At 60.6% G+C, this 57206-nt stretch carries 52 protein-coding genes (2 of these 52 only partly in view); 22 read left to right on the top strand and 30 right to left on the bottom strand.

Features of this window, described 5'->3' with window-relative positions:
• Together ACTJLB_RS15505 and ACTJLB_RS15500 are read right to left on the bottom strand one after the other, a co-directional pair.
• Positions 1–826: the start of an NADP-dependent isocitrate dehydrogenase gene (locus ACTJLB_RS15505; RefSeq protein WP_440783774.1), read on the bottom strand. Its footprint begins 1403 nt before the window's first position; the window shows 826 of its 2229 coding nt (coding positions 1–826); its start codon is at positions 824–826; its stop codon lies off the left edge, out of view.
• Positions 827–1185: 359 nt separating this feature from the next.
• Complete coding sequence (locus ACTJLB_RS15500; RefSeq protein ID WP_440783773.1) at positions 1186–2190, bottom strand: TauD/TfdA family dioxygenase; 1005 nt, start codon at positions 2188–2190, stop codon at positions 1186–1188.
• Between the two features lie 325 nt (positions 2191–2515).
• On the opposite strand from ACTJLB_RS15500, the gene ACTJLB_RS15495 reads away from it, so the two are divergent.
• Positions 2516–2824: a putative quinol monooxygenase gene (locus ACTJLB_RS15495; protein ID WP_440783772.1), complete on the top strand. Its 309-nt coding sequence runs from the start codon at positions 2516–2518 to the stop codon at positions 2822–2824.
• Positions 2821–3984 (top strand): iron-containing alcohol dehydrogenase, encoded by a 1164-nt coding sequence (locus ACTJLB_RS15490; RefSeq protein WP_440783771.1) that lies wholly within the window; start codon positions 2821–2823, stop codon positions 3982–3984. Before ACTJLB_RS15495 ends, ACTJLB_RS15490 begins: the two co-directional genes overlap by 4 nt.
• Before the next feature lie 86 nt (positions 3985–4070).
• Here the strand turns inward: ACTJLB_RS15490 and ACTJLB_RS15485 are convergent, their stop codons facing one another.
• Both ACTJLB_RS15485 and ACTJLB_RS15480 read right to left on the bottom strand, forming a co-directional pair.
• Positions 4071–5465, bottom strand: a complete 1395-nt coding sequence (locus tag ACTJLB_RS15485; RefSeq protein ID WP_392394789.1) for a sensor histidine kinase — start codon at positions 5463–5465, stop codon at positions 4071–4073.
• Complete coding sequence (locus tag ACTJLB_RS15480; RefSeq protein WP_027778124.1) at positions 5455–6132, bottom strand: response regulator; 678 nt, start codon at positions 6130–6132, stop codon at positions 5455–5457. The genes ACTJLB_RS15485 and ACTJLB_RS15480 overlap by 11 nt, the downstream gene beginning before the upstream one ends.
• 285 nt (positions 6133–6417) lie before the next feature.
• On the opposite strand from ACTJLB_RS15480, the gene ACTJLB_RS15475 reads away from it, so the two are divergent.
• The 5 genes from ACTJLB_RS15475 (at position 6418) to ACTJLB_RS15455 (ending at position 11476) form a co-directional block, all read left to right on the top strand.
• A complete protein-coding gene (locus ACTJLB_RS15475; protein WP_440783770.1) occupies positions 6418–7437 on the top strand; it encodes an ABC transporter substrate-binding protein in 1020 nt (339 codons plus the stop codon).
• Positions 7438–7474: 37 nt separating this feature from the next.
• The gene (locus ACTJLB_RS15470) at positions 7475–8269 is read left to right on the top strand and encodes an ABC transporter ATP-binding protein (RefSeq protein WP_440783769.1); all 795 of its coding nucleotides are present in this window, start codon (positions 7475–7477) and stop codon (positions 8267–8269) included.
• 16 nt (positions 8270–8285) lie between these two features.
• Positions 8286–9149 carry an ABC transporter permease gene (locus ACTJLB_RS15465; RefSeq protein ID WP_027804767.1) on the top strand — a complete coding sequence of 288 codons (864 nt, stop codon included), beginning with the start codon at positions 8286–8288 and terminating at the stop codon, positions 9147–9149.
• A 296-nt stretch (positions 9150–9445) separates the two neighbouring features.
• Positions 9446–10966 (top strand): alkaline phosphatase family protein, encoded by a 1521-nt coding sequence (locus tag ACTJLB_RS15460; RefSeq protein ID WP_440783768.1) that lies wholly within the window; start codon positions 9446–9448, stop codon positions 10964–10966.
• A gap of 192 nt (positions 10967–11158) precedes the next feature.
• On the top strand, positions 11159–11476 hold the full coding sequence (locus tag ACTJLB_RS15455; protein ID WP_020068852.1) for a DUF4148 domain-containing protein: 318 nt from the start codon (positions 11159–11161) through the stop codon (positions 11474–11476).
• Between the two features lie 305 nt (positions 11477–11781).
• Here ACTJLB_RS15455 and ACTJLB_RS15450 read toward each other — a convergent pair whose 3' ends face one another.
• From ACTJLB_RS15450 to ACTJLB_RS15440, 3 genes are all read right to left on the bottom strand, one after another.
• Positions 11782–12030, bottom strand: coding sequence for a hypothetical protein (locus ACTJLB_RS15450; RefSeq protein WP_027778129.1), 249 nt, complete (start codon positions 12028–12030; stop codon positions 11782–11784).
• 115 nt (positions 12031–12145) lie between these two features.
• Positions 12146–13336 carry an acyltransferase family protein gene (locus tag ACTJLB_RS15445; protein ID WP_440783767.1) on the bottom strand — a complete coding sequence of 397 codons (1191 nt, stop codon included), beginning with the start codon at positions 13334–13336 and terminating at the stop codon, positions 12146–12148.
• A gap of 67 nt (positions 13337–13403) precedes the next feature.
• Positions 13404–14450 carry a squalene/phytoene synthase family protein gene (locus ACTJLB_RS15440; protein WP_440783766.1) on the bottom strand — a complete coding sequence of 349 codons (1047 nt, stop codon included), beginning with the start codon at positions 14448–14450 and terminating at the stop codon, positions 13404–13406.
• Positions 14451–14515: 65 nt separating this feature from the next.
• Here ACTJLB_RS15440 and ACTJLB_RS15435 point away from each other — a divergent pair, with 65 nt between their 5' ends.
• The 3 genes from ACTJLB_RS15435 to ACTJLB_RS15425 all read left to right on the top strand — a co-directional run bounded on the left by ACTJLB_RS15435 (position 14516) and on the right by ACTJLB_RS15425 (position 17291).
• On the top strand, positions 14516–15016 hold the full coding sequence (locus ACTJLB_RS15435) for a MarR family winged helix-turn-helix transcriptional regulator (RefSeq protein ID WP_440783765.1): 501 nt from the start codon (positions 14516–14518) through the stop codon (positions 15014–15016).
• A 447-nt stretch (positions 15017–15463) separates the two neighbouring features.
• Positions 15464–16936 carry an RAD55 family ATPase gene (locus ACTJLB_RS15430; protein ID WP_440783764.1) on the top strand — a complete coding sequence of 491 codons (1473 nt, stop codon included), beginning with the start codon at positions 15464–15466 and terminating at the stop codon, positions 16934–16936.
• 4 nt (positions 16937–16940) lie between these two features.
• Positions 16941–17291 carry a response regulator gene (locus ACTJLB_RS15425; protein ID WP_020068846.1) on the top strand — a complete coding sequence of 117 codons (351 nt, stop codon included), beginning with the start codon at positions 16941–16943 and terminating at the stop codon, positions 17289–17291.
• Positions 17292–17315: 24 nt separating this feature from the next.
• Here ACTJLB_RS15425 and bla read toward each other — a convergent pair whose 3' ends face one another.
• Entirely contained in the window at positions 17316–18281 is a 966-nt protein-coding gene (bla, locus tag ACTJLB_RS15420) for a class A beta-lactamase (protein WP_440783763.1), read from the bottom strand.
• A gap of 99 nt (positions 18282–18380) precedes the next feature.
• On the opposite strand from bla, the gene ACTJLB_RS15415 reads away from it, so the two are divergent.
• Positions 18381–19259: a LysR family transcriptional regulator gene (locus tag ACTJLB_RS15415; RefSeq protein ID WP_408130372.1), complete on the top strand. Its 879-nt coding sequence runs from the start codon at positions 18381–18383 to the stop codon at positions 19257–19259.
• On the opposite strand, the gene ACTJLB_RS15410 is transcribed toward ACTJLB_RS15415, so the two are convergent.
• Both ACTJLB_RS15410 and ACTJLB_RS15405 read right to left on the bottom strand, forming a co-directional pair.
• Entirely contained in the window at positions 19256–19507 is a 252-nt protein-coding gene (locus ACTJLB_RS15410) for a hypothetical protein (protein ID WP_020068843.1), read from the bottom strand. The two genes, ACTJLB_RS15415 and ACTJLB_RS15410, sit on opposite strands and share 4 nt — an antisense overlap.
• A gap of 60 nt (positions 19508–19567) precedes the next feature.
• On the bottom strand, positions 19568–20059 hold the full coding sequence (locus ACTJLB_RS15405; protein ID WP_440783762.1) for a lecithin retinol acyltransferase family protein: 492 nt from the start codon (positions 20057–20059) through the stop codon (positions 19568–19570).
• Between the two features lie 462 nt (positions 20060–20521).
• Here ACTJLB_RS15405 and ACTJLB_RS15400 point away from each other — a divergent pair, with 462 nt between their 5' ends.
• Together ACTJLB_RS15400 and ACTJLB_RS15395 are read left to right on the top strand one after the other, a co-directional pair.
• Positions 20522–20809, top strand: coding sequence for a hypothetical protein (locus ACTJLB_RS15400; protein WP_013342362.1), 288 nt, complete (start codon positions 20522–20524; stop codon positions 20807–20809).
• 5 nt (positions 20810–20814) lie between these two features.
• Positions 20815–21585 (top strand): PP2C family protein-serine/threonine phosphatase, encoded by a 771-nt coding sequence (locus ACTJLB_RS15395; RefSeq protein ID WP_027804765.1) that lies wholly within the window; start codon positions 20815–20817, stop codon positions 21583–21585.
• A gap of 42 nt (positions 21586–21627) precedes the next feature.
• Here the strand turns inward: ACTJLB_RS15395 and ACTJLB_RS15390 are convergent, their stop codons facing one another.
• The 9 genes from ACTJLB_RS15390 to ACTJLB_RS15350 all read right to left on the bottom strand — a co-directional run bounded on the left by ACTJLB_RS15390 (position 21628) and on the right by ACTJLB_RS15350 (position 34311).
• Positions 21628–22998, bottom strand: a complete 1371-nt coding sequence (locus ACTJLB_RS15390) for a sigma-54 interaction domain-containing protein (protein ID WP_440783761.1) — start codon at positions 22996–22998, stop codon at positions 21628–21630.
• The gene (locus ACTJLB_RS15385; protein ID WP_440783760.1) at positions 22998–26054 is read right to left on the bottom strand and encodes a peptidase domain-containing ABC transporter; all 3057 of its coding nucleotides are present in this window, start codon (positions 26052–26054) and stop codon (positions 22998–23000) included. Before ACTJLB_RS15385 ends, ACTJLB_RS15390 begins: the two co-directional genes overlap by 1 nt.
• Before the next feature lie 41 nt (positions 26055–26095).
• Positions 26096–26848, bottom strand: a complete 753-nt coding sequence (locus tag ACTJLB_RS15380; RefSeq protein ID WP_408164566.1) for a peptidylprolyl isomerase — start codon at positions 26846–26848, stop codon at positions 26096–26098.
• 37 nt (positions 26849–26885) lie between these two features.
• Complete coding sequence (locus ACTJLB_RS15375; RefSeq protein ID WP_020068837.1) at positions 26886–28259, bottom strand: HlyD family efflux transporter periplasmic adaptor subunit; 1374 nt, start codon at positions 28257–28259, stop codon at positions 26886–26888.
• Entirely contained in the window at positions 28237–30846 is a 2610-nt protein-coding gene (locus ACTJLB_RS15370; RefSeq protein ID WP_440783759.1) for an FHA domain-containing protein, read from the bottom strand. The genes ACTJLB_RS15375 and ACTJLB_RS15370 overlap by 23 nt, the downstream gene beginning before the upstream one ends.
• 257 nt (positions 30847–31103) lie before the next feature.
• Positions 31104–32624, bottom strand: a complete 1521-nt coding sequence (locus ACTJLB_RS15365; RefSeq protein ID WP_408164568.1) for an efflux transporter outer membrane subunit — start codon at positions 32622–32624, stop codon at positions 31104–31106.
• A 160-nt stretch (positions 32625–32784) separates the two neighbouring features.
• Positions 32785–33066 carry a hypothetical protein gene (locus tag ACTJLB_RS15360; protein ID WP_440783758.1) on the bottom strand — a complete coding sequence of 94 codons (282 nt, stop codon included), beginning with the start codon at positions 33064–33066 and terminating at the stop codon, positions 32785–32787.
• A 262-nt stretch (positions 33067–33328) separates the two neighbouring features.
• Complete coding sequence (locus ACTJLB_RS15355) at positions 33329–33760, bottom strand: DUF4399 domain-containing protein (RefSeq protein WP_020068833.1); 432 nt, start codon at positions 33758–33760, stop codon at positions 33329–33331.
• A 47-nt stretch (positions 33761–33807) separates the two neighbouring features.
• Positions 33808–34311, bottom strand: coding sequence for a DUF4399 domain-containing protein (locus tag ACTJLB_RS15350; protein WP_440783757.1), 504 nt, complete (start codon positions 34309–34311; stop codon positions 33808–33810).
• 380 nt (positions 34312–34691) lie between these two features.
• On the opposite strand from ACTJLB_RS15350, the gene ACTJLB_RS15345 reads away from it, so the two are divergent.
• Complete coding sequence (locus ACTJLB_RS15345; RefSeq protein WP_440783756.1) at positions 34692–36692, top strand: SUMF1/EgtB/PvdO family nonheme iron enzyme; 2001 nt, start codon at positions 34692–34694, stop codon at positions 36690–36692.
• Positions 36693–36740: 48 nt separating this feature from the next.
• Here the strand turns inward: ACTJLB_RS15345 and ACTJLB_RS15340 are convergent, their stop codons facing one another.
• Positions 36741–38909, bottom strand: coding sequence for a protein kinase domain-containing protein (locus ACTJLB_RS15340; protein ID WP_440783755.1), 2169 nt, complete (start codon positions 38907–38909; stop codon positions 36741–36743).
• A gap of 814 nt (positions 38910–39723) precedes the next feature.
• On the opposite strand from ACTJLB_RS15340, the gene ACTJLB_RS15335 reads away from it, so the two are divergent.
• The 6 genes from ACTJLB_RS15335 (at position 39724) to ACTJLB_RS15310 (ending at position 43828) form a co-directional block, all read left to right on the top strand.
• Complete coding sequence (locus ACTJLB_RS15335; protein WP_020068828.1) at positions 39724–39942, top strand: hypothetical protein; 219 nt, start codon at positions 39724–39726, stop codon at positions 39940–39942.
• Positions 39943–40270: 328 nt separating this feature from the next.
• On the top strand, positions 40271–40477 hold the full coding sequence (locus tag ACTJLB_RS15330; protein WP_204523222.1) for a hypothetical protein: 207 nt from the start codon (positions 40271–40273) through the stop codon (positions 40475–40477).
• A 175-nt stretch (positions 40478–40652) separates the two neighbouring features.
• Positions 40653–41267, top strand: a complete 615-nt coding sequence (locus ACTJLB_RS15325) for a TetR/AcrR family transcriptional regulator (RefSeq protein ID WP_131317854.1) — start codon at positions 40653–40655, stop codon at positions 41265–41267.
• An 85-nt stretch (positions 41268–41352) separates the two neighbouring features.
• Positions 41353–42582, top strand: a complete 1230-nt coding sequence (locus ACTJLB_RS15320; protein ID WP_440783754.1) for a YbfB/YjiJ family MFS transporter — start codon at positions 41353–41355, stop codon at positions 42580–42582.
• A 151-nt stretch (positions 42583–42733) separates the two neighbouring features.
• A complete protein-coding gene (locus ACTJLB_RS15315; protein WP_020068823.1) occupies positions 42734–42889 on the top strand; it encodes a DUF3309 family protein in 156 nt (51 codons plus the stop codon).
• A 138-nt stretch (positions 42890–43027) separates the two neighbouring features.
• Positions 43028–43828 (top strand): SDR family oxidoreductase, encoded by an 801-nt coding sequence (locus ACTJLB_RS15310; protein ID WP_310070373.1) that lies wholly within the window; start codon positions 43028–43030, stop codon positions 43826–43828.
• On the opposite strand, the gene ACTJLB_RS15305 is transcribed toward ACTJLB_RS15310, so the two are convergent.
• The 5 genes from ACTJLB_RS15305 to ACTJLB_RS15285 all read right to left on the bottom strand — a co-directional run bounded on the left by ACTJLB_RS15305 (position 43825) and on the right by ACTJLB_RS15285 (position 50115).
• A complete protein-coding gene (locus ACTJLB_RS15305; RefSeq protein WP_440783753.1) occupies positions 43825–45216 on the bottom strand; it encodes a four-carbon acid sugar kinase family protein in 1392 nt (463 codons plus the stop codon). The two genes, ACTJLB_RS15310 and ACTJLB_RS15305, sit on opposite strands and share 4 nt — an antisense overlap.
• Complete coding sequence (locus ACTJLB_RS15300; protein ID WP_440783752.1) at positions 45213–46511, bottom strand: ribulose-bisphosphate carboxylase large subunit family protein; 1299 nt, start codon at positions 46509–46511, stop codon at positions 45213–45215. Before ACTJLB_RS15300 ends, ACTJLB_RS15305 begins: the two co-directional genes overlap by 4 nt.
• On the bottom strand, positions 46508–47047 hold the full coding sequence (locus tag ACTJLB_RS15295; protein ID WP_440783751.1) for a VOC family protein: 540 nt from the start codon (positions 47045–47047) through the stop codon (positions 46508–46510). Before ACTJLB_RS15295 ends, ACTJLB_RS15300 begins: the two co-directional genes overlap by 4 nt.
• Positions 47048–47140: 93 nt before the next feature.
• Positions 47141–49027, bottom strand: a complete 1887-nt coding sequence (locus ACTJLB_RS15290; protein ID WP_440783750.1) for a TRAP transporter large permease — start codon at positions 49025–49027, stop codon at positions 47141–47143.
• Between the two features lie 62 nt (positions 49028–49089).
• Positions 49090–50115 (bottom strand): TRAP transporter substrate-binding protein, encoded by a 1026-nt coding sequence (locus ACTJLB_RS15285; RefSeq protein ID WP_020068817.1) that lies wholly within the window; start codon positions 50113–50115, stop codon positions 49090–49092.
• A gap of 197 nt (positions 50116–50312) precedes the next feature.
• Here ACTJLB_RS15285 and ACTJLB_RS15280 point away from each other — a divergent pair, with 197 nt between their 5' ends.
• Positions 50313–51368 carry a LacI family DNA-binding transcriptional regulator gene (locus tag ACTJLB_RS15280; protein ID WP_440783749.1) on the top strand — a complete coding sequence of 352 codons (1056 nt, stop codon included), beginning with the start codon at positions 50313–50315 and terminating at the stop codon, positions 51366–51368.
• Between the two features lie 592 nt (positions 51369–51960).
• A complete protein-coding gene (locus ACTJLB_RS15275) occupies positions 51961–52434 on the top strand; it encodes an Lrp/AsnC family transcriptional regulator (protein ID WP_027778161.1) in 474 nt (157 codons plus the stop codon).
• Positions 52435–52464: 30 nt separating this feature from the next.
• Here the strand turns inward: ACTJLB_RS15275 and ACTJLB_RS15270 are convergent, their stop codons facing one another.
• From ACTJLB_RS15270 to ACTJLB_RS15250, 5 genes are all read right to left on the bottom strand, one after another.
• Positions 52465–53703 carry a YbfB/YjiJ family MFS transporter gene (locus ACTJLB_RS15270; protein WP_440783748.1) on the bottom strand — a complete coding sequence of 413 codons (1239 nt, stop codon included), beginning with the start codon at positions 53701–53703 and terminating at the stop codon, positions 52465–52467.
• 170 nt (positions 53704–53873) lie between these two features.
• Positions 53874–54575: a 4'-phosphopantetheinyl transferase family protein gene (locus ACTJLB_RS15265; RefSeq protein WP_440783747.1), complete on the bottom strand. Its 702-nt coding sequence runs from the start codon at positions 54573–54575 to the stop codon at positions 53874–53876.
• 68 nt (positions 54576–54643) lie between these two features.
• Positions 54644–55966, bottom strand: a complete 1323-nt coding sequence (locus ACTJLB_RS15260) for an MFS transporter (protein ID WP_440783746.1) — start codon at positions 55964–55966, stop codon at positions 54644–54646.
• Between the two features lie 181 nt (positions 55967–56147).
• Entirely contained in the window at positions 56148–56384 is a 237-nt protein-coding gene (locus ACTJLB_RS15255; protein WP_087753034.1) for a DUF2783 domain-containing protein, read from the bottom strand.
• 43 nt (positions 56385–56427) lie between these two features.
• On the bottom strand, positions 56428–57206 hold the 3' portion of the coding sequence (locus tag ACTJLB_RS15250; RefSeq protein ID WP_440783745.1) for an FAD-dependent oxidoreductase. It continues 940 nt past the right edge of the window; 779 of the gene's 1719 nt are visible here — the last part of the coding sequence; the start codon falls outside the window, past its right edge; its stop codon occupies positions 56428–56430.

Below are 57206 nucleotides of genomic sequence, written 5' to 3'. Positions count from 1 at the left end.
AGAACACCGACACCACGTGACCGAAGATGATCGGATCGGACACTTTCATCATCGTGGCTTTCAGGTGCACCGAGAACAGCACGCCCTTACGCTTGGCATCGGCGATTTCCGCTTCGATGAAGCTGCGCAGCGCGTTCTTGCTGAGCACCGACGCGTCGATAATCTCGCCCGCCTGCACCGGCGTCTTTTCCTTCAGAACCGTCTTCGTGCCGTCGGCAGCGGTCAGTTCGATCTTCACGGCACCGGCCGCTGCGATCAGCGCCGATTTTTCGCTGCCGTAAAAATCGCCGCCGCTCATGTGAGCGACATGCGACTTGGAGTCTGCAGACCACGCGCCCATTTTGTGCGGATGCTTGCGTGCGTAGTTCTTCACCGACAGCGGCGCGCGGCGGTCCGAGTTGCCTTCGCGCAGCACGGGGTTGACCGCGCTGCCCTTGATCTTGTCGTAGCGTGCCTTGACGTCTTTTTCCGTTTCCGTCGTGGCGACGTCCGGGTACGCCGGCAGCTTGTAGCCCTGATCGCGCAGTTCGGTGATCGCGGCCTTCAGTTGCGGCACCGAAGCGCTGATGTTCGGCAGCTTGATGATGTTCGCTTCGGGGCGCGTTGTGAGTCCACCCAGCTCCGCCAGATCGTCGGAACCCTTCTGTTCCGCGGTCAGGTAGTCCGGAAATGCAGCAATGATCCGGCCAGCAAGCGAAATATCGCGCGTTTCAACGATCACGTCGGACGAGCGCGTGAACGCCTTGACGATCGGCAGCAGCGAGTAAGTCGCCAGAGCAGGCGCTTCGTCGGTCAGGGTGTAGATGATCTTCGGCGGTGTGGACATGTTTGATGCTTTGCTAGGTGAAGTGAGAGACAGAGCGTTGGACGCGCTGAGCCAGCGAGTTGCGACGAAGCAGCAAAACGCAGCGCGACCCGCGGCACTACTTTTTACGGCCCGACCGTGAGTATATGCGCGTTTTCCTCTATCCGCTGCTAAACAAACATGCCGGCGAACCCGCCGAAAGTGCGATGATGCCCGCCAGACAAGGCTTTCAGCGATTTATCCTACGCCTGAAGACATATGTCTTATAGATGACCTAAGTCGCAAAAATTTTGCCAGATGCGAATTGTTTTCATTAACGCTGAACTGAATCCATCCGCACGATCGTGCGCGAAACACCGTGCCGCGGTCGTCGTTCCGCGCTACACCGTCTGGCCTTCACGGTAACTCTGTGCCATTGCGACGACCACCTTGCGCGGCCCTTCGAACGGGTCGCGCGCATGCGCCGTCAACATGTTGTCTAGCATCAGCACGTCGCCGGTTTGCCAGGGAAACACGACCCGCTCTTCGTCGAGAACGCCGCGAATCTGTGCGAGGACGTCGGCTTCGAGCCGCGCGCCGTCGCCGTAATACACATTGCGCGGCACGTTTTCCAGACCGACGGACTCGATCAATGCGTCCTGCATGTCTTCATCGAGCGACGAAAGATGGAACAGGTTCGCCTGGTTGAACCACACGGTTTCACCCGTGCGCGGATGCCGCGCCACCGCCTGACAACGCTCGCGCGTGCGCAGAAGCAACTCGCCGTCTTCACTGTCGCGCCATTCGCATTCAATGCCGCGCGCCCGGCAAATGCGCTCGACCACGGCTGGATCGTCCGAGCCGAATGCCTGCTGCCACGGCAAATCGAGCCCCTGACCGAAGTTGCGCACGTAAAGCAGTTCGCGGCGTGCAAAACGCTCGACGAGCGCGGGGTCGAGCGCGCGATAAATGGCGCGGCTGTCCGCAATCGGCGTCGCGCCACCGGAACGCGCGGCGAGCGCGCAGTGGAACCAGATCCGCAACGGCCATTCGCGGGTATACGACTGCTCGTTATGCAAAGGGATCGAGCGATGCGGCGGATATTCCGTCGATGTGTACACCGCGCCCTCAACCTGGCTGCGCGGCGTAGAAGCGAATTCATAACCGATCAGCGGATGCCCGAACGAAGCGGCGAAACCTTGGAATGCATCGATCGAATCAACCCGGAAGCCTGAGAAGAGCACGCCGCCGGCGCGCTCGAGCGTCTCGTCGACAATCGCATGCAGCAGCGACGCGGCGTCGTTCAATGACATGTCCCCGCCCGCGCGTGGCGACACGACCGTAGGTAGGCCGGGCTCGATAGACAGATCGGCGAGCGTGGGCCGCGGCGTCGAAAGCATGGTCATACGAATTCCTTTGGATGATGCCGTGTACCGGCGCCAGTTTGGCGCCCCGGTTTGTCCGCGGCGCGCACGCTCGTCCTTCTAAAAACACACCGCCAATCTATCGCAAACGCGAATGATTCTCAATATCCGAGTGAGATGGCCCTGCCGATCTGATGGATTCACCCGCGGAACGCAGCAGGACGTTAGCTTTGCCGTTCAGCGGGCGATCCGAATCTGGTACAACTGAAATTCGGCGCCGCGTCTGCCGGGCTCGGAATATCGTCAGCTCGCGGCGACATCGGCTTCACGCTCTGGGATCTCGACCACTGTCTTGTTGGAGTTACTGATGGCTCATGCCTACCTGCAGGTGATCGCGCATTATTTCGCCAAGCCCGGCAACGGCGATGCGATCGTCAAGCGTCTCACCGAACTCGCCGCCGCCACTCGCGCGGAGCCGAAGAACCTCTACTACGAATTCTTCCGCTCGCCGCTCGAGCCGGACCACTTTGTAATCCTCGAACAGTACAGCGATGCGGACGGCCTCGCGGAGCACCGCGAGACCGAACATTTTCAGCGTCTTGGTTTCGGCACAATCGTTCCCTTGCTGGAGCGACGTGAAGTGTCGAGCCATATGGTCCCGGGAGAAGCAGCATGACGCATGCATTCCGCTTTCAAACGGTGCCCACGCTGATAGTCGAATTCGGTGCGGCTCGTCGGCTCGGCGCTTTGCTGCGCGCGCAATTTCCGGCGCTTGAACGTCTGTGTGTCGTGACAGACGGCTTCCTGCACAAAAGCGGCTTACTGGACCCGGCACTTGCCGATCTCGCGGCGCATGGCTGGAATGCGACGGTGATCGACGACGTGATCGCCGATCCGCCAGAACATATCGTGCTTGAAGCGACGGCTCGCGCGCGCAGCGCCGGTGCCGAGATCGTGCTGGGCCTGGGCGGCGGCTCGTCGATGGATGTCGCCAAACTCATCGCTGCGCTCGCTCCACAGCAACAGCAGCAACTCAGTGAAATGTATGGCGTGAACAAGGTGACGGTGCAGCGGCTGCCGCTCGTGCAGATGCCGACCACTGCCGGAACCGGCTCCGAAGTAACAGCCGTGTCGATTGTCACAGTCGGCGAGGCCAGGAAGATGGGCGTCGTCGCGCCGCAACTGATCGCCGATCTGGCGATTCTCGACGCCGAACTCACGCTCGGGCTTCCCGTTGCCGCCACGGCGGCCACGGGGATCGACGCGATGGTTCACGCGATCGAAGCGTATACGTCCGCGCATCTGAAGAACCCGGTATCCGACATGCTCGCGATAAAGGCGCTCGAACTGCTGTCGCGCAACCTGCTGCCCGCGTGCGAGGACGGCAACAATCGCGATGCGCGCGAGGCAATGCTGCTGGGCGCGACTTTCGCGGGACAGGCATTTGCAAACTCGCCGGTCGCTGCCGTGCACGCGCTGGCCTATCCGATCGGCGGCATTTATCACGTGCCGCACGGGCTTTCCAATGCACTGGTGCTGCCGCATGTGTTGCGCTTCAACGCCGACTCTGCGGCACATCTTTACGCGGAACTGGCCGACGTGGTCGTGCCCGGAACGACCGGCAGCGCCATGGACAAGACCCAGGCGCTGATCGAAAATCTCGAACGGATGATTGCGGAGACAGCGATTCCGGCGCGACTGCGCGATGTCGGCATCGAGCGCGAAGGGCTTGGACGCATGGCCAGCGACGCGATGTTGCAAACCCGCCTGCTCGTGAACAATCCGCGGCCCGTCAGCGAGGCCGATGCACTGGCGATTTACAACGCCGCCTTTTGATACGTTTTGATCTCGCCACTGGCACAGCGGCAACCGCGGAACTTTCACGCGATACAGCCGCCGCCGGCTCGCGATAGCGAGCGCTGCTAGCCTGCGCGCGACTGCCCCGACGCCGCACGCGGAAACGAAACGGCGATATGCACGCCTTTGCCGCCCTCGCCCGCCTGGAGCACGATATCGCCTTTGTGCGCGTCCGCGATTTCCCGCACGATGGCAAGTCCGAGACCCGTGCCCTCTGTATCCGTCGAAGCGCGAAAGAACGGTTCGAATATGCGGCTGCGAGACTCGGCTGGAATGCCCGGACCGTCGTCGATCACGCTAACGGTAACCCTGTGCGCGTCGGCGGTCACTGCGACCGTGACGTGCCCGCCGCTGCCGGTGTAACGAATTGCGTTCTCTGCGAGATTGGCGATCAGCGCCTGAAGCAGGCCACGGTGCCCCGCCACCGGCGCGATGTCGCAAAGCTCCGCGCCGAGATCGATTTGCCGCCCTTGCGCAAGCAGCGCGAAGTCTTCCACCACTTCCATGGCTAACGGCACGAGATCAACCGTTTCGACGATCACCTGCCGGTTGTCCGCCGCCTCGGCCTGAGCGAGCAGCAACAGCTTGTTGGTGAGTCCGACCATTGACCGGTTGCTGCGATGCATGGCGGCCAACGCTTCGTCGAGCGCCGGGTTCACGCCGCCCTGCTGCCGCGCGAACTGCAACTGGGTGCCGAGCAGCGTGAGCGGCGTACGCAACTGGTGTGCGGCGTCGGCGATAAAACGGCGCTGCGCGGCGACCTGCACGCCGAGGCGTGCAATGCACTGATTAATGGCTTCGACAATCGGCCGCAACTCCGTATGCAGACGGTCCACGCGGATCGGCTCGAGTTGCATGGGATCGCGGTCGGCGACCTCGTCTTTCACCTTCATCAATGGACGCAATTCGAACGTCAGACCGATGCACACGAGCGCCACAGCAAGCGCGATCATTTCGATCTGCCGCACGAGTTGCGGTCGCCATAGTTGTTCGGCCATCGCGTCGCGTGAACGCACCGTCTTGCCAACAGTGACCCGCACGTGGCGCGTCGCGCCGTTGTCGTACATGAGCCGAACGAGCCCCACGGCGCGCACGTTCTGGCCGTATAGCGCGGTGTCGTAGTGGTCCGGCGTATCGGCCGCTTGCGCCGGACGCGGCGGAAATTCCGGCGTACCGGCGAGCAGTTGCCGGTCGTCCACATTGACGCTGTAGAACACCTGATCGCGATAAGGCGACGCGAAGATTTCGAGCGCAGCGGGCGGTACATCCACGCGCAGGAAACCGTCGACCCATTCCACTTCGCCCGCAATCATTCGCGCTGACGAAATAAGCTGATTGTCCTGCACGAGATCGGCCGTTCGCCGGGCATTGTCGTACTCGGCCTTGCCAGTCACGAACACATACAATGCGAGCGGCACCAGCAACCACCATAACAATCGGACGCGCAAACTATTGGTCATCTTCTTTCTTGCGCAGCAGGTAGCCGAGCCCGCGCAGCGTGACGATGGCCGCCGAACTGCCGTCGAGCTTCTTGCGCAGGCGTGAGATATAAATCTCTACCGCGTCTTCGCTCGGCTCATCGGCGAGCGTGAAGATCGCGTCGACGAGCGCCGGCTTGGTCACCGTTTTGCCCAATCTAAGAATCAGCGTTTCGAGCACCGAGCGCTCGCGCGGCGTGACGTTCAGCGGCGCGCCCTTCAATGTGAACTGACGCGTATCGATGTCGAACGCAAGGTCGCCGCATACTACTTCGCTCGCCTTCGACGGAGACTGACGACGGATCGCCACCTTGATTCGCGCGATCAGCTCACGCACTTCGAATGGCTTCACCAGGTAGTCGTCGGCGCCCGCGCCGAGCAACTCCACTTTCTCGTCGATCGAACCGCTCGCCGTCAGAATCAGCACGGGAGTCGCGTCGCCGCGCTGACGCAGCCGGCGCAGCACGTTTTTGCCCGACAGCTTCGGCAAATTGAGGTCGAGCAAGATCACGTCATAGTGATTCGTGCGCAGCAAACGGTCCGCCGCGTCGCCGTCCTGCACGGCGTCGAGAGCGAATGCCTCCTGCTCCAGCATCTTCGCGAGCCAGTGAGCGAGAGTGGGATTGTCTTCAATGAGCAGCAGCTTCATGGCACAAACGGCGAGAGTCAGGGCGTCGATTGTGCCGTAAAAACAGGGCGCTGCGCGTATTGCGTGAGGTTCGGCGCATACAGTTTCATGTTCTACCCCGAGCTTCCGCGAGATGCTCTGCGCGCGGTTTGCGGCACGATTTCGCGCGGTTCGGGGTTAACACTCACTATTTGCCGGCACCGTCGAAAGCTGGCAGAAGGTTTCCGATTTCTATAATCGCCGTCATTCACTCAAAAAGCGCCGCATGGTCCATAGGGCGGCGGCCAAACCCCAGGAGACTGCCTCATGCGTACCTTGCGCCAGATCGCCGCTGTGTCCGGTGTTGCGTTTGCCCTCGCCGCTGCTTCGGCCGCCGCTCACGCGGAGAAACTCACGATCATGGTCGGCGGCGCCACCAAGATCATTTACCTGCCGGCCAAGCTGACTGAACAACTCGGCTACTTCAAGGACGAAGGCCTCGACGTCGAAATTCTCTCGCAGCCCGCGGGCGTGGATGCAGAGAACGAACTGCTCGCAGGCGCGGTGCAAGGCGTAGTGGGCTTCTACGATCACACTATCGATCTGCAGAGCAAAGGCAAGGAAGTGCAGGCGCTGGTGATCTTCGGCCAGGTGCCGGGCGAAGTCGAAATGGTCTCCACGAAAGCGGCAGACAGCTTCAAGAGCATGGCTGACGCAAAAGGCAAGACGCTCGGCGTGACCGGCCTCGGCTCCTCAACAAGCTTCCTCACGCAATACCTTGCGCAACGCGCGGGTGTTCCGTCCACGCAGTACACGCTGTTGCCGGTAGGTGCCGACAATAGCTTCATCGCGGCCATCAAACAAAGCCGTATCGACGCCGGCATGACGACAGAGCCGACGGTCTCGCAACTTCTCAAGACCGGCGACGCGAAGGTACTGGTCGATATGCGCACCCTCGAAGGCACGCGCGCAGCGCTCGGCGGCACTTATCCGGCTTCGAGCTTCTACGTGCAACGCGCGTGGGCCGAGTCGCACAAGAGCGACGCGGCGAAGCTTTCGCACGCTTTCGCAAAGACGCTGAACTTCATTGCCACGCATAGCGCTGAAGAAATCGCGGCCAAGATGCCGAAGGACTACTACGGCAACAACAAGGACCTTTACCTCGGTGCACTGAAAGCGTCGCTGCCCATGTTCACGAAGGACGGCAAGATGCCCGCCGACGGCCCGGAGACCGTGTTGAAGGTGCTCTCCGCATTCAACCCCTCGGTGAAGGGCAAGCACATTGACCTCGCCAAGACCTACACGAACGACTTCGTGGCGGCGCCGGTCAAGACCGCGGCCAAGTAACGTCATCCACATCAAGCAAACTGCGAGGCACCAGCCGATGAACCAACCTATGTCACGCGAGACGCCTGCGATCGAAATGCGCAACGTGTCCTGCCGTTTCATTTCTCCGGACGGCAAGGCAACCATCGCGCTGCGCGACTTCAGCATGTCGGTGGCGCGCGACGAGTTCGTTGCGATTGTCGGGCCGACGGGCTGCGGCAAATCCACCACGCTCAGCATGATTACGGGCTTGCTCAAGCCCACTACCGGCGAAGTGCGCGTGATGGGCGCGCCGGTCGACGGCATCGATCCGCGCATCGGCTTCGTGTTTCAGGCAGACGCCGTGTTTCCGTGGCGCTCGGTCATCGACAACGTCGCGGCCGGTCCGCTGTATCGCGGCCGCTCGAAATCCGCCGCCTACGAAGAAGCGAACGAGTGGCTGCGCCGTGTGGGCCTCGACAAGTTCGGCAAGCACTATCCGCATCAGTTGTCCGGCGGCATGCGCAAACGCGTGGCGCTCGCGCAAACGTTCATCAACCGGCCAGAAATCCTGTTGATGGACGAACCGTTCTCCGCGCTCGACATGCAAACGCGCACGCTGATGCAGGACGAATTGCTGCAGTTGTGGGGCGGCGCCGGGTCGGTCGTATTTGTCACGCACGATCTCGAAGAGGCGATTGCACTCGCCGATCGCGTGTTCGTGCTGACCGCGCGTCCCGCGACGCTGAAAAAGGTCTACGAGATCGATCTGCCGCGTCCGCGTGTCACATCGGAAGTTCGCTACGACCCGCGTTTCATCGAAATCTCGCACGATATCTGGCACGACCTGCGCGAAGAAGTGCAGATCGGTTAATCAAGGAAAGCGAATCATGTCTACTACCCCTCAACAGATGATGCCCTCGGGTATCGACGCCGCGTCGCTCGCGCAGGTCGAACGGGTCGCGCAAAAACGTATCCGGCAACGTCAGGTGCTGGTGATCGCGCTGCGTATCGCCGTGCTCGTGATCGTGCTCGGCGGCTGGGAACTGTCCGCGCGCCTGAAGTGGATCGACCCGTTCTTCTTTTCGATGCCGACCGCGATTTTCGATCAGATCGTCGACTGGTTCGTGAACGGCACGTCCCAAGGCCCGCTTCTCACGCAGGTTTGGGTCACGCTCGAAGAAACGGGACTCGGCTTCATTATCGGTTCCGTTGCCGGCGTGTTCTGCGGCATTCTGCTCGGCCGCAACAAGCTGCTGTCGGACGTGTTCAGCCTCTACATCAAGATCGCCAACTCGATTCCGCGTGTGGTGCTCGGCTCCGTGTTCGTGATTGCGCTGGGCCTCGGCATGGCTTCGAAAGTTGCGCTCGCCGTGGTGATGGTGTTCTTCGTCGTGTTTGCCAACGCGTTTCAGGGCGTACGTGAAGCGGATCGTTACATGATCGCGAATGCGCAAATTCTCGGTGCTTCGCGCCGTCAGGTAACCACGTCGGTTGTGATTCCCTCGGCATTGAGCTGGATTCTTGCAAGCCTGCATGTGAGCTTCGGCTTCGCGCTCGTCGGCGCAGTGGTCGGCGAATTTCTCGGCTCCAAACAAGGTATCGGCCTGCTGATTTCCACGGCGCAAGGTGCGTTCAACGCAAGCGGCGTGTTTGCCGCGATGATCGTGCTGGCCGTGGTCGCGTTGGCAGCGGACTACCTGTTGACCGCAGTCGAGCAGCGCTTGTTGAAATGGCGGCCGGCAGCCGTCTAAACCTGAGCCGCCTTGCCGTGTAAAAGCGCGGCGGTACAAAAAAATGCCGTTCGGTGAATGACCGAACGGCATTTTTGCATTCTGTTGTCACCAACGCTCCCAGTTGCAGCGGCGCATAGGGCGGCCGCCGCGCCGCGCGCGTAGGTGTTCAGCCGTCCGAGCCTGGCGCGAGAGGCCCGATCTTCTCCGGCTTCTCATAGCGATATGAAGCTTTCGTTGCGACGTTTTTTGCGCTAGGTTTGCAAGACTGACACCTCACACGTTCAGTCTTGCTTAATCCCGCAGGAGCGATGCACATGGACGACGTCCAACTCAGCAACGCGGCACGACAACAAGCACAGGCGCAGAACGACCCGATTCGCCACGTGGTTCTTCTGCTTATGGAAAACCATTCCTTCGACCAGATGCTGGGCTGCCTCGACGAAGTGCATGAGGGTCTGGACGGCGTGCGCAACGCTGCGTCGAAAACGAACGACGACGGCAAAGGCCACACCTTTTCTCCTCGGCCCACGCGAGTACGGCAAATGAAGCTCGATCCGGATCATGGGCACTCAGCCGTGCTAAGCCAGATCGACTCGAACAACAGCGGCTTCGTGCGCTCCTTCGCCAACGACTATCCAAACAGCACTCTTGCCGCGCGGCAGAACATCATGGGCTACTATCCGCGCGGCTTTCTGCCCGCGCTGCACACGCTCGGAGAGCAATTCACCGTTTGCGACAGATGGTTTTCATCTCTGCCCGGCCCAACGTGGCCGAACCGTTACTTCGCGCTTTCCGGCACTTCGAAGGGGCAGGTGGGAATGCCATCCGGCCTGGACGCGCTCAATCCCAGGTGGTACACGGAGCAGGATCAAGCTACGATTTTTGACCGCCTGAACGACGCTAAAAAAACCTGGACCGTCTATTTCTACGACTTCCCGGCGTCATTGCTATTCAAGAATCAGCGCAAAGCCGAGAACCTCGCGAATTACCGCTACTTCGACAATTTCTTTCCCGATGCGGCTGGGCCAGCCGACGCATTTCCGGAGTTCGTACTCATAGAGCCCAAGTACTTCGGCGAGGCACAGAACGACGACCATCCGCCGCATAACATCATGAAGGCGGAAAAGCTGATCGCGGACACGTACAACGCATTGCGTTCCAATCAGGCGTTGTGGGAAAGCACATTGTTAGTCGTGCTTTACGACGAGCACGGTGGCTTCTATGACCACGTGCCGCCGCCGTCAGACTCGGTCGCGCCCGACGAACACACGTCCGTGTTCGACTTCAGGCGGCTCGGCGTCCGCGTGCCCGCCCTCCTCGTATCCCCTTGGTGCGACCCTGGTGTATGCCACGCGCAATTCGACCATTGCAGCGTGCTGAAATATCTCTGCGACAAGTGGGGCCTGCCTCCGCTCGGCAAACGCACAGAAGCCTCGTCGAGCGTCGGGCTGGCGATCCGCACCACTGGCACGCCCCGCGCCGACACGCCTCAATTCATTCGGGTGAGCAATCAGTCGCTCATTCCGGATCACGTGGAACTGGAAAAGAAGTCGTCGAACAACAATCAGCGTGGGCTCCACCATTTCGCCGACTTTCTACATACTGAGCTCGACCGACTGGAAACGACCGCAGTGGTGTCGGCGGCGAATTTTGCGCGCGCCGAGAACCGCTGGGTAAGCCTGAAAAACCTGCTGGGTTCGGCGTTGATCGGCTTGGGGGAGTGGCTTAGCAAAGACTTCTATCGGGCCCGCGATCTGCGTGACGAGCGCACCAGCCATGCATTCACGCGGCTGTCGCAGCAGGCCGACGGAGCCGTCCGCCCGCGCAGTAAGTAAGAGCCGCTGCACGCAGGCTTTACTGGTGCGTCGGCACGAATGAACAGCGCCGTCCGTTTATCTCAATTCCAGCAACGAAGTTTACAGAAAAGCGCCATTACTCTCTCCAGTTTGCAAACCTACAATGTAATCACTGGCTGCGAACAACAAGGTTCGTAGCGCAATAAAGACCGAAACTGGAGGTAGTTCATCATGAAATCACTTATTCAAGCTGTTGTTATCGCCACTGTGCTGGCCGCTCCTGTCGCTTCGTTTGCGCAGTCCAACCAGCCCGTGACTCGCGCTCAGGTGCGCGCAGAACTGATTCAACTGGAAAAGGCCGGCTATCAGCCGACCCGCTCGGATCCTTATTATCCCGCTGACATTCAGGCCGCAGAAGCTCGCGTCGCCGCGCAAAACGGCACTGCGCAGCCGGCTGTGTCGAGCTATGGCGGTGTTGCGAACGGTTCTTCGGACTCTGGCCGCGCGGTGTCGGCTAATGGCACCAAGTCGATCTACTTCGGCAACTAAGCACAGCAGGCAAAGGCGGCAATCGGGTCGGTGCACCGGCTGAGAATGGCGCAATATGCCGCCGCCAAGGCGCGGCGGAATTCTCAGCACTTCACCGCGTGTCATGCCGCCGAAGCGCCAACTGTTTGAGCCGTTACAAATGAAAAAGCCCGCGACCGGTTGTTCCGATCACGGGCCAGTTTGCTATCCGTTACCTCCGTCATCGGCTACCGATGACTTCGCCTGGACTCGTCAGTCCAGGCGCTTTTTTGCCCCTGCGAACCGTTGCGGGTGCAACGGATCATCCTCCGACCGAACGGACCTGCTCAATCGCGAGCGATCAGATCGCCCACTTGCCCGCGCCCCGTGACGAGGCAGCTCGACAGGAAATTCTCGCTCTGGCTGCTCGCGCCGACATCTCCAAAGCCCTTCTTGAGCGCGCTGGCCTTGACCAGTTCAGCGCCCTGATGGCATGTGATCGTCCCGACTTCGCCGGCTTGCGCGCGCATCAGCGCCCGATCCGCCATTAAATAGCCGAGCAACAGCACCACCGCGATATTGAATGCCTGCCTCATGGAATGTCTCCTCTTTTGAAGAGACTAACGCGAACCATCCGGACACGGTCTTAGGGGTTTCCCGATTCAGGCCTATGTGCTGACGCAGGTTAAATCAAGCGCGGTGAGCGCCAAATCACGTAATCGTGCCGCGCTGACGCACATGCGCGGCTGTTGTATCCGGCGCTGTATGCCCGGACTGCAGCCGCCACATGCGCTGCTGCACGCGCCGCGTGTTCCGCTCGAACAACAGATAAACCGCGAAAGCGTACACGTAGCATGCAATGAGCATTCCGGTCAGCACAAGTACTCCTTTTGCATCGAACGGAATGCGCTGCCTGAAACCCACTGCGGCCACAAAAAGAATAAACGGGAAATGCGTGAGATACAGCGAATAGGAAAACCTGGAAAACAGAATTGCGGCTCGCGACAGCACCGGCAGGCGCAAGCGAACATTCTCGAGCAGCACGCAGCGGAGGAACACAAAGCAAGGCACGCCGACGATCCAGTCGTTATCGAGCAGAAAGAGGCGTGTACAAACCAGCGCGGCGACAAACACCATACCGCTTACGAACGTAAGCCACGGTAGAGCCCGGCGCTTCGCACGCGCGGGAGAACGCTTTTCCAGCACCGCGAGTAGCACGCCGAGCAGCCACAATCCGAAGCCGCTTTGCAGCGATGGGAACGCGATCATCGTACCGAGCGCAAACGCGGCGATCGCATAACCGCCGACTCCCCGTCGGCGGCCCAAAAACACGACGCATGCGGGAAACCACAGGTAGTACCAGAACTCGTTAGCGAGGCTCCATAGCGGACCATTCGATCCGTATGTGCCGCACGCCAGGGTTTGCAGGAAGACGAGATTGCATGCGAGCGTCGCCGGGCCGAGATGCGATGCAACGTTGATCTGTTGATCGAATGTGCCTTCAGTCCCGAGATAGAAAGGTCCGCCCGCGAGATGGATACCGAGGCGGTCCCAGAACAACGTGAGCAGCAGCGCCGGCACCAGCACGACCCATAGGCGCGATAAGCGTTCAGTCAGATAGCGCTGCCAGCTCCACGTGCCGGTGCCGACCTGGCGCAGCACCGAGCCGCCGACAAAGTACCCGCTCAGCAGAAAGAACACGATGACGGCTGTGTGCCCGTAGTTGCTGACGAAATAAAACGCCTTGCCCGCGAGGCCCACTCCCACGCTCGACTTGTAGTCGACGAACATCAGATTGCGCAGATGGCTGAGGCAAACAGCACCCGCCGCCAGTGCCCGGATCAGGTCGAGTGTGTCGCAATGCTGTTTTTCCGGCGGCGCCATGTGAGTCGGATCGGACAAAGGATTTGTCGATCAAACTACGGCCCGGCATGCTTTTAATCAGTACGTTGGGCCACACACAAGCAGCTCAAAGCCGGGCCTCTATGTGCCGGATGCGTTGCTCTATTGATTGACGCACCAGCCGGTTCGAACCGACCAGCAGCAGCGACGACGCAATGATCCGATACACCGTGTTCCTGCGCACCTTCGAGACTTTTTGCGGATCGAGCCACGCTGCGTTATCCACGAGCAGCATCAGCGTTTCGAGCCCGATCAGAATCGGCCACAAACACGCAAGCCGCAAGCGCACGGAAAAGGCGGGAATGGCGAGCGTGTAATCGAGCGCTTCACGGAAATGATCGAGCGTGGTGCGCAATAGCTCGGTCAGCAGCGGACGCGCGCGCAACGAATTGGCCGGCGACAACAGGTCTTGCGGACTCAAGCCGTGTCGATCCAGCAATGTTTGCGGAAGATAACAGCGGCCGATACGCAGGTCTTTTCCGCAGTCGCGCAAGACGTTGGTCATTTGCAGCGCCTTGCCGAACCGGACGCCACGACTCGCCATTGTCTCGGGCCGCTCTTTGAGCGTGCCGGGCATATGTGCGTAGGTCATCGTGGTCCAGAATTCGCCGACGCAGCCCGCTACAAGATATGTGTAGCGGTCCAACTCCGAATATTCGCGCAGCGCCGCGATGCGGCCCGAACGTTCGTCGGGGAACGTGCGCAAATCGAATGCCATGCCTTCGGTCAGCGTTGAAACGATTCCCCGCACGGCCTTGCGATCCGATTCATTCAACTGCCCCAAGACGTCGAGCGCGGGACCGAGCGATTCCAGCAACACCTTCTCGTCCGACTGAGTCTGCTGGCCCGCTACTTCGGCGGCCATACGCTGGAACAGCGCGCCGTCGCTCGACACACCGTTGACCTGGTCGCGCAGCGCCAGCAATAACTGAAGGCGCTGTTCCGGCGCGATCAGCGATGTATCCGCAACCGTGTCGGCGGCACGCGCGAGCAGATAGGCGAGGCCGATCGGGTCGCGCATTCCCACTGGCAGCACGCGCAGCGTAAGGTAAAACGAGCGTGAAACGCCTTTCAGGAGCGGGCCGAGAAGAAAAGCCCGGGTCGGATTCGGCATGGGTGCGATGTCAGTATTGGCAAAATTCAGGCGGTGCCGAATTGTATACGGCAAGCCGCGATAAGATGCGGGATAGCCTGAATCTCGTGCCGACAATGAGCAAAAATCAGAATCCGACTCTTGAAGCCGCCACTACGCGTACTCGCCGGCCCGCCCTGCGCCTGACCTATGTGATAGGCAGTCTCGACCGCATCCTGCGGCGCCGTATGAGCGAAGCGCTTGCGCCGCTCGGCTTGACGCTCGCGCAATTCACCGCACTGTCCGTTCTCGAAGCAAAGGGGCAGGCGTCGAACGCGCAGCTTGCCGAACGCTCGTTCATCACGCCTCAGTCTGCCAACGAGGTGATGAACGCAATGGCGAGCCGTAACTGGGTGAGCCGCGAGCCGGACCCCACGCACGGTCGCATCGTGCTGCTGCAATTAACCGACGAGGGACGGGCCGTACTGCGTCAGTGCGAGCAGGCGGTTAGAACGATTGAAAAGCAGATGCTCGAAGGTATCGAATTCGAAGCGGCCGGCACGGTGCAGCGCCACCTCGAAACCTTCGTCCGAAACCTGCGCGGATAGCATCGTCTGTCAGGGAAAACATTTGTTAAGGATAGCTAATATAGCCGCTCGCTAATGAACGCGCGAAGGAACGCGGAACGCGCGAAGGAACGCGCGAAGCGTGGCATTGGCATGTCTGGCCACTCGCTCGCCGGTAGAGAAATGCCGTGCGGTTAAGTAGCTTTGGACGTACCTGTTTTGTACTTTGGGCGCCGCGCAGAATAACTTTTTCATTTTCGGTTGGCTGCGCTGCGTTCGTATCGGAGCGCGTTCGGCTCACTTGTCCTCTGACATTGCACCAATATGGCCGTGGTCAAGCGCTCAACGGACACGTAGAATCGCGGTCAGCCATTCTCCTTATGCGTTTTCGCCGGGCAATACCGGGAACGCACATTGCTCACGAGGTTAGTTCAGGTTGCGGGCGGACGTCAGCGAATCGCCTGTGTTTGTACTTCAACGCACACCATAATGACTATTCACGAATCGCAGACCTCTCTTCGCGCCAACGTTGACACGGGCGTGCCCGGTCTCGACGAGATTCTTGGCGGCGGGCTGGTCCGGGGCGGCGTCTATCTTCTCGAAGGCATGGCCGGCGCAGGCAAGACGATTCTATCCAGCCAGATCGGCTTTCATCGCGTAAGCCGGGGCGAGAAGGTGCTGTACATGACCTTGATCGCTGAATCGCACGACAAGTTGCTCGCACACCTGAAGCGCCTGACTTTCTTCGACGAAAACGCAGTCGCGCAGCAGATGCTTTTCGTTTCCGGTTATCACGAACTCATGCAGGACGGTCTGGACGGCTTCCTGAAACTGATTGCGTCGAGCATCTACGATTACCGGCCGAGCCTCATGATCATCGACGGCTTTCGGAGCGCGCGCGAATTCAGCGAAACCGAACTGTCGTTGTCCAAGTTCATTCACGAACTCAATGCGCTCGTCGCAGCAATGGACTGCACGACGCTGCTCCTCGCGCCGCTGTCCGGCAACGAGCCGCATCCTGAGCACACGCTGGTCGACGGACTGATCGAACTGAACCGCTTCAGCGACGGTATGCGCCGCGCCCGCGAAATCGAAGTCCACAAGCTGCGCGCGCGCAATCACCTGATGGGCAAGCACTACTTTCGCATCGCGGAGAGCGGGCTCCTCATGTATCCGCGTCTCGAATCGCAGTGCGCGCCGTCGAGCGGACCGGTGGATCTGAAAACGCGGATCAGCTTCGGCTTGCCGCATCTCGACATCATGTTCGGCGGCGGTCTGTCACAAGGCTCGACTACGACGTTGATCGGGCCGTCGGGTGTCGGCAAAACCATGCTTTGCCTGCAATTCCTTGCCGCAGGTGTCGCGAACGGCGAACGCTGCCTCTATCTCGGCTCGTACGAAGGACCGCAACGACTGCTCGGTAAAGCAGAAGCCGTTTCGATACCTCTCAACGACGCGTACCAGGACGGTCGTCTTGCCATTCAATGGCAGCCGGCCATTGAACTTGCCGTCGACGAGATCGCCGCTAACGCGCTTGCCACGGCGAGAGAAATCGGGGCAACGCGCATGGTGATCGACGGCGTGGAGGGGTTCCGTGATTCCGCGTTGCGCGTCGAGCGCTTTGGGCTATTCCTGAACGCATTGCTGCATCAGTTGCGCGAAGCCGGCATCACGGCGCTCATCACCGAAGAAATGCCGCTCTATCCAGACCACGGCAATTCTCGAAGCACGCGTGTATCGGCACTTACAGAAAATCTCGTCTTGTTGCGCTACGCGGAAACCGAAGCAGGACTGCGGCGTGCAATCTCAATCGTCAAGCAGCGGGAGAGCGCGCATGATCCGTATACCCATGAGCTCGTAATCTCCTCACACGGGCTGGATGTTATTGAAAGTCCGTTTAGCGTCGCAGTTTCTTCGGCCACAGGCTTGTCCGCGACGTTGCAGTCGCGGCGACCGGCGTAGCCCCATGAAAACCATTCTGGTTGTGGATGACGAATTCGACATCCTCACTGTATGGCGGCTGCTGCTCGAACGTCACGGCTATACGGTGCTGACCGCATCGAATGGCGCGGCCGCGCTCGATCAGATACGCAAGACCCGGCCGGACGTCATTGTGTCGGACTGCATGATGCCGGTCATGTCAGGCCTGGAGCTTTGCGCAGCGCTTTACGCCGATCCGGACCTGCGCACCATTCCGGTGATTCTCTGCAGCGCGGCCGCCGACATTCCCGCGCAGCAGAACCCTTCTATACAGTACGCGCGCAAGCCGATTTCATTCGACGCGCTGCTGACCATGCTCAAGCGCGTTTCAGGGTAAAAGCACAGGCCGTTGGCGCAGCCGTTAAACCGACTGCGCCACTAACGCGCCGACGCTCGCAATAGCCGCATTGCAACGCACCGCGTCGCCTGCCGTTTCCGTCAGATAGACCGCGACGAGAATGGGACCGCGGCCGGGCGGCCACACGATCGCCACGTCGTTGGCCGTGCCGTGATCGCCTGTGCCGGTCTTATCGCCAACGCCCCAGTCCTTCGGCAGTTTTGCGCGAATCCGCTCGCCGCCGGTCTCATTGGCCGCGAGCCACGCAAGCAATTGCGCTCGCGACGACGAAGTCAAATGCTCGCCGAGCACCAACTCACGCAGATTGCCGAGCATTGCGTTCGGTGTCGTAGTGTCGCGCGGATCGCCGGGCGTCCCCTCGTTAAGCGTGGGCTCGATCCGGTCCAGACGCGTGATGCCGTCACCCAGACTGCGCGCAAATTCGGTCAAGGCGGCAGGACCGCCAAAGCTCGCCAGCAACAGGTTAGCGGCCGTGTTATCGCTGAGCGTGATCGCCGCCTTGCACAGATCGCCGACGCTCATTCCCGTGTTGCCGGTGCGCTCGCGCGTGTGCTTCGATGTTGCCGGCGAGTTCGGCACAAGCTCGCTTTGCGAGTAGACGATGCGTCGCTGCAAGTCTTCCTCGCCGCGATCCAGCCTCGCCAATATCGCGCCCGCAACGAGCAGTTTGAACGTGCTGCACATCGGAAAGCGTTCGTCCGCATGTAAGCCGGCGTGCAGGCCCGATGTCGTGTCGACGATCGCGACACCGAGCCGTCCGCCGCTATCTGCTTCGATCTCCCGCAGCCGCGCGCGGATCGTATCGGCCTTTGCCAACTCTTGCCGCGGCGTTGCCGACGTGGTGCGCTTGGCCGGTCCGGCGTCTTTGCCCCATGCATCGCCGCTTCGGAACACGGCGCCAGCAAAGCCACCAACGCCAACTATCGAAACGCCCAGAATCGTGCGCGCAAATTTTCTTCTCGTGACCATTGCAGCTCCTTGTGTGAAGCCGCAACTATCGGTTTTCCAGCTTTCACTGACAAACGATGATAAGTTAGTGCACTCACAAGAAAAACTTATGCCTCGGCTATGAGACCTTATCTTCCGCTCAATGCGCTGCGCGCCTTCGAATCGTCCGCGCGGCACCTGAGCTTCACCCGCGCGGCGCTCGAATTGAACGTCACGCAGGCCGCCGTCAGCCAGCAGGTCAGAACGCTTGAAGAGCGTCTTGGCACCGCGCTATTCAAGCGCCTGCCACGCGGCCTTGCGATGACCGATGAAGGTCTCGCACTGCGCCCCGTGCTCACCGACGCATTCGATCGCATCGAGGCGGTGCTCAAGCAATTCGAAGGCGGTCACTTTCATGAAGTACTGACGGTCGGTGTGGTCGGCACATTCGCAGTCGGTTGGCTGATGCCGCGGCTCAAATCGTTTCGCGATGCACATCCCTTTGTCGAGCTGCGGCTTCTGACCAATAACAATCTCGTGGATCTCGCCACTGAGGGGCTCGACTTCGCGATCCGCTTCGGCGACGGCACGTGGCCCGGCTCACTCGCTACACGCCTGCTCGACGCGCCGCTCGCGCTGCTATGCACGCCCGAGATTGCTGCGAGATTGTCCACGCCCGCAGATCTCGTCGACGAAACGCTGTTGCGTTCGTATCGCGCAGATGACTGGATCAACTGGTTCGCAGCCGCCGGTATTGCGCCGCGTCCAATCCGCGGACCGGTGTTCGATTCGTCACGGCTGATGGTCGAAGCGGCCATGCAAGGCGCAGGCATTGCGCTCGCGCCCGCGCTGATGTTCGATCGCGAGATCAACACGGGCCGCCTCGTGCGGCCCTTCGAGGTCGAAGTGCAGGCAGGCAGTTACTGGCTCACATGGCTAAAGGGCAAGGCGATGACACCCGCAATGCTGCTGTTCAGCCAGTGGCTCATCAAGGAAGCGGCTGCACACATGCCGCGTTAGCAAAGCCCGGTGCGACGATGACCGTTCATCGCGGGGCGCTCTGCTTGCGGCGGAAACACGTTCCATGAGCCATCGTCGTGACGGAAGAAGAAGATGGACAACAGGCCGGACGGGCGCAGTGCTTCAACACGAACGAACCGTTGATGCGAAGCGCGGTGGCAAAACTCCACGACACGTGCGGGCATTGACGGAGTCGGTGCGAGCCATTTGTCGACGGCCCAGTGCAAGGTCTTTTCAGCGGTTGCCATGATGGTTCTCCTTCATTCCTTCACTTGAATACCCGAGGTCGATCCGATAGCTCACGCGAGCTATGCGGCGAGCTGTCCGCTGTTTGCGCCGGTGGCGCCGCTTTCGACGAAAGCCTTCACGAGGCAAATCAGCACATGCATGCCGGTACGCGGATGGCGCAAGCTGCAATGCACCTGTTCACTGCGGCTTTCGCCGAGCAGCACCCACGCGCAAAAGTGCTCGCAGTTGTTGGTCAGCAGCCGGTAGTGGTTTTCGCCGAGCCGTGAGCGCGCGCGGCGCACCGCTTCGTCGCCGATATAGCGTGCATGGGGAGTCGCGCGAACCGAGAGTGGATGTCCTGCCGCGAAGCGATCGAGGTCGACTTCTTCGACCGGTCCGCGATGCACCGAACCGGCGAAGCCTGCGTAATGAACCACACGGCCATTGCCCACGTAGATGCCGTGATGCTCATAACCGCAGCGGGCTGACACGAGATGCGAGCCGATGGGCAAGTCGATCGTGGACATGCAATCGTCGCGGGTGTCGCTCGTCTTAAGTTGGATCGTGTTCATGGCTGGCCTCGCTCGGTTTCCAACACTGTTGCGAGGTCTTTTGCATCATCCGGGCCATGTGCGCAAAAGCCTTTATTCATATGGCTTTCCGCCGAGTGCCACTTCTTCGACGAGGAAAACTGTGGGCCGCCGAGCGACAGAATATGCGTTGATGTGTTGGCGCGCGGCGCTCTTTTTGCCACAGCCAGAATGGCGATTCACGCTGCAGATGGGTTGTTGTCGACTCGCCAGGAATGTGTTGGGCGCTACACCGGTTCGCAAGCGTGTCTGTTGGATAGGCGCCGACCTATCGATCAACAGTGCACCGCTGAAACAATGCCCGAATGAGCGGAATCGCCAGCCGGTCAACGCTGTGAGCCAAACCGCGGGGCGTCATGCAGCGATTGGCATAGCACTTGCACGATCCTTGTCCAGATCCATTAAAACCGCGCGCGTTGCGCACGCGGCCAACCGGAGAACGACATGGCTTCTATTTCTGTGAACGATCTTTCACTCAACCTCGCACTCGACCGCAAAGCAATGGCGGCCATTCGCGGCGGCGGTGGAGCGCCCTGGGTGTATGGCTGGATTCAACCGTATGTGCGGGAAACGCCGAGCATTGGACCGGTCGTGAACCTATACGAGGTTTCCAACAACTTCTATGCTAACCAGATGATCAACCAGTTCCAGTCGGTCGATGTGCGCAATACAGGCGCCAACTCGAACATCAGTGTCTCTCCCGACGCACGCAGCAGAAACGATATGGTGTAGCCGTTGTGACTTGTGCGAGCCTATTCCGATGGACGTCGTCCGCGCGCTCCGACGCGGGGCGCGTGCGTGAAATCAACGAAGACGCCTGCCTCGACCAGTCCGAACTCGGACGCTGGGCAGTCGCCGACGGCATGGGCGGACACGCGGTCGGCGACGTCGCGAGCCGCATCGTCATCGACGAATTGAAACGGCTCGCCGCGCCCGTCAGCATGAAAGCGTTCCTGGCCGACGCGCGCGCTCATTTGCAGGCTGCTAATCGTCTGTTGAGAGAAGAGGCCGCGCGCCGCCAGGTGCAACGCATTGGCAGCACGGTCGTCGCGCTGCTCGCCTGCGATCGCTTCTGCGGTTATGTATGGGCCGGCGACAGCCGCCTCTACCTCCTTCGTGACGGACAGTTGCGCCAGCTCACGCGCGATCACAGTCAGGTCGAAGCGCTCAAGTCGCTTGGCGTGATTACCGACGAAGAAGCGCGGCATCATCCCGCGCAGCACATGATTACGCGGGCCGTGGGTGCGACGGATCTGCTCGAACTCGACGACGACGCAATCGAAGTTGCGGACGGCGACATCTTTCTGCTTTGCAGCGACGGCCTGAGCAACGAGATCGGCGAAGACGACATGCTATCTGTGTTGTCTACGGCAGCACACGGCAACGCGCCCGATCAACTGGTGAGCCTCGCCCTGGAGCGCGGCGGCCGCGACAACATCACTGCGGTCGTGGTACGCGCCGAAGACCCTCACGCCGCGGACAAAACGCTTCTGAACCCGGCGCCCTGAGGCCGTGAGTCGCACGCCGTTCGATTTTTTCGGCTGACGGTGTTATGTATCGCCTTCGCCGTCGTCCTCGGCTTGGTCTGCATGCTCGGCGGCGCCGTTCCTGTTCGTGGAGACGACGTTACGGTTGCGGAAGTCTTTCGAATGCAGACCGTGCTTCTTCAGCAGCATCTGCAGATGCGACCGGTTCATGTCGATGCGCCGCGCCAATTCGGCCACCGTGCCGTTCACTTCGCGCAGTCCACGCTCCAGAAAGGCTTTCTCAGCGTCGTCGCTTGCGGCGCGCTTTGCATCGCTGAGCGACATCAGGTTCGCCACGCTGATCTGTTCTTGCCCTGTGCTGTTCGCGCCGCTTTGCAACGCCACTGTTCCCGGCGCTGCGGGCCGCATATCGGTCGGCAAATGATCCATGTCCGCCATATCCCCGGCAAGACACGAGATGCGATACATCACGTTGCGCAATTCGCGGATGTTGCCGGGATACCCGTAATTCAGCAGAAAGTCCCTCAAACGTGGGGTTAATCTCACGGGCCTGCGTTTGAGCGTGCCGGCCGCCTCGTCGCCGAACCATGCGATCAGCAGCGGAATCTCGTCACGCCGTTCGCGCAGCGGCGGCAGCGTCACATGAATGACGCTAAGCCGATAAAACAGGTCTTCGCGAAACCTGCCTTCTTCGCTGAGCTTGCGCAGATTGCGATTCGTTGCTGCGACTATGCGCGTATCGACTGCAATGGTTTCGTCGGAACCCACGCGCTGAATCTCGTGCGCCTCCAGCACGCGCAGCAGCTTGACCTGACCCGCGAGCGGCAACTCGCCGATCTCGTCGAGAAAAATGGTACCTGTATGCGCGCTTTCGAATTTCCCTTTACGGTCGTTTGAAGCGCCCGTGAACGCGCCCTTGCGATGACCGAACAGTTCCGACTCCAGCAGGTTGTCAGGAATCGCGCCACAGTTCACAGAGATAAACGGCTTATCCGATCGCGAACCGTTCGCGTGAATGACTTTGGCCATCAACTCCTTACCGGTCCCGCTTTCACCGTCGATCAGAACGGGCAAGTCGGTCGGCGCGGCTTTCTCCGCGATTTCGAGCGACTCGAGCAGACGCGGATTGTCGCCGAACGTACCCTCGAAAATGAAGCTGCGCTCAAGCAGCGCCTGCCTGCGTGCACCGCGCGACTGCTCGGCGCGCGGTTCAGGCTCTGCTGCCGCCGCGGCTTGCACAAAGCGCTCCTTATGCGAAAGCTGCATGACCTCGTCGCGTAGCGACGTTGCCTGCCTGAGCAGCTTGTCGATATCCGTGCGCTCCAGCCGCGACGACCACCGCAATGTCGAGCGCAGAATCTCGATCCGCTCGATCAGGCCGGCATATGAAATAGCCGGACTGATGTCTTCAATCTGGTCGAGTATCTTCATCATCACGTACTCAGTTGTTTCTGAACCAGCTGGTAGTACATGCCACCGCGCTGGATCAGTTCTTCATGACGGCCCTGTTCGACGATAGCGCCTTCATAGAGCACGAGAATCTTGTCGGCACGCATGATGGTGCTCAGCCGATGCGCGATGATCACTGCCGTGCGGCCCTTCAGAATGTCGTGCATATTGCCGAGAATGTTGCTCTCCGACTGCGAATCGAGCGCAGAGGTGGCTTCGTCGAATACCAGCAGGCGCGGATCGTGATACAGCGCGCGTGCAATGCACAGACGCTGGATCTGGCCACCAGACAAACCTATTCCGCGCTCGCCGACAATCTGCTCATAACCGAGCGGCATCTTGCTGATGAACGCATGCGCATCCGCCATTCTGGCGACTTCCTCGATGCGTCGGCGGTCGGGTGCGTCGTCGCCGCTTGCTATGTTCTCGGCAATCGTGCCCGAGAACAGCAGGTTGCTTTGCATCACATAACCGATCTGCGCGCGGAAATAGGCTTTGTCGACCACGCCGAGGTCGTAACCGTCAATCGACATCTTCCCCTCGCTCGGCGCGTAAAAGCCGACCAGCAACTTGGCCAGCGTCGTTTTGCCCGAACCGCTGCGTCCGACTATCGCGACGAGTTCGCCGGGTTTGATGTCGAAACTGATGTTCTCCAACACATAAGCGGAATCGTTTTCGCCATAGCGGAAGTACACACCGCTCAGGCTGATTTCGCCCTGCAGTTCGGGCAGCATGACGCGTGACGGCAGATCCTGCGGCCTCTGTTCTGGCTCGATGTCGAGCACATCGCCAAGGCGCTCCATTGCGACGCCCGCGTCATTGAGCATGCTCCATAGTCCGACGAGTCCCATCAAGGGGCCGAGCACGCTTCCCATGAATGCATTGAATGCAATCAATTGACCGATTGTCATCTCGCGCGCGAGCACGAGATTCGCGCCTACCCAAAGAATCGCAATCGTGGTCGCGGCATTCAGCAGTTGACTGCCAAGCCCGACGAGAATATTGAAAGCGTGCGCGCGGTACTGCACTTCGAGCGCTTTCGCGTATTTCTTCTCCCAGCGCAAACGCACGGGCCGCTCGATGCCCATGCCTTTGACCGTTTCGACACCGGCGAGCGCTTCCATCAGGAACGACTTCGATTCCGTCGATGCGTTGAAAACCTCGCGCGCATAATTCTTGATTCGAGGCGTCGCCAATGCGGTGAGCGCCATGATTGGAATGACGAAGCCGATCAGCACGAGCGTCATCTTCGCGTTGTAGACGAACATGATCGTGAAGTAGATGAACACCATCAGCAGATTCAGCGCTGTCGTCACGGTGGATTCCGTGAGAAATGCACGAATCGTCTGGTTCTCCTGGAAACGCGCGAATATGTCGCCGGTTTTGCGCTTTGCAAAAAACGAGAACGGCAACGACATCGTGTGCTTGAAGAACTGTGACATCATCGCAAAGTCCATATTGCGCACCATGAAATTGGCAAGGTACGCTCGGATCGACGACATGAGTTGCGAGAATACATTGGAGATAATGAGGCCGCCTATCAGCAGATGTAGCAAGCTCACATTCTGGTGCACGATTACGCCGTCCAGAATGTTCTGGATGATGAGCGGCGGAATCACGCCGAGTACCTGAATCACGAACGTCGCAAGAAACAGGTGACCGAGAATTTTTTTATACGGCTTCAGGTAGCCGACAAAACGAATCCACGGTGAACGCGACGCCGACATTTGCAGTAAGTGAGGGCCGCCCGTAAAGAGCAGGCATGTACCGCTCCAGCCGCGCTCGAAATCCTCAACCGTCAATTTGCGGAAGCCTAGCGCCGGGTCCGCGACCCATACGTACTCCGTGGAGAGCCCATATACCACCACATAGTGATAGCCCTCCCAATGCACAATGAACGGTAGATCGAATCCACGTAACGAATCGAACGTGCATTGCACGCCACGCGCCGTGAAACCGAGCGATTCCCCCGCACGGGCAAGGCTGTCGAGCGTCGCGCCCTGCGTGGTCACATTGGCGAGTTCGCGCAGTTTGCCGAGCGTCATCGGAATGCTGTAGTGACGGCAGATCATTGCGAGGCACGCCGCGCCGCAATCCATTTCTTCGGCCTGTTCGACCAGCGCAAAACGCTTGATTATTTTTTCGCCGAACTCGGCCTTGCTCTGCAGGTCGAGCATCAACGGCAGCTTACGGCGTTGCTCCAGCCGCTTTTGCCGCTGTAACTCACGGTCGACGTAACGAATACGCTCGTCCAGCACCTCGCGCAGTTTGGGATTGCGTTCGAGAATGAAATGAACGGTGCGTTCGGGAATCACCAGCAGTCGCGCATCGGTGGACGCAACCGCGGAGGCCATTTGTTCCTGGCGCATCAGGCACGCTTTCTCGCCGAATATTTCGCCCTCGCCGAGCGTGGCGAGCGTATAGTCGCGCCCTTCCTCATGCCGAACGATGCGCACTTCACCCTGACGCACGACGTATAAGCGCCGGTCGTCGCGTGCTTCCTGCTTGAGAATCTCTTTGCCTGCAGCGACACGTTTGACACCCACACTGCGCACGTATTCTTCGAGCTCAGCCTTGTTCAGTTTGCCGCGCAGATCGAACAACTGCGCTACAAAGCCGCCGGCCGAATTGATTGCGACATAACTCGCGACAAAAGCAAGCGCGGCCTGATTGGCCGTGATCACCGGCTCGATTGCTGCGCGTGGGATGAACAGCAGCTCGGTCTTCGCCGACGCCCGCACCGAGGCTTCATGCACATACGTACGCAGCATTGCAATGTCGGCGAAAATTTCTCCCGACTTGCGCACTCCCATACTCGTTTCCTTGCCGTTCTCCTCGACAAAGATGCGCACCGAGCCCGAGCGAATCACGTATAAGCCGTCGGCGGTCTCCCCTGCCGAACACACTGTTTCGCCAAACGAATAGAAGCGCGCCTGCGCATATTCAGCCAGGCGGTCGATCTCATCGCGAGAAAAAGGCGACAGTATTTCCACCGAGGCGAGAAACTCGGCGGCGGACGGTGCGGTCTGGGGTGCATCCATAAGCTTGCGGACCTCGATTCGGCTTTTCAGGTTGCGCCCGGTTAGCGCGCCTCGATCACATGTTCCTGCGCACGCGCGATCAGCCAGCTTTCGCGCAGCAGACGCCTGACTTCGGCGGCGACATCGGCGTCGAGCGTGGCCGGGTATTTGGCCGTCACCGCAAAGATTTCAAAGCACGATCGATCAGCTGACGGGAACGGGCCAAGCAAATCACCCACCGCCGCATTGAAGATCTTCGCCTCGATATCCGGCTTCAATGAGCCGCGCAGTACTTTGCCTATTACGCCGCCCGCTTCACGCGTATCGGCAATGGAATGCTCGCGAGCCATATCGGCGAAACTGTCGGGATCGTCGCGCAGATACGAGATCATTTCCTTCGCCTTGCCTTCGCTATCGAGCACGATATGGCTTACCTCGATGGCGTCGAACTTCGGTGAATTCAGCGCGAAATAGTCTCTGACGGCAGCCTCGTTGCCGACCTCCTCCAGCATCTTTTCCTGATACAACCCGTCAGTGATGAACGCCTCGAATTCGTCGAGGCTCACGTTGAGCACATCCAGGTACTGGTTCATATCGGTCGCCCGATGCAAGCCGCGCACGCGCCGGAACTGGTCGGCGCGCTGCTGGATTTCGTCGGCGCTCACTGCAAGGCCCTGCTTCTTCGCCGCATGCACGGTGAGCTTGTCGCGCACGATCTGCTCAATCAGGCTTTCGAACTGGCCAGTCAGTTTCAGAAGTCGAATGAATTCGCTGACATCCACAACTTCATCATCGATTCGCACTATCGCGGTCATGTTGTCCGCTCCCATGGTTGATGAGTGATCCGCACGGTCAACCCGCCAACTGTCTGAACGGATCGAGACCCAGGTCGATTAGTCGCCGCTCGCGCACCACGATTTCCGCGCTCGCTGTCATGCCATAACGCAATGGATAACGCGTGCCCGCAATCTCGTAGTAGTTTTTATCGAGCGTGACGCGACCCTCGTAAACCGGCTGTTTGTCTTGCAATGAAGGCTTGGTGGCCGGCGAGATATAAGCAAGCGTGCCGCTGATCAACCCATAACGTTGATAGGGAAACGCATTGAACTTGAGCTTGACCGGCAGGCCTTCGTGCAGGAACGCGCGGTCATGTTCGGCAATCTCGATCTTCAACACGGGCTTCGCGTCTTTAGGCGCAACGCCGCCGAGTGGCGAGTTCGCCTGAATCTTGTCGCCGCGCTGCGTCGACGTGACGTCGGTAATCACGCCTGAAACGGGCGCGAGAATCAGCAGGAAATTGTCTTTGTCGATGTTCTCGAAACGTATCCGCGCAGCAGCTTCGGATACAAGCCGCGCGCTTTGTAGTTGCAGCCGCAACTTGTCTTCGACGTCGGTGACGTCGCGCACGGCGGCGTCATATTGAAGCTGAAGGTCGGTGGTCTGCTGGCCGCTTGTTTCCAGTTCCGCATTCGCCTTTGCATATTCGTGGCTCAAACGGAAGTCGAGTTCGGCAAGTTTCGATTGCGCGACGCGGTAGGCGTTATCCGCTTCCATCGCAGCGGTTCGCTTCTGTTCGACCTGCAGTTCGGCTATTCCGCCGCCGCCTGGCTGCGCGAACAGTTGCGAATAGCGGTCCAGTTCCTGGCGCGCCGCCTCCCGCACGCGCCGCGCGTTATCGAGGACGCTGCGCGCTTCGTCGAGTTCGGCTTTCTGCCCCTCCGCGAGTTTGCTCGTGCCTTCCGAAATGCGATTCTCATGCAGACGGGCCTCGACTTCCATTTGCGCCTTTAGCGCGGCGGCTCTTCGTTCCAGTAGCGCCTTCTTTTGAGGAAACTGCTTCCAGTCGCGCTCCGCGTCTTCGAGCTTCAGTTGCGCCTGCAACGCATTGCTCGCGGCCTCGATAGCGCCGCGCGCGTTGAGCCGGGCGAGCACGTCGCCCTTCGACACGGGCTGCCCCTCGGCGATATACAGGTCGGCCAGCTCGCCGTCGATCGGCGCATAAATGCGGCGCACTTCCGAATCCGGAGATAGCGTGCCCTGTGCGCTAACGATCACATCCGCGCGGCCCACGAACGACCATAGGAGTCCCGCCACCACCAAGCCGACCATTGCCCAGATCAGCGCACGCGCGAGCCGCACCGGCTCAGCGGTCAGTATCGCGATACCTTCGACGCTGTGGTCTTCCAGCGCTTCCGAAAGCAGCCTAGGGTGACTGTCGCGTTTCACTCTGCTCGCCTCCAATCAACGCCAGCTTCGCCTTTAGAAGACCCGGGTCCAGCACCATGCGCAACTCGGTGAGCGAGCGACGCTGCAAGCTTGTTTCGGCTTCGATATCCGCGAGCAGGCGGTCAAAGTCGGCAGGATGGTCCGCCTTTAATTGCGAATAGATACGCATGCCCTGTTGCGCCGCGGTTTGAGCGTCGGACAGCAAACGCGCCTCGTTGCGAAATCCCGACGAGATGCCGGCTTCGAGCCGTTGTGTGCCACCGATCGAACCGCTCGCGCGGTATTGCTTCCACAGACTCTGCGCCCGCAGCATCAGATCTTGCGCACGCGCCAGTGCCTTATCGTGCAACGCGGCGACGTCCTTCTCGATCGAGTGCGCGAACCACACATCCGCCGACGGATCGAGGCTCGCATAGAACGACAGCAGACGTTGGTCGTAATCTTTGCCACCACGCGTTTTTTGCAAATCGCTGTATTGGTCGAGCAACGTTTTTTTGCGAGTCAGGTCGGCGGTCAGCATATCCGACCATGGACCGGCGGGCATCGACTGCAAGCCGGCCAGCGCCTGCTGCGCGTCGCCGCGCTTCCACGCTTCGGCCACCGCGTCGAGCCGCTGGATTACATCTGCCGATGGCAGACGCGTTGCCGCAAGTTGCCGGTATTGCTCCTGAAACGGCGGTGTGCTGAAGCGCGCGGCTTTCATTTGCGAAAGCAGTGAGGTCAATTTGCGAGCTAGCGCGGCTTCGAGCAAAGCGGTGTATTGACGCAGATCGTCGCGTACACGGTCGAGTCCCGCAAGGCGTGGATAGCGTTGCGCGTAATCATCCAGTACAGGCGGCAGCGCCGCTGGTTTATCGCGCGCCAATTCGGTGCGAATGATCCCGTCTAACCGTTCAATTGCCGCGAGATAGACCGAATCGTCGCTCTCCAGCTTGCGCAGATGGCTCAAGGCCTGCGCGTACGGTTCCGAAAAAACGGGTACGTATGTCGCGATCCTGTCGAGAGCACGCTGATGGCTCTTGGGATCGTCGTCCCAACGCTGCAGCAAGCCGCCTATCGTCGCTTCGTCCGCGTACATGCGGATCGGCGCTTCGACGCCGCCTCGCCCCGCCACGAAACGCTCCAGATCGCCCACCCATTGAAGTTCGCCGAGCAACGACGCAGCATCCGCATTGTTCGCGCTCAACGACTTCATGTCGGCAAGCATTGCGTCGGCCTGGTCGAACTGCGCCTTTTGCAGTGCATTGAGCCAGCCAGGAAGCTTCGCCTTCAGCAGCGCTTCGCTCGCAAGCGCGCTGACTTTCGGGTCGGCGGGATGGCTCGCCAGATAGCTCTTGGCCGACTTCACGGCGTTTGTGTAGTCGCCGCTCGCGAGCAGATTTTTGACCTCGCGCTCGGGTGAACCTCGCAGATAGAGTGCCAACGCCGCGGCTGCGAAAAACACGACGGCCACGCCACTCCACGCGGCGACGCGCCTCATGCCCGCACGATCGTCACCTGCAAATGCCTTGCCAAGTTCGCTCGCGACGAGTCGCCAGCGACGCTGCCTGCGCTTGGAGACGCTCACGCTTTGGCTGTTATCCGATCCATTGACGCCGCTGTCGGCATCGCGGCCGCCATTGGCGCCCTTCGCAACGCTCACCGGCGCCCCGCCACCCGGCGACGCGCGCTTTGCTTGCGCCGACGCCGCGTGTGCAGACTCGTTGATCTCGTCCTCGCGTTGCCGCGCAGGGTCCACGCAAAAGATGTCGAGAAACGAATTCGCCGCGCCCACGAACGTTGTCTTGTCGGGGTCCGCGGCTTCGTCGACTGAGGGATTGAGGAGCAATTGCGTCACGGTCGGCTCGTTTTCGGGCGGTTTTTGCAGCGTCACCCTGTAGACGAAGTGGTCTCCGCCAAATGCAACGACGTCGCCGTCCGCCAGCGGCAGCGCTGATTCGTCGAGACGTTTGCCACCGACGAATGTGCCGTTCGTGCTGCCCAGATCTTCGACGTAAAGCTCCGAGCCCTTCAGAAAGATATGCGCGTGTCGTCGGGAAATGTAATTGACCTGATGCGGGTAGCGGTCCTTGTAGCGCGAAAAGACATCATCGGCTTTGCTGACGAGGAACGGGAACGCTTGCACTTCGATCGGCTGAAGATCGAGATCGTCGCGCTGCGGCACAAGCAACAACGCAGGAGCTTGTGCGGTGCTGCCAGCCGCTACGATGCGCGCGCGCGGTTCAATGCTCACGCGATAACACAACTCGCCGCCGAAACACAGTTCGTCGCCTGCCCGCACACGCGCCGGCGTCTGACGCACTGCGATGCCGTTTACCGTCGTGCCATTCTTGCTTTCGAGGTCCGCAACGTAAATGGCGCCGTGCTCGACGAAGACCCGCGCGTGACGGCGCGATAAACGCGCAATCCGCTCAGCAGGGTAATCGGTGAACGGCGCTTCGCTGCGCCCAATTGCGAACAGGTTGTCGACAATCCGGATTGTGTCCAGCGCAGGTCGTTGCGCGGATGCAAGCGGAGACAACAGCACGTCGAAAGCGGCTTCGACAGTCGCGCGTGTCTCTGCAATGGGTGTTTCTCCGTCGGCCATTTTATCCGGATCACTAATCGTTTACCCGCTGCAGCGAGAGTGCAGCGGATTCAGCACGAAGGACGACGGCGAGAAGGTCTTTTATTAGCGAGCCATTGCAAAGCCGGCTCCTCAACGATTGTAAGTCACGCATCGCGAGTGTCAATTCCCTGTCGTTGGTTATGAAGCCAGCGGGCGCCCGGTGTGAAACCCAGATAAGGCTCGCACTCGCCACATTGCGGATTAGCTCAGTGTTCCTTTACTTCTGTTGTGCTGCCTTATTGCTGTTTCACTTGCGCCTGCACATCGACACTGGGCCACCCGCCGCCGAGTGCCTTATAAAGCAGTACTGTGTCGGACAGAATCAATTCATGATTAGCCAGCAAAGATTGCTGCGCTTCGAGCAGCGTCCGCTCGGTTTCGAACACTTCCAGTTGCGACACGAGACCAAGCCTCAGCTGAGACTGAATCTGATCAGCCACGATTTGCAGACGATCCACCTCTTGCTGCAATTCAACTCTCTGCGCCTTATGCGCATTCAGATTGACCAGTGCGTTCTCTACTTCTTCGAATGCGCCCATCACCGTTGCACGATATTGCTGCTCTGCAACTGTCGATTGCGCCTGCGTTACCTTCACATGGGCGCGTACCGAGGGGTCGAGCAGTGGAATGTTGATACTGGGCATGAATCCGTATGTGAACGACTTAAGCAAATCGGTAAGAGCAAAACTCGCCGTGCCGCCGTGGCCAGTCAGGCTGATCGTCGGCAACTGCGCGAGCTTGGCCTCGCCGACGAGGTCGTACGCCTCCAGCACTCTGAACTCAGCGGCCACCACGTCCGGGCGCCGCGCCAGAAGTTGCGCAGGCAGGCCGTCGGGTACGACAGGCAACTGCACGCGCTGCTGCAAATGGCCCTTAGGCAAACGAAACTCGCCTGCAGGTACGCCGATCAGCGTACACAACGCGTTGTTCGCGAGATCGCGCGAGCGTCCCAGTTCGAGCAATTGATTCGTCAGGCGATTGATCTCCGCCTGCTGACGCAGTACCTGCGTCTGCGGGATAAGACCGCTGCGGCGCTGTCCTTCGTAGATCGTCAGGATTTGGCGGTTGGTGACAAGTGTTCTTTGCTGCTGGTCTATCTGGTCGTCGAACTGAAGCAGCTGGAAATAGGTGCTGGATACATTCGACACCAGTTCCAGATAGCCGGCGCGCCAGTCGGCTTCGCTCGCATGAAACTCGGCTTTTTGCGCTTGCACGCCTTTCTCGACCTTGCCCCAGATGTCGATGTCCCAGTTAACCTGCGCCGCAACGTTGTACTGCTTCGTGAAAGTCTGCCCGGTGGTCTTTTGAAAGCTTGCGCCGGCACCGAGGTCCATCGTCGGCAACGCGCCGGCTTTGGCTTCGCCTATTTGTGTGCTGGCCACGTCGATGCGCGCGGCCAGCACCTTGATATCGAAGTTGCCGCTGATGGCTTTGTCGATCAGCGAATCCAGAGTCGAATCGTGGAAGCCCTTCCACCATTCCGGTTCGATGGTGGCCGCTGCGGATATCGGTGAACCTTTCTGATCCGACCACGACGCTTTGGCAGGCGTATCGGGCCGCTTGTAGTCCGGCATGCTGACGTCGACACATGCGCACAATGAAAAGGCGCAAACAGTTGCCGCGCACAGCCCGCGCAACGTCGCGGCGTAGTGATTGAACGAGCGCTGACGGACCAGTGAATCAAGCAACGCTGACACGATTTTCTCCGATGACGCCCACTTCACAGCACGACGCAACGCACGCTTCAAGTAAAGCATCTCCGCCGCCGCTTCACCATCGAAGCAGTGCATGAACATGGGTTCGGGAGATGTGCGGTAACGAGGCGTCGCGTGAAAAGAACGATTAGACGCGCAAACTTTTGAGGATCGATGCCGGCGGGCGCACGGGACGGCAGGCGTCGGCGTCCGCTCGCGCCGCTTACGACATGTAGATGTTGTTGCTCGCCGTCACGTGTGGATCGATTTTGGCCGAGACGTCTGTAACGAAGGCTGCGTTGTTGCAGTTGCCGTTCTGAATATTAATCGTCGTGCTGATCAGTTGAGTCGCATCGACCTTCTTGCTGTGGTCCGGCGCAAAGAACGGTGCGAAGTTCACGTATGACGGCGGATACAAAACGCCGGTGCCGCCGCGCACGGCGCTCATTGCCTCGCTGTCGAGTTGTTCGGTGATGGACAGGTCCTGGATCATCAGCGTGTTCATGGCAGATCTCCTGAAAGGGAAAGTCGCAGTCTTGCGGTTTAGGTTCGAGCAACTTGTCTACTCGAGCGTCACTAATGCATAGGCTGTGCCAGTTTTGCTTTCCGATCCTAAGAGATTTTCCGAGGCGCTTATGGCAAGGCGTTCAGGGGAATCGCGGCCTTGCGATAGTGCTATCCGCAAAGACGCGGCTGCCTCGACATGATGGATTGCAACCAACAACCTGCGTGCGATGGTTGGTCCGCGCGTGACACCACCCGCTCCGTCACCGCGCAATGACGGTTATTTTCTTCGAGTACACCGGCGGGTTGTGCGGAACATGCATGTCGTCGCCCATCAATAGCTGCAACGTATGCTTGCCGGGAGGCAACTGGATCATCGTCTCGGTTTCACCGGCGCCGAAATGCAGGTGATTGCGGTCCGAGGGTATTTCCTGATCCGGCGGCGGCAGGTCGGTGTCGATCAGAAGATGATGGTGTCCTGTGTTCGGATACTTCACGCCCTTTGGCGCCACGCCCATGTAACGCAATCCGAACCACACGCGAAACGGCTTATTGGCTTGCACCACCTGACCATCGTTCGGATAGCCGATATAGGCATAAGCGCCCGCAGGCGCCGGGGTTCCCGCCACGGCAAAATCCGCCGTGCCCCATGTCGCCGACGCCACCAGCGCCGCGACTGCAATGAGTTTGTACATGAACGTCTCTCCGTTCCGAGCGGTCCGCGATGAACGCGCGGCTCGCGCTAGTCTTTTTGCACGGTGATGGTGATCTTTTTCGAGTACACGGGCGGCGTGTGCGGCACGTGATTGTGATCGCCCAGAATCAGTTGCAATGTGTGTTTGCCTGGTGGCAACTCGATACGCGCGTCGGTTTCACCCGCGCCGAAATGCAGATGATTGCGGTCCGATGGAATCTCCTGGTCGAGCGCCGGCAGGTCCGTGTCGATCAGTAGATGATGATGCCCGGTGTTCGGAAACACGACGCCCTTCGGACACACACCCATGTTGCGCAACCCCATGCGGACCCACAGCTTGCCGCCATGAATCACGGCGCCGTCGGGCGGCCAGATGATGTACTCCTCAGCACCTGCGGGCGATGCAGTCGACGCGCCGAATGTGGCGACGGGCAACGCCGCACCGCCGATCATCACGGCGAGCACGGTGCGCAAAACCGCTCGCCATGCACACAGCCGCGTTGCGGCCGTCAGACTCCGGTTGAGAACAGCGGGGACGTTGGTTATTCGCATAGCGCACTCTCCCGAAGAGCGGTCGTGGCCACCTCGACTGCGCGAGGCAGTGCGGGCAATTCTGCTGCGTTCGCGAGCGCGCACGCGATGCGGCGGCCGCGTAGTTAAAACGACCGTGCCGCGTTACTTTGTGAATCAGCTTAGGACGTAACTTGCCAAAAAGATACGCCACACTCGTTAACCGTATAGCGCACTCGGTAGAAGTGTTGGTTGTGACCCGCCAAGTGCGTGCTATGGTTGTTGATACGTTGCAACGTGGATGGTCCAAAGCGCGTCGTGCGTCCCATACGTGTCCGCGGTACGTGCGGCGGCGACGCATAGCGCCGACCGGTGCTGTACGCGAATGCCTATGTTCTGTCCGGAACAAACAGGATCCGAAGATGTGGCGAATATTCCTGCTGATGTGGATGGCCGGGGCCATTCTGGTGGATTGCGGCAATACATTTGCCGCTGCGCCGCGTGAAAGCACCGGTGCGATGGACCGGGCAATCGCGCCGTTCGCATCCGGACACGATTATCCTGGCGCGCCACGTATTGCACTCGTGATAGGCAATGGCGAGTATGGCGACAATTCACGCGACGTCGTCAGGCAAAACGCGCCGCGCGATGCACGAGCCGTCGGCAAAACATTGCGTGCGCTCGGCTTCGACGTGACCGTGCTTTCGAATGCAACGCCAGCTGCAATGCGGCGGTCGATTCGCGAACTACGCGAGCGTTTGTCCGCAGGTGGTATCGGCCTGTTCTATTTCGCCGGTCACGGCATGCGGATCGGCGCGCAGACACTGCTGATCCCGGCCGGATTGGACACGCGCTCGCCGACTTCGCTGCTTCGCCAGGCCGTCGATCTGAATGACGTCTTGCAAGCAATGCATTCACGCGACGGCCAGCTCAACCTCGTAATCCTCGATACCTGTCTCGACAATCCATTCGCCGCCGCTGTTGCACCGGATGCGTCCGCACTTCCGCCGAACACGGTCGTTGCCTATGCGACCGCGCCTGGCGGTTTTGCGGCGGACGGCATACGCCATGGCATTTACACACAGGCATTGCTGCGGACACTCGACGAAGCACCAGCACAGCCTCTAATGAGCCTGCTTGCAAACGTCGCGTCCGAGACTCGCCAGATAACACGTGGCGAGCAGAGCCCGTGGATTGCGTCCTCGCTGGCGGCATCGGCAGATGTAGGAAACAGCGCGGTCAAAGCGCCGGTCGTGAATGCCGAGACCCACGACGATACTGTCGTGACACTGCACAGTCGCGGCATTCTCCCAAAAGACAGCAGTGAACAATACGAAATCACGTTCTGGAATTCGATCAAAGACAGTAACTATCCCGGCGACTACGAAGCGTATTTGAAGGCCTATCCCAACGGGCGCTTCGCCACGCTCGCCCATGCCCGCATAGATCGCTTGCGGGCGGCCGCATCGAACGCACCACCGGCCGCTGCAGCACCCTCCCCCGCGCCGCCCGCCGCGCAACCGGCAACGCCACCTGCTACACCGACACCGCAAGCCGCGCGTCCTTCAACGCCTGCAGCGCCCTCCGCTACCGTGACGCCGGAGCGACAGCGCGCCGTTTCTGCGCCGCCCGCTGCGAGCACTACGGCACCTTCAACGCCGCCTGCCACGTCAACCGCTCAGAAGCCCGCGGCGCATGCGCCGGTCGCAGGCGAAAGCCGCGATTGTGCTGCGTGTCCGATCATGATCGCGTTGCCCACCGGCTCATTCTCAATGGGCAGCAGCAGCGACGATCCATCGGAGAAACCCGTTCATCACGTGACGATCGGGGCACCGTTCGCGATCGGCAAGTACGAGGTGACCGTCGAGCAGTGGAATGCATGCGTCGCCGCGAACGCATGTGCGAAACTCACTCCCGAAACGAATGCGAACAAGACGGCACCCGCACGCGACCTCAGTTGGGATGACGCGCAGCAGTATGTAAAGTGGCTCAGCAAAACAACCGGCAAGCCGTACCGTCTGCCCACTGAAGCGGAGTGGGAATACGCCGACCGTGGCGGCACGACAAGCGCTTACTGGTGGGGAGATCAGATGCGCAAGGGCACCGCAAACTGCAAGGATTGCGGCGAACCGTGGCACAAGGAAGGCCCCGAGCCGGCAGGTTCTTTTGCGCCCAATCCATATGGCTTGCACGACATGAATGGCAGCGTCTGGGAATGGACCGCCGACTGCTGGCACAACTCGTACCAGTCCGCACCCGCGGATGGCCGCGCGTGGGAAAGCCCCACTTGCGACATGCGCGTGATTCGCGGCGGCTCGTGGCGGGAAGGCAGCAGCTACATGCTCAGCGCGACTCGCTTTAAATACAGCTCAGGTGTGCGCCAATCGCAAGATGGCTTTCGCGTAGTCAAAGAATTGAAGTGATGCACTGCTACAACCGCTTTCACGGTTGAGCTGAAGTGCGCGCGCAGTTTATGGCGCGTGAGGCTTCGTGGTGATCGGCGCGAAGTCAGCGACGATCCGCTCCCGGCCATACTTTGCGCCGATCTGGGCGAGGCGCGCGTCGAGTGCCCGAAGATAATCGGTTCGTGATTCCGCTTCGGGCCGCGGCTTGTCGAATAGCGGTGCGGGCGTGATCAGAAGCACGACCATCTCCGAGCCGAACGGCTTGGAAATAACCCAGTCGCCTGCGCTGCCGATCGTCGCCGAATAATGCGGCGGCGCCTGATTGTCCTTCGCGCGCGGGCTTGGCACCATATGAACCACGTTACCGTCGAGTTGGTAATAGTCGAGGTTCACGTATGAGTCATAGCCGGGCGTGCTCACGTCGACAACCAGCGGATCGCCCTCACTCAACTGACCGCTCGGGGGACGCACCTGCAAGCCGGCGATGTGACCGGCCTGCCAATTCTGCGTCCAGTACGGCGCGAGCGGCTTAACGGTATCGCATTTATCGTCCGCGACGGACTGAACGTCGAGTTTCACGTCATCCACGCCGGGAAGCGCCCGCAGCCCATCTTTCAGGCGCGCAGCGCCGTAGCGTTGGGAGACATAGCCGCGCACCGTCAACGTGTGGTCTTGCGTCGATGCAGCTAGCGCCGAACACGGCACTTGCGCGAGCATCGGCGTCACGGCTGCGAGCGTCAATGCGGGCTTTGGAGCCGGGGGTGATGCGGGCGGTGCGGCAGCTGTCGACGCGTTCGTCGGCGCAGTCGTTGGTGCGTTCGTCGAGGCGTTCGTTGACGAACCAGTCGACACCACGCCCGCTGCGCTCGATTGCGTGGACAACGAGACGCCCCGATCGACGCGTCCCTGCGACGAGCCCGCGCCCAACTGCGCCTGGCTTTGACGATTCGGCGCCGACTTCCACGCGTACACGCCCACGGCCGCGGCGCAAATCACCGCGAAGCCCGCAAGCCCCGCCTTCGCCAACGTGCCGGATTTCTCGGCGCGCGCTTCGTTGTCGAACTCCGCGATAAAGCGCGTGACGCTCGGCATGCGCGTCGCGCGGTCGAACGAAAGCGCGGCGCGCAGCGCGCGCCACTGCCTAGTATCTAGATTCGCTGGCCGCTGCAGCTTGAAATCTGCGTTGCGCGCCTGCGTGGCGGACAACCGGTCGAACGGATGATGCCCGGTCAACAGTTCATACGTGATGCAGCCCAGTGCGTAAATGTCGTCACGCGGATCGGGCTCGCGATGCTCGATCATTTCCGGGCTCGCATACGCGGGCGTCAGCGCGCCGAGGCTCCCCGGATCGAAGACCGTTGCATCGCTCTCTTCCTCCGGGCGCTGAAACACGCGGGCAATGCCGAAGTCGATCACTTTGACTTCGGCATTCGTCGTGAGAAAGACGTTGGCGGGTTTGAAATCGCAATGCACGAAACCGCGTTCGTGCGCATACGCGAGCGCGCTGCACATGCCACGCACAATGGGCAACGCTGCGCGTACAGGCATGCCCTGATAGCCCGGCGTGCGCAGCAACTGGCTGAGTGGCTTGCCGGATAAGTACTCCATCGTCAGATAGACGATAGGCCCATCGCGATCGAAGTCGTACACCGTGATGATGTTGCGATGCGCGAGCACCTGCGCCTTGCGTGCCTCGCGCTGCAATGCAACTAGCGAATTCGGATTGCCGCGAAACTGGACGTTGAGAACCTTGATCGCCAGATAGGGCTTTCTGTCCGACGCCTCCAGCTTGCGCAGATCGAGAGCCTTGTAAACAGTACCCATTCCACCGACGCCCAGGCACTCTTCGAGTACAAAGCGGTTGTTCAGTGTGTCGCCGGTGCCTTTGATCTGGTCATGGCCTAACCCGCTGGATGCGTTAGGCGCACTCGCGCCGGTGCCTGCAGGCATTGCGCCTGCCGAGCGCACCGATGGAATTTCAACCGTAGTCTGGATGCCGGTTTCGTCGCCGCCGGCGGCCACATTCGACACACGCAACTGCTCGATACGCCGCCGCACTTCGACATAAATGTCTTCGGGCAGCGGCGCTTTACGATGCGCGGCGCCGAGCATATCCAGCAGCTGCGCGGGACCGAGGCCTTCGGTCACCAACGTGCTGTCGAGTTGAGCGACGAACTCGTCACGGGACAGCTCGCCGTTCTGGAAGTCGTGAATCACACGCGCAAGGCTAGCCATTTTGTGCGAGATGCCGCCGCTGCCATAGACCCCGATCGCGTATGACCGAGGCTCCCGTGGCCGATAGGAAAGCTGTCGTAACCAGTTACATGTGCCGCTTCGATACTAGCTCCAGGCCTGCGCTTTCGCAAACCAGGATTGCCCCGCGCGGTGCATGAGCGGCCGATGTCGGACGCGCTCCAACAGAATCGCGCGCGTTGTCGGGAGAGTGCCACCGCTCGCTGCGACTGCGCTGGCCGCAGCGAAGATCCGTAAATCCGGCGAGTCGGTCTGCAAGCCAAAGTCATAAGGGCGCCGATACTTTTGTTAGGAACCTTTACTAAATCTGGCACACGCCATGCATTAGTGACGCTCGAGCAGACAGGTTGCTCGGATTGAACGCCAACAACGTTGCGAGCAATAACGTCCACGTGCGATAAGCGGCGAGGCGAAGCGGCCGCTTTTTCATGCCGCTTCGCCTCGCGCCGGTCGCTTTTTTGTTCCGCGTCACTTTGGAGAAATACCATGTCATCCCTCATGATTCGCGACGTTCCCGAGTCCGCGAACTCAGCCGCCCACCGAAGGTAAGCGGGTGTCCGGCGGCGCCAGGCTGCTCTCGGCAGGCGGTCTAATCGGCATCGCCAACGTCAACGTCCCGGCGGCAACGAAGGACCGTGTGCCTCCCTACTGTCGCCTGCCCATATCCGCCAGGCAGGCACAAAACAGATTTCCTATACTTGTAGCGCGACGAGACCTCAGCACACTTGACCCCATCCGCGCGCGCAGACGAGACCGGTGAACGGTCGTAGCACGCGGCTTCTTCGGCGAACACACCATGGCCAGACTTCTCATCAACGACCTTACTGACAGCGTCGAACTCGACCGCGAGGCAATGGCCGCCATTGTCGGCGGTGCACGCATCGGCACGCGCCTGACGCGCGCCGCGCCACTCGTGCCGGTTGCCGCGCGGGTCGTCGAGTATCCGCCCGGCTTTCCGGCCGCGCATCAGGCCATCGGAAAAGTAGCTGCTACGCGCGATAAGCGGCGCGGCTAGATTCGCTTTCACATCAGCAGTGCGGCGGCATGCGTCATCGACGCGTGCCGCTTTCGTTTTTGTCGCGCGAGGCGCAGTGCGCGGACCTTTCCGCAGCACTGCCCAACATTGCGGACGTGAAATGTGGGATACGTCCGCACACTTCGCTTCGGTCTTTCGCTCATCGCAATGCGCTTCTTGCGGCCGTGCCGCGCATATCGTTGCCTGGCGCGGCGTCGCCGACGAGATGACAGCTTCCGCGTTCATCGAACGAAAATTGGCATACACCTTGCAAAAATAGAAGCGAGCACCTTGCCGTGCTCGCCCGCCCACTTCGAGGAGTATCGCCATGAAATCCACCGTCATTATCAAGGACCTGCCCCGCGGCGCCGACGCGGCGCGCGAGGAAGCCACGCTCGACGCCGAGCAGATGAAACTCGTGCGCGGGGGCCGTTCCGTCGCCGTCACAGTCGATGGCGGCGCCTCGGGCCACGTCGACGACTTCGACATCAACACTGCCATCTTCGAAGGGCGCATCAAAGGCACCTATCTGTAGGACGCGTGAGATGTCCGCAATTGGAAACCGCCGCGCCGCGCCCTTGCTGGCGGGGCGCGGCGGTCCAGACGCGCGCCGGTTAAATTGCCCTTGCGTTCTGTATCAATCGATATATAATCCCGTTCTATATCGTTCGATACAGAACCCGCCGCACAGGCGGTAAAGGACATGGATCATGGCGCGACCCCGCGGATTCGACGAGCAAGAGGTGCTCGAAGCAGCAAGCGCGACCTTCTGGCTCAAGGGCTACGAGGCCACCTCCACACGCGACCTCGTCAAATCGACGGGTCTCACGCAGCCGAGCCTCTACAACGCATTCGGCGACAAGCGCGGGCTGTATCTGCGCGCGCTCGAGCACTACCTGGACTGCACGCTGCGCGAGCGCATCAGGCGCTTCGAAAGCACGGTGCCGCCGGCTCAAGCCATTACCGGCTTCTTCGACGAGACAATCGAGCGTTCTGTCGCCGATCCGCACAAACGTGGCTGCATGCTGGTTAATTCGGCGCTCGAAATTTCATCGGAGGACGAAGCATTTCGTAAGCTCGTCGCGACCGAAATAGCCGAGATCCGCGAGTTCTTTTATCGCTGCCTTGTCGCCGCGCAGAAGGGCGGCGCAATCGCGGCCACCGTGTCGCCCGCCGACGCGGCCACTCATCTGCTCGCCACAGTACTAGGCATGCGCGTGCTAGCGCGGGTCGATCCGCAACGAGAAGTGCTGACGAGCGCTGCCGCAACCGCTCTCGCGCTGCTCGGCTTGCCAGCGATACCGGCCAAACACGGCGGCGTCTAAGTCACGCGCCTAACGGGCGCACACCATCGCATTTTTACCCACAGCCGAATCCACGTTCAGCACGTTGGCCGGTAAAGGAATCGTCATGTCTTCAGCGCCCTCATTGACCTCTCCGGGCTCTACATCGCTCGACGCCCGTTCGCTCTACGCGACGCTCGCCGGCTTGTGCGGCAGCCTCGTCGCAATCGGACTCGCGCGCTTTGCGTACACGCCGCTGATTCCGTCACTGATTCAGGCGCACTGGTTCACGTCGTCACAAGCGGTGACACTCGGCGCCGCCAATTTCGCGGGCTATCTGATCGGTGCGTTGATCGGCCGACCGCTTGCGTCGGCGTTATCGAACCGTACCGCATTGCGTCTGCTGATGGCTGTTGTAACCGCAGCCTTCTTCGCCTGCGCATATCCGCTCTCGATCAGCTGGTTCTTCGCGTGGCGTCTGCTTTCGGGCATCTCCGGCGGTGCCATCATGGTGCTCGTCGCGACTTCTATTCTTCCGCACATTCCCGCGCCGCGCCGCGGCTTCGTCAGCGGCATGATCTTTCTCGGACTGGGCCTTGGCATTGCAGCGTCCGGAACGCTGATACCTGAACTGCTGCACTTTGGGCTGAGAACCACATGGCTCGGTCTCGGCGCAGTCGCGCTCGCATTGACCGCGGTGAGCTGGTTCGGTTGGCCGTCGACCAATCCGCCTGCACCGGTCGCAGCAGCCGGCAATCGTCACGCTTCACACGCCAGCAATCTCGGGCTGCGTGTGCTGTATGCGCAATATGCAGCGAACGCGCTCGGTCTCGTGCCGGCAATGATCCTGCTTGTCGATTATGTGGCGCGCGGCCTCGGTCGAGGTGCGGCAATTGGCGCGGACTACTGGGTGCTGTATGGGCTTGCCGCGATCGTCGGACCAGTCATTGCAGGCAACGTTGCGCATCGGATCGGTTACGGCAAGGCTTATCGCGTTGCGCTGCTGCTGCAGGCGGTAGCCGTTGCAATGCTCGCGCTTTCCGGCAATGCATGGGTTCTCGGATTGTCGACTGTGATTCTCGGCGTCTTTACGCCCGGTATCGTTCCGCTCGCGCTCGGTCGCATTCACGAACTCGTGCCGCACGATCACACCGAGCAACGGGCGTCGTGGAGCCGTGCGACCACCGCATTTGCGCTCTTCCAGGCGCTCGGTGGTTATGGCTACTCGTACCTGTTCTCGCACTCGCATAACAACTACGCGCTGATCTTTGCTTGTGGCGCCGTCGCGCTCGCCCTTGCGTTCATCGCGGACATCGTCGCGTCGCGCGTCAGCACCGCGCCTGCAACCGGTATGTGAGCGTAGCCGGCGCGCGTGACCGGCCCCGCGTTTCCACGTTGGGCACGACGCTTGCTCAAGCAGGTTGACGACGCTGCCTGGTCCCACGCACGCCAATCAAGCGTGCGTGAGTCATAGATAGGCAGCTCCATCAACCAAGCGGAGGTCATATATGTTGGGAACTATTCTTCTGGTTGTGCTGATTCTTCTCCTCATTGGCGCGTTGCCGACGTGGCCGCATAGCCGTTCATGGGGCTATGCGCCGACGGGTGGTCTCGGTATCGTGCTCATCGTCGTGATCGTGCTGCTTGTCGCCGGCGTCGTTTAGCCCTGATGCGGTCACATCATCAATAAGTCCACGCAGGCCAGGCCGCCGGATCGCGATGCAGTGAACTGCGCGCAAATCCGGCGGCCTCGCTATATTCGTACTTAGACAAAAGGCACTTTCAACCCCCAAGGAATTGCGATGGAAAAGTTACTCGCCAATCAATTCGCATTGGTCACGGGCGCAAGCTCGGGCATCGGCTATGGCGTTGCAAAGGCGCTCGCCGATGCGGGCGCGTCCGTCGCTCTGAATTATCATTCGCACGCTGAATCGGCCGAGAAGCTCGCCGACGAAATCAATCAATCCGGCGGCGTCGCAATCGCGGTTAAAGCGGATGTGTCGAATCCCGCTGATGTCGACGCGATGTTCGAAGCGTGCCGCGCTCGCTTCGGCACGTTGGATATCGTTGTCGCCAATTCCGGTTTGCAGAAGGACAGCGCTTTTGCGGAAATGACGCTGGAAGATTGGCAAACGGTGTTGGCCACCAATCTCACTGGGCAGTTCCTCACCGCTCAGGCAGCCGTAAAAGAATTTCGCCGACGCGGACCGACGTCGGTATCGAAAGCGGTCGGCAAGATCATCTGCATGAGTTCCGTCCACGAGGTGATTCCGTGGGCCGGACATGTCAACTACGCCGCGTCCAAGGGCGGGATTCAGATGTTCATGAAGTCACTCGCGCAGGAGGTGGCGCCGGAACGCATCCGCGTTAATTCGATTGCGCCCGGCGCGATCCGCACCCAGATTAATCGGGACGCGTGGGACACAAGTGCGGCGCGCGACAAACTATTGCAACTGATCCCTTATGGCCGCGTCGGCGAAGTGGAAGACATTGGCAAGGCTGCCGTCTGGCTTGCATCGGATGAAAGCGACTACGTTGTGGGCACAACGCTGTTTGTCGACGGCGGCATGACGTTGTATCCGGGATTTGCCGACAATGGTTAGACGTCAGTACAGTCGTTGTCGCCGTGACCTTCCAGCAGTTTTTCGAAAAGATCGACCTCGCCCATCTGACCGCCTTTGAGCATTAGCTCGATGCCATCCAGTTGGGGATTGTCGGCGTGGACACGGCACACGCTCACCCCAGCCGACAGCGGCGCAAGATATGACAGACCCCATGCGCCGAGTGCTCGCACAGCGATACTCGATGTGTCACCGCCCGCAATGCCGACACGCTGAAATTTCTCCGCGTCGAGCACTTGCCTCAACAGAACCGCACAAGCGTGAGCAAGCCGAGGTAACGCGCCGGACGATTCAACAGCGCTCGGTTCGCGCCGCGACGTGAAGGCCAGTACATTGCTTCCACTGCGCAACGCGGCGGCGATTGCTGCCACTTGCGCCATTAGATAGCTATGTGCCGATTCGCCCGTCATCTGCAGCGGGTCCAGTTCGATGTGGCGATATGAGCGCGCGGCGCGAATCTGCACCTCGGTCAACGGCGACAGGCTGCCCGCCAGCACAAATACCGGACTGCGCGCACGAGCCAACTGTTCACGCTGCGCCGTTGCTCCACTCGCGGCCGATTGAGCGAGCGCGGAGACATACGCCTGCGCGACACTGCTCGCGCCCACCGCAAGGAGGGGCGCGGCGCTTCTCGCCTGATTCGCCAGCAAACGCCCAATCGTTTGAAGATGCGAATCGTCGAGTACATCGAATAGCACCGCATCGGGCCGCAAAGTGAGCCGGCGTTCCAGCTCTGTTTGCAGCGCGGCGTCGCCTGCCGCATAGCAGCGCCAGTCGATGGATTGCACGTTATCCACGCCCTGCCGCTGCAGATGCACGCGCAGGTCCGCCTCGCTCATCGGCGTAACGGGATGCTGGCTCATGGTCGGATGACGATCGATCCGGTAGATGGACGATTCGCCATCGTCAGCGCCCGCCGCTGCATACAACTCACCAAACACGCAATAGCGCCGCAGACTGGGCTGTCCGCCAATCACGGCGACAAGCGGGTTCTCGCAATACTCGCGCAACGTGCGAATCGCCACGCCGATGCTGCCCGTTCGCGGCGCGCTGTCGAAAGTCGAGCACACCTTGTAGTGCATCACCCGCACGCCGAGTTGGGCAAACGCCTGACCGACACGTGTCAGCTCCGCGCGCTGCTGATCCGGCGACATCGTCCGCGCGGCGCCCGCCACGCCAATCGCATCGAGCGGGCCAAGCTTTCCCAGATGCGTTGGGTCCGGTGGCGCTAACAGCAGCATGGTGCGCAATCCGGCGCGTGCCAGATGCGCGAGCGTATCGGTCGCGCCGGTGAAGTCGTCGCCGTAAAACGCGTATTGAGGGCCGCCAGCGATATCGCCGCTGCTCGTGTCGTCGTTGTGTGTGTTCACCCGCGGCCACCGAAAAACTCGAGCGCGCGCCGCAGTTCCGGCATGCGCTCCGCGTAGACGGGCACAGGCGTGCGCGCTTGCACTGCGGCCCATGCCTGCCTGACACTCGTGACACCGGCCGCAGGGCCATCGGGATGCGCGAGGATGCCGCCGCCGGACATGAACAGCAAGTCGGTGGATTGCACGGCATCGAACGTAGCCTGTGCGGTACCTGCCCACTGTCCTGAAGAAAACGCCGGCAATACCGTGTCGTCGCAGCCGGGAGCGAGCGGCGTCGCGCAGTCGCGTGCGGATTCGATGACTTCGGCATCGCTCTGCGCGAACTTCCCGGCGAGACCATGCACATGCATATGATCGACGCCCGCCAGACGCCACAGCGTCTGATAAGCCTGAAACGATATGCCGAGCGAGGGATCGCGCGACATCATGCCGTAGCCGTTGCGATGTGCGTGCAGCACCAACGGCGTGGCGCGGCGCAGCGTCTGAATAGCGGAAAAGCCGCACCAGTTGATGCTCGCCATCACACACGCGCCGCCCTCTCGCTCCACCAGTTCAGCGTGGCGACGCATCGCGTCGAGGTCGTCGGTGATATTGAAGGCGACCATTACCGGGCGGCCGCTGCGTTCGCGATAGCGACGCACTTCGGCCATGACCGCGCGCACCCGTTCGGCAAGCGGTGCATGCGCGGGGTTGGCGCTTACTTCGTCATCCTTTATAAAATCTACGCCTGCTTCGCACAACTCGCGCACGAGCGCCGCGGTTTCCTGCGCACTCAGACCCACGTTCGGCTTGATGATGGTGCCGATCATCGGCCCGTCGATTACCTGAGTCAACGCACGCGTACCCTTCACACCATGACGCGGCGTCTCAAAGAGTGCGCGATAAGACGCAGGCAAACGCAGCGACAATAACCGCATGCCGGTGACTTCGCCCAGGTCGTATAAATTGCCCGCGACGGTTGCGGCGAGCGTCGGCAAGTTAGCGCCAATGTTGGCAAGCGGAAAAGACAGCGTAACGCGCGCGCGCCGCCAGGGTCCGTGCGCGCCCTGCCGTGCGAGCCATGCGCTATGAAGGCTCGGTTGCGCCGCGGGTTCCAGTTCGTCGATGCGCAGCACGCTTGCGCGGCTTCGCGCGCGCAATGCGTCGGTTTCGTTGGCCACGCGCACGAAAGTGCCGCTAGACTGCTCGCCAGCCATGATTTCGGCGACGCGCGCGGGAGCAAGCGGCGTCTCGATCAGATAATCGGCTTCGAGCGAATCGCGATCGCCGCCATGCGGCTCTTGTGTGCCGGTCATAACGTGCTCAAATCGGGAAAGCGGCGCACCGGCTCACGGCCGTCCCAATCGCGTGAGGCCGCGTAGATCATGTCGAAGAGCTTCCCCTTTGGTCCCGCAATCTCCGAAAGCTCGATCACCGTTCCCGGATGATTCTCAGTATCGAAGTACACGAAGCGGCCATTGCGGCCGACTTCGCCGCTCATCGCAACCTTGAAGCCTTGCTGCTGCAAACGCGCGAGGTCGGCGTCGAACGAAGTTGTCCAGTATGCGTTGTGCTGAAGCCCTGTATTGCCGGCGGTGAGAAAGTCGCGATACATGGAGGGCGCCTCGTTTCTCGTCTGAATCAGCTCGACTTGAAGCGGCCCAGAGTTGGCGAGCGCAACCGAGCTATGAACTTCGTATGATTGCCCGCGATAGGTGTAATTCTCAATGGGCACTCGCTCGTTGTAAAACCACGGTCCCACACCGAGCACGCGGCTCCAGTAATCCATGGCGGCCTCGATATCGCGCACCACGTACCCCGCCTGGCGAATCTCGCCAAAGAATCGACTCATGAAAATCTCCCCACGCAGCAATTATTGATAGACGAGCAACTCCCCGGCGCGGCAGAAAACGCAGCGCCCGAAGGTCGAACGGAAAGACAGCAGTTAGAGAAAGCCGGTTGAAATCCAGGGTATGGCGGCCACGACAATCAGCCCCACGATCAACGCCCCCATATAGCCGACAATAGGACGAATGCCTGCGTCGGGACTGACCTTGCTGATCGCGCACGCCGAGTAATAGCCCACGCCGAACGGCGGCGAGAAGAGGCCCACTCCCATCGAAAGAATCACCACGATCGCGTAGTGAACTTCATGCACGCCCGCAAGCCGCGCGATCGGAAACAGCAGCGGTCCGAACAGCACAATCGCCGGAATGCCTTCGAGTACGCTGCCGAGCATCACGAACACGACGATCGACACCGCGAGAAAACCGTATGCGCCGCCGGGCATTGCACCCATCCATTGGGCAAGATCCTGCGAGAAGCCAGACTGCGTAAGCGCCCATGCCATTGCTGTGGCGCAGCCGATAATGAACAGAATCGCGCCCGACAATGTGGCTGCATCGACAAGCATGCGGGGAAGGCGTCGCCACTCGAAACGCCGATAGATCAGGAGGCCGATCAGCATCGAGTACGCAATACCGATAGTCGACACTTCGGTGGCAGTCGCGACACCTTCGACCACCGCGGCCCGGATCACGAATGGCAACGCCAGTGCCGGCAGCGACACGATGAACAGCCGGCCTATCTGCCGCTTGCTGAAACGTTGCGTGCCGCTCAGATCTTCCTTCCTATAGCGCCACCACACGACGACGCACAAAACGAGCGCAAGCACGGCGCCCGGCAACATGCCTGCAGTAAAGAGCGCGGAAATGGAAAGCCCTGTGACGGAGCCAATCGTAATCAGCACGATGCTCGGCGGAATGGTTTCGCTTTGCGCGCCGGTGGTGGCGAGCAGCGCGACCAGGTCGCCCTCGGACGCGCCGCGCTTTTTCATCTCGGGAAACAACACGGGCGCGATGGCTGCCATATCGGCCACTTTCGATCCGGAGATGCCGGACACAAGATACATCGCGCCGATCAGCACAAACGACAGACCGCCACGCACGTGACCGACAAGACTCGCGAGGAACTGGATCATCGCGCGCGCCATGCCGGTCATTTCGATGAGCAGACCGAGAAAGACGAAGAGCGGCACCGCCAGCAGCACGAGATGCGACATGCCTTCGTCCATGCGCCCCACGACTACTTCCAGCGGAGTGAAGGTCGAAAGGCCTAGATAACCGAACGTGGCCAGCGCGAATGAAAAGCCGATTGGCACGCCGGAGAAGATGCCGATAGCAACCACGCCCACGAAGAAGATGATCAGATTCGACTTGCCGAGCGTCTGGAACCACGGTCCCGCCCATATCGCCGCCGCGCCGAGAAGCGCCGCGATCGCCAGCGCAATAACGACGTCGCGCATCCGGCTAGTCTGCGCAAGCCGCATCAGGCCGACGACCAGCATCAGCGCGGCGCCAATCGGCAATGCAAATGCACGCCACGCATTGCTGATTTGCAAAGCAGGGGTGACGATGGCCGCTTCGCCGGACGCGTAGTTATAAGCGGGCGCGACGAGTAGTGCCAGCAATGCGACCGAGGCGGCGATGGCCAGCGTATCGACAAAGGCGCGACGCTCCGTGGATAACCGGCTGACGAGCGCGGTCATACGCATGTGTTCGCCGCGCCGCAATGCGAGAACAGCGCCCAACATGGCGAGCCAAAGGAACAGGATGCCGGCCAGTTCATCCGACCACACCAGAGGCTGATGCAACGCGTAGCGCGATACCACGCCCGCCAGCATGACCACGATTTCCACAGCAAGCAGCAACGCCGCGCACACTTCGACGACCGAAATCAGACCACGGTCGAGCGCCTTCAGCCACCGGCGCGGCGTGCTCACCGTCGGCAACGGCACAGAGGCTTGCGCTGCGTTCAATGCGTGATTCGACATGCTGCTATCTCCTCGCGGCGGGGCGCCGCGCGTAGTCCGATGCTTGCCCGCGCGATGTTGCATCAGGCCAGTTTGCCGACCGATTGTTCGAGCAGGTCCCACGCCTGATTACCGAATTTGTCTTTCCATTGCGCGTAGAAACCCGCTTGACGCAACGCCGCGCGAAACGAATCAGGCGCGGGCCGGTTAATCGCAAGACCCTTGCTTTGCAGATCGGCAACGGCCGCGTCGTTGAGCTTGCGTACATCTTCGCGCTGCTTCAACGCGCACTGATTAAACGCATCGCTTGCAATGCCTTGCAGGTCTTTCGGTAGACGCTGCCATGCGCGCGGATTGAGTACAAACCAGTAGCCGTCCCACATGTGATTGGTCAGTGAGCAATACTTCTGCACTTCGTAGAGTTTTGCGACCTGCACGATTGGCAACGGATTTTCTTGCGCATCGACAATATGAGTTTGCAGCGACGAATACACTTCGCTGAACTGCAAACTGGTCGGTGCGGCGCCGAGCCCCTTGAACATGTCGATGCTGAGCGGGCTCACCGGTACACGAATCTTCAGACCGCGCATGTTCTGCGCGCTCGTGATCGGCCCGTTGCTGGTGGTCGTCTGACGAAAGCCGTTGTCCCACATCTTTTCAAACGATTCGAGCCCGGCCTTCTGCATCGCCGCGCGCACATAGGCACCGAGCTTGCCGTCCATTGCGGCCCACACCTGGTTGTAGTCGTTGAACGCAAAGCCGACGGCGTTGATCGCGACTGACGGCGCGAGCGTGGATACGACGAGTGCTGAGGGCGTGAACATTTCAATGCCGCCGCTACGCACCTGCGCGAGCATGTCCGTATCGCCGCCAAGCTGGTTGTTGGGGAATATGCGGATCTCCATGCGCCCCTTCGACGCCTCGCGGATCTGATTGGCCGCCTCCTGCGCGCGAACGTTCAGTGGATGCGTAAGCGGCAGGTTATTGCCGTACTTGAACACGAACTCCGGGCCGGATGCAGCACGCACGATCGCCGGAAATCCGAGCGCGCCGGCCACGGGAGCGGCGGCTGCGGCACGCAGCAATGCGCGTCTCGCGAGGTTGGTCATTTGAGTGTCTCCTTGCTTATAATTGATGTGACTGTCCATCCATCAAAACACATCATCACTTGCTGGCAACGTGCTGACTTCCGATCAGGTGCGTTGAGTCGTCGCGTGACAGCTGCAAGACTAGGCGTGCGCGGCAATCGCTGTCAAACCGCGAACTTGATGGTTTTTGATGGACTTCCAACCTGCGAAGGACGGTTATGCCCGATCCGCTTAACTCTGCCGCCGCTGCGCGTGCCCGCATTCCGGACATCGCGCGCGCTGCGGGCGTCTCCACGGCCACAGTGGATCGCGTGCTCAACAGCCGCGAAGGCGTGCGCGCCGTCACTGCACAACGCGTGTTGCAGGCGGCTGCGCAACTCGGCTATCTGCTCACACAAGAAGGGCCTGCCACGCCCGCCTCCAAACCCATGCGCATCGCGTTTCTGCTGCCCGCCGGCACGAATCGCTATCTGCACATGCTGGGCGACTATATCGACTTCGCGCACGATCAATGGAATGCGCTCGACATGAAGTGCCGCGTCCATTACGTCGAAAGTTTCAACCCTAAAGAACTGGCCGACCGTCTGCTGCATTACGGACAACGCGCGGATGGCGTGGTGTTCATGGCGCTCGAGCACCCTGTGGTGCGCGATGCAGTCAATGCGCTGGCCGACCAGGGCGTGCCCGCGATCACGCTGATTTCCGATCTGTCGAATGCGCGGCGGCTGGCTTACGTGGGTATCGACAATCGTTCAGCGGGACGCACAGCCGCATTGTTGCTCGGGCGTTTCATGGGTCCGCGGCCCAGCGGGAAGATCGCGATGCTGGCGGGCAGCCTCAACTATCGCGGACATGAAGAACGTGAGATCGGTTTTCTTCATTTGATCGAATCCACGTTCCCGCAAGTGCGCGTAATCGGACTACGAGAAGGACAGGACGACAGCGAGCGCAATTATGTGCAGACGCGAAGGCTGCTGGAGCAGCATCCGGACCTCGCCGGCATTTACAACAGTGGCGGCGGATCGGATGGCGTGGCGCGCGCAATCGTCGAAGCGCGCTCGGATCAGAAGATTCTTTTCGTAGGACATGGCCTGACGCCGGACACGCGCGCGTTGCTAATCGACGGAACAATGGATGCATTGATCACACAGACTCCGCAGGCAATGGTGGGAAACTGTTTGCGCATTTTCCGCAACGTGCGCGATAAGCGCGATGCAACGAGCGACGTGAAGCCGGTGCAGTTCAGCATCGTGTTACGCGAGAATTTGCCTTGATTTACGGGGCTTTCGCGCGCGCTCGACGCCCACATGCAGCGATCGGAAATAACCCGGGCACGCGCGATGCTCAATCTCCTTCGTGTTCCAACCTTATACGAAAGGAGATACATCATGCCTTACCTACTTGGCTGGCTTCTCGGTGTTCCGGTAATCGTGCTGGTAATTCTGTACCTCATCTTCCATTGATCTCGTGAGACCTGTCCCGTGGCGCGGCCCTTATGTGGCCGCGCGTTTTCTAATGCGGGTCTAGCTGCGGCTCGCGACGCTCGTCGCCATACGTGCGATACATGCTGTACGTGCGATATGTGCGATACATGCATTCGTGCCAGAGCGAGCATTCGCTGCGATACGGTAGCGTCGCAGTTTCTCTCATGCCGCCTTCGGTAAAGGCAGCGATCACCCATAGCAGCTTGTGGCCGCAAGTGGCCCGTTTGCGTCGAGCCTGATGGTTGTCCCGGGCACGAATGCACCCTGAAAATATACCGGCCACCGTGCTGGATAGGCTTCCGAATACGCCACGCGACGTTGCGCCTCTCGGGACGTTCTTCCGATAGAATCAAGGTTAGACGAACAACCTTCCGGGTCGGCCATGAGCCCCAAAAATCGCGCGCTGGACAATCAGGATCGCAGGATCATGCGCGCATTACAAAAGAACGCGCGCTTAAGCAACGCGGAGCTGGCGGAACTGGTCGGCATGTCGACCACGGCATGCTGGAATCGTACACGTCAACTGGAAAACGAAGGCTACATTCGCGGCTATGTCGCGCTGCTAGATCAGCAGAAGCTCGGCTTCGCCGACATCGTGCTGCTCGAAGTGACGCTCGACCGTCACGACGACGATGCACTCGCGCGCTTCGGCGCCGAGCTCGCGACACTCACCGAAGTTCTCGAAGCGTACCTTGTGTCGGGCGATTACGATTACCTGGTCAAGGTCGCCGTCGATGGCACCGCAGGTTATGAGCGCTTCTTGCGCGAGAAGCTATATAAGATCGCGGGCATTCGTCATAGCCGCTCGATGTTTGCGCTGCGCTGCATGAAGAGCATTCCGTCCGTGCAGGTATAAGGCGACACCGCTCCCGGTCAATACACGCATTCAATTCCGACGCAGCGGTCTTTGACATGCGGCGAGCACAGCGCCGCCCGCCAGCAACAGCGCGGAATAGATGAGGCCGCGAGCGAGACCTGCTCCGTCGGACACCCAGCCGATAACCATCGGCCCAACGATCTGCCCAAATGCAAAGACGATCGTGAATGCGCTGATGCCTTTTGCCCAGTGGCTAGTCGGCAGGTTGTGGCGCACGAACGCCGTCGTCGATGCGACGGCGGACAGGAACGTCGCGCCGAACAGCGCGCCCGATACGAACGCGATCCACGGTTGCGTGAATAGCGCGGGCAACAGCGTCGCGACCGCAAGCAACGCATTGAGCACGGCGAGCGCCTGACCGCCGCGCATGCGGTCGAGCAGCCCTGACCACAGGCGCGCGGAAAGCACCGTCGCGACGCCGAGCAACAGATAAAAACCCGTGACGACAGTGGCGCTCATGCCCGCGTTGCGCAACAACGCGACAATGAACGTCATGTAGCCGATATAGCCGACGCCGAACAGCGCATAGCCGCCGAGCGCACGAGCGAAACGCGGCCAGCGCGGGGCGTCGTCTGTATTGCCCAAGTGCGCCGGTGCCGTTGCCGCCACCGCGTGCACGCCCTCGATCTTGCGCGCCGCGCCGATGGCGGCCACGCTGAATGCCGCGCATGCGGCAGCCAACGCAAACCAGGCAAACTGCCAGCCGTGCGCACGGTTGAGAATGGTCAACGGCACCAGTACGGACGAAGCGACAATGCCCCATCCCGTGCCCCCGTAATACAAGCCCAGAACGAGGCCCGCATCGCGCGGACTCGCCGACGCAAGCCGCGCGGCGAGCACGCCACCGCTAATGAAAACCGCAGCGCTGCTCGCGCCAGTGATCACGCGCAGCACAAGCAGCGAATTAGTGTCGGCAAGCAGGCCGCTGGCCGCCATGAGAAACGCGGTGGCTACGCAGCCGGCCACGAACAGTTTGTCTGCCTGCCAGCGACGCGCGAGTCGCGGAAACGCCAGCGCTCCGAGCAGATAGCCGAGCGCATTCGCAGTGTTCATTGCCCCGGCTTCGGCGAAGGTCCAGCCGAGGTCCAGTTTCATCGACGGTAATAGCAGCGCGTAGGCGAAGCGCGCGAGGCCCAGCGCAATTGCGCTCCCCAGCGACAACGCGGCAGCCAGCATCAACATAGGGAGGCGCTGCGCCGCGTGGTCGGCTATGGGAGGTGCGGCAGCGTCGGACGGATGTGTCGGCATGGCCTAGTGTGGATGGAGAAGCATTGCCGCTAAGCGGTTCTGGTGCCCGGCTTTGTCGCGCTTTGTCATCATATCGGGAGGCGGGGTGCGGGGCTGACAGTTAGTTGCATTGAGTTGCATTGTGATGCGCGGCAACGCACGTGCTGACAGTCCGCGTGTTACTGCGCAAGCTACGGCATCGACGCCGACAGCGACCACGCAACGCAAGCGGCATAGCCATGCGGCGCCTCTATCCATTGCGCGGAGATCTCACGCATGTCGTGCGCGATGGCGTTACGCAACATCACGCGATTGCCTTCGCGCGGCAGTACGGCGAGATGCTGCAAGCCTCGCGTGATGCCGACGCCCGTTGTTTTGACGAGCGCTTCCTTCGCCGTCCATGCGTCGTAGAACGCGGTCATCTGTTCGGAAGGATCGAGGCGCTCGATCCACGCCGCTTCATCTGGGTCGAGCGTCAGCGTCATGATGGAACGCCAGTCAAATCTGTCGCTGTGCTGTTCGATATCGACACCGACGCGCCGAACATTCGACATCGCGATCAAAGCAAAGCCTCCCGCATGGGACACATTGAAATCGGGCGCTGTCGAATCCGCGAGCCGTGGCCGCCGGTTTGCGTCCAGTGCGAAGCGCACAGCGTGAGCTTCGACGCCCATGCGTTGCGCGAGCAACTCGCGCAACGCCGCGCGCGTTGAGGCGAAGCGCAGCCCGTCGTCACGCTGGCGGAAGTTGTGCGCTCGTTCGCGCTCGTCGTGACTGAGGCACGCGAAACGTGCGGCATCGAGCGACATGTCGAAACGCAGATCGATCCGCCACAACGAAACGTCGGGCGGCCCTTGATGCTGGAGTGGAAGCGGTTCGATGGTGTCAGACATCGGAAGAACTGAGCGCAGTGGAATTACCGCGACTCTACATGATGATTCCCCTTCTGCACGGCGGGATTTCACGCGCTCTTTGCTTCTTTCGGCACGCCGATTAACAGCGCGACACCGCTCGCGAACAGCAATACCGTCAATATATAAAGCGCGCTATCCATGCTGCCGGTGTGCGCCTTGATCAGCCCGATCACCCACGGGCTGACAATGCCGCTCGTAATACCGATGCTGCTAATCAACGCTATGCCGCCCGCCGCCGCAGCGCCTGATAGGTAACTCGACGGCACGGTCCAGAAGATTGGCAACGCAGAGAAGATCAACAATGTTGCGAGCGACAGAATCGCGAGCATCGCCGGAAAACTGCTTAAATGCAGCGTCAAAAGAGACAGCGCGATGCCCCCGCCAATCGTGCATACCGCGAAATGCCGGCGACGCTCTGCGCGCCGGTCGGAATGACGCGCGATCAGCACGAGACCAACCGCACCGATTGCATTCGGAATGACGCTGTAAAGACTGATTGCGAGAACATCGCGAATGCCGAAGTCGCGAATCATCAACGGCATCCAGAAACTGAGCGTCAACGACGCACACGTCAGCGAAAAATAGATGAACGCAAACAGGTAGACGCGCGGATTGCGCAAAGCCTGCATGAACGAGTGTGATGAATGCGACGATGCGGTGCGGTTCTCATCGCGTTCGGCGATCAGTTGCGCTTTCTCGCCCGCAGTAAGCCATTTTGCGTGCTGCGGTCCGTCGACGAGATAAAACGCGGCGACGAGCCCCAACACTACGGCCGGCGCTCCTTCAATCGCGAACATCCACTGCCAGCCGTACAGACCCAACACGCCGCCCATATCGCGCATGATCCAGCCCGACACCAGGCCGCCGAGCACGCCCGCAACCGCAACGCCCGCGAAGAAAACCGACAGCACGGCCGCGCGTCGGCGCGCCGGATACCAATAGGTCAAATAAAGTACGATGCCCGGAAAAAAGCCGGCTTCGAAGACGCCAAGCATGAAGCGCAGCAGATAGAAGTGCGCGGGCGTCGACACCATCATCATGCCAACCGACGCCACGCCCCACAGCAGCATGATCCGCGTGAACGTGCGGCGTGCGCCGAATCGCGAAAGCAGGAGATTGCTGGGCACTTCGAACAGCACATAGCCGATATAGAACACGGCTGCGCCGAGACCGTACATGGCGTCGCTGAAACCAAGGTCGTGCTTCATCTGCAATTGCGCGAAGCCAATGTTGATTCGATCCAGGAACGACACGACATAACAGAGAAACAGAAACGGCACGATACGCAGCGATACTTTGCGATACAGCAGATCGTCGTGCGCGGCAGTGCTTGAACTCGGGTCGAGCGCGCGGGCAAGTGATTGACTCATCGGTTATCTCCAAACATGAGGCGTGAAGGGTCCTACGGACCCACGGGTCCGGTGTCTTGATGCACCGCGTTGTTGTCTGCTGAAGTGGCGGCGTGCGAATGCGCGGAACCGCCCTACTGTCGCGATGAAGTCCGCGCGACCCAGGGAGCCGGGCGCGCGTTCACGCTACATGCAGCGTGGATCACGCTGCCAGTGGATGAATTTCGCCGCCTTGTGTCGCTGGATCAGCCACGCCTTCGCGTGCGAGACGGATCGCTTCGAGCAGCGTCGCGTGATCGCCGATATGGTTGGCTAGCAGCAGAATGAGTTGCGCATTGGCGGACTGACTGCGCGCGTCGTCGAGGTCGCGATGCATGTCGATCAACGCCTCGTAGAAATCGTCCGGACGCGCGAGATTCGGTTGCGTGTTCAGTGCCATGTCGTGTCTCCAGATTCTATTTATCGCTACGCCTGCGGTGGTTTCAGGCCGTACCTTCCACGCACAACGCGCGTTTCAGCGCGTTCTCCACCGCGCTCGCGTCGAGTCGCCGCCAACGAGCGCATACATGCTGGTCCGGCCGGATCAGATAGAACGTGCCAGGTTGCGCGTCGTAGCGCGCGCTCGCCACGCCTTCCACGTCGCGCACGATCTTCGCGTGCGCTATCGCGGGCGCCGGCGCTTCGCCACGCACGACCACAACGAGTTTCATAGGAATAGCGCCTGTGAGAAGGCTATTCAACGCGGCTTCGGTTTGCGCGTCGATGCCATCTTCGCCACAGAACAGCACGCCGGTGAATTGCTGACCAAGATGAGCGAGCAGCCATGCCGGTTCGCGCGCCGCCTGCACTGGCGCATCCACACAGGCAGCACCCGGGACCATCGCCCCCTCGAAGCTGTTGCTATCCGGCGTATTCAGCGGCGAGCCGCTCAGCACCGCGGGCACCGACAGGCGGCCACTGTTCGCCAGCTGCCGCGCAAACGGATGGTGGCGTGCGAGCTTCAGCACAGCGTCGCGGAACACGCGGCTCACCGGGCTCTTCGGGGTGATGAAATCGGTGGAACGTGTCGAGTTGCGGATGTTTTCGTCGGCGGCAAATTCGCGTTCGCTTGCATACGTGTCGAGCAACGCATCCGACGCCTTGCCTTCGAGCACCATCGCCAGTTTCCATGCGAGGTTCTCCGCGTCCTGCACGCCGCTATTGGCGCCGCGTGCGCCAAACGGCGACACGCCATGTGCGGAATCGCCCGCGAACAGCACGT

It is taken from the genome of Paraburkholderia sp. 22098 (genome assembly GCF_052045935.1).
GTDB lineage: Bacteria > Pseudomonadota > Gammaproteobacteria > Burkholderiales > Burkholderiaceae > Paraburkholderia > Paraburkholderia caledonica.
Note: the sequence above shows the minus strand (reverse complement) of the source record. Positions and strands in the feature narration are given on the sequence as shown.

What these genes read in the sequence shown, in the direction of transcription:
- ACTJLB_RS15450 (WP_027778129.1), bottom strand. Translation starts at nt 12,030, where the DNA reads ATGAGGCAGGCATTCAATATCGCGGTGGTGCTGTTGCTCGGCTATTTA.
- ACTJLB_RS15495 (WP_440783772.1), top strand. Translation starts at nt 2,516, where the DNA reads ATGGCTCATGCCTACCTGCAGGTGATCGCGCATTATTTCGCCAAGCCC.
- ACTJLB_RS15465 (WP_027804767.1), top strand. Translation starts at nt 8,286, where the DNA reads ATGTCTACTACCCCTCAACAGATGATGCCCTCGGGTATCGACGCCGCG.
- ACTJLB_RS15320 (WP_440783754.1), top strand. Translation starts at nt 41,353, where the DNA reads ATGTCTTCAGCGCCCTCATTGACCTCTCCGGGCTCTACATCGCTCGAC.
- ACTJLB_RS15385 (WP_440783760.1), bottom strand. Translation starts at nt 26,054, where the DNA reads ATGGATGCACCCCAGACCGCACCGTCCGCCGCCGAGTTTCTCGCCTCG.
- ACTJLB_RS15440 (WP_440783766.1), bottom strand. Translation starts at nt 14,450, where the DNA reads ATGCCGAATCCGACCCGGGCTTTTCTTCTCGGCCCGCTCCTGAAAGGC.
- ACTJLB_RS15490 (WP_440783771.1), top strand. Translation starts at nt 2,821, where the DNA reads ATGACGCATGCATTCCGCTTTCAAACGGTGCCCACGCTGATAGTCGAA.
- ACTJLB_RS15480 (WP_027778124.1), bottom strand. Translation starts at nt 6,132, where the DNA reads ATGAAGCTGCTGCTCATTGAAGACAATCCCACTCTCGCTCACTGGCTC.
- ACTJLB_RS15265 (WP_440783747.1), bottom strand. Translation starts at nt 54,575, where the DNA reads ATGTCTGACACCATCGAACCGCTTCCACTCCAGCATCAAGGGCCGCCC.
- ACTJLB_RS15455 (WP_020068852.1), top strand. Translation starts at nt 11,159, where the DNA reads ATGAAATCACTTATTCAAGCTGTTGTTATCGCCACTGTGCTGGCCGCT.
- ACTJLB_RS15285 (WP_020068817.1), bottom strand. Translation starts at nt 50,115, where the DNA reads ATGACCAACCTCGCGAGACGCGCATTGCTGCGTGCCGCAGCCGCCGCT.
- ACTJLB_RS15355 (WP_020068833.1), bottom strand. Translation starts at nt 33,760, where the DNA reads ATGTACAAACTCATTGCAGTCGCGGCGCTGGTGGCGTCGGCGACATGG.
- ACTJLB_RS15275 (WP_027778161.1), top strand. Translation starts at nt 51,961, where the DNA reads ATGAGCCCCAAAAATCGCGCGCTGGACAATCAGGATCGCAGGATCATG.
- ACTJLB_RS15460 (WP_440783768.1), top strand. Translation starts at nt 9,446, where the DNA reads ATGGACGACGTCCAACTCAGCAACGCGGCACGACAACAAGCACAGGCG.
- ACTJLB_RS15325 (WP_131317854.1), top strand. Translation starts at nt 40,653, where the DNA reads ATGGCGCGACCCCGCGGATTCGACGAGCAAGAGGTGCTCGAAGCAGCA.
- ACTJLB_RS15260 (WP_440783746.1), bottom strand. Translation starts at nt 55,966, where the DNA reads ATGAGTCAATCACTTGCCCGCGCGCTCGACCCGAGTTCAAGCACTGCC.
- ACTJLB_RS15295 (WP_440783751.1), bottom strand. Translation starts at nt 47,047, where the DNA reads ATGAGTCGATTCTTTGGCGAGATTCGCCAGGCGGGGTACGTGGTGCGC.
- ACTJLB_RS15300 (WP_440783752.1), bottom strand. Translation starts at nt 46,511, where the DNA reads ATGACCGGCACACAAGAGCCGCATGGCGGCGATCGCGATTCGCTCGAA.
- ACTJLB_RS15365 (WP_408164568.1), bottom strand. Translation starts at nt 32,624, where the DNA reads ATGCTTTACTTGAAGCGTGCGTTGCGTCGTGCTGTGAAGTGGGCGTCA.
- ACTJLB_RS15290 (WP_440783750.1), bottom strand. Translation starts at nt 49,027, where the DNA reads ATGTCGAATCACGCATTGAACGCAGCGCAAGCCTCTGTGCCGTTGCCG.
- ACTJLB_RS15485 (WP_392394789.1), bottom strand. Translation starts at nt 5,465, where the DNA reads ATGACCAATAGTTTGCGCGTCCGATTGTTATGGTGGTTGCTGGTGCCG.
- ACTJLB_RS15380 (WP_408164566.1), bottom strand. Translation starts at nt 26,848, where the DNA reads ATGACCGCGATAGTGCGAATCGATGATGAAGTTGTGGATGTCAGCGAA.
- ACTJLB_RS15280 (WP_440783749.1), top strand. Translation starts at nt 50,313, where the DNA reads ATGCCCGATCCGCTTAACTCTGCCGCCGCTGCGCGTGCCCGCATTCCG.
- ACTJLB_RS15310 (WP_310070373.1), top strand. Translation starts at nt 43,028, where the DNA reads ATGGAAAAGTTACTCGCCAATCAATTCGCATTGGTCACGGGCGCAAGC.
- ACTJLB_RS15330 (WP_204523222.1), top strand. Translation starts at nt 40,271, where the DNA reads ATGAAATCCACCGTCATTATCAAGGACCTGCCCCGCGGCGCCGACGCG.
- ACTJLB_RS15270 (WP_440783748.1), bottom strand. Translation starts at nt 53,703, where the DNA reads ATGCCGACACATCCGTCCGACGCTGCCGCACCTCCCATAGCCGACCAC.
- ACTJLB_RS15400 (WP_013342362.1), top strand. Translation starts at nt 20,522, where the DNA reads ATGGCTTCTATTTCTGTGAACGATCTTTCACTCAACCTCGCACTCGAC.
- ACTJLB_RS15335 (WP_020068828.1), top strand. Translation starts at nt 39,724, where the DNA reads ATGGCCAGACTTCTCATCAACGACCTTACTGACAGCGTCGAACTCGAC.
- ACTJLB_RS15350 (WP_440783757.1), bottom strand. Translation starts at nt 34,311, where the DNA reads ATGCGAATAACCAACGTCCCCGCTGTTCTCAACCGGAGTCTGACGGCC.
- ACTJLB_RS15405 (WP_440783762.1), bottom strand. Translation starts at nt 20,059, where the DNA reads ATGAACACGATCCAACTTAAGACGAGCGACACCCGCGACGATTGCATG.
- ACTJLB_RS15430 (WP_440783764.1), top strand. Translation starts at nt 15,464, where the DNA reads ATGACTATTCACGAATCGCAGACCTCTCTTCGCGCCAACGTTGACACG.
- ACTJLB_RS15415 (WP_408130372.1), top strand. Translation starts at nt 18,381, where the DNA reads ATGAGACCTTATCTTCCGCTCAATGCGCTGCGCGCCTTCGAATCGTCC.
- ACTJLB_RS15370 (WP_440783759.1), bottom strand. Translation starts at nt 30,846, where the DNA reads ATGGCCGACGGAGAAACACCCATTGCAGAGACACGCGCGACTGTCGAA.
- ACTJLB_RS15425 (WP_020068846.1), top strand. Translation starts at nt 16,941, where the DNA reads ATGAAAACCATTCTGGTTGTGGATGACGAATTCGACATCCTCACTGTA.
- ACTJLB_RS15340 (WP_440783755.1), bottom strand. Translation starts at nt 38,909, where the DNA reads ATGGCTAGCCTTGCGCGTGTGATTCACGACTTCCAGAACGGCGAGCTG.
- ACTJLB_RS15360 (WP_440783758.1), bottom strand. Translation starts at nt 33,066, where the DNA reads ATGAACACGCTGATGATCCAGGACCTGTCCATCACCGAACAACTCGAC.
- ACTJLB_RS15500 (WP_440783773.1), bottom strand. Translation starts at nt 2,190, where the DNA reads ATGACCATGCTTTCGACGCCGCGGCCCACGCTCGCCGATCTGTCTATC.
- ACTJLB_RS15435 (WP_440783765.1), top strand. Translation starts at nt 14,516, where the DNA reads ATGCGGGATAGCCTGAATCTCGTGCCGACAATGAGCAAAAATCAGAAT.
- ACTJLB_RS15345 (WP_440783756.1), top strand. Translation starts at nt 34,692, where the DNA reads ATGTGGCGAATATTCCTGCTGATGTGGATGGCCGGGGCCATTCTGGTG.
- ACTJLB_RS15475 (WP_440783770.1), top strand. Translation starts at nt 6,418, where the DNA reads ATGCGTACCTTGCGCCAGATCGCCGCTGTGTCCGGTGTTGCGTTTGCC.
- ACTJLB_RS15470 (WP_440783769.1), top strand. Translation starts at nt 7,475, where the DNA reads ATGAACCAACCTATGTCACGCGAGACGCCTGCGATCGAAATGCGCAAC.
- ACTJLB_RS15390 (WP_440783761.1), bottom strand. Translation starts at nt 22,998, where the DNA reads ATGATGAAGATACTCGACCAGATTGAAGACATCAGTCCGGCTATTTCA.
- ACTJLB_RS15315 (WP_020068823.1), top strand. Translation starts at nt 42,734, where the DNA reads ATGTTGGGAACTATTCTTCTGGTTGTGCTGATTCTTCTCCTCATTGGC.
- ACTJLB_RS15255 (WP_087753034.1), bottom strand. Translation starts at nt 56,384, where the DNA reads ATGGCACTGAACACGCAACCGAATCTCGCGCGTCCGGACGATTTCTAC.
- ACTJLB_RS15410 (WP_020068843.1), bottom strand. Translation starts at nt 19,507, where the DNA reads ATGGCAACCGCTGAAAAGACCTTGCACTGGGCCGTCGACAAATGGCTC.
- bla (WP_440783763.1), bottom strand. Translation starts at nt 18,281, where the DNA reads ATGGTCACGAGAAGAAAATTTGCGCGCACGATTCTGGGCGTTTCGATA.